This window comes from Marinobacter sp. B-12 (assembly GCF_056857915.1).
In genome coordinates, this window is sequence record NZ_JBSXOB010000059.1 from 173,015 (window position 1) to 230,017 (window position 57,003).

General features: G+C 56.9%; 56 protein-coding genes and 3 tRNA genes (2 of these 59 only partly in view). 13 read left to right on the top strand and 46 right to left on the bottom strand.

The window, feature by feature from the left end; translation table 11 throughout:
* Positions 1-359, top strand: partial view of a PEP-CTERM/exosortase system-associated acyltransferase gene (locus tag AC13D2_RS14260; RefSeq protein ID WP_482938827.1) — the 3' end only. It extends 481 nt beyond the left edge of the window; the window shows 359 of its 840 coding nt (coding positions 482-840); the start codon falls outside the window, past its left edge; the stop codon is at positions 357-359.
* Positions 360-494: 135 nt separating this feature from the next.
* Here the strand turns inward: AC13D2_RS14260 and AC13D2_RS14265 are convergent, their stop codons facing one another.
* The 11 genes from AC13D2_RS14265 to AC13D2_RS14315 all read right to left on the bottom strand — a co-directional run bounded on the left by AC13D2_RS14265 (position 495) and on the right by AC13D2_RS14315 (position 15,464).
* A complete protein-coding gene (locus tag AC13D2_RS14265; protein ID WP_288353250.1) occupies positions 495-1,310 on the bottom strand; it encodes a THxN family PEP-CTERM protein in 816 nt (271 codons plus the stop codon).
* A gap of 581 nt (positions 1,311-1,891) precedes the next feature.
* Complete coding sequence (gene prpF, locus AC13D2_RS14270) at positions 1,892-3,076, bottom strand: 2-methylaconitate cis-trans isomerase PrpF (RefSeq protein ID WP_482938828.1); 1,185 nt, start codon at positions 3,074-3,076, stop codon at positions 1,892-1,894.
* Positions 3,073-5,670, bottom strand: a complete 2,598-nt coding sequence (acnD, locus tag AC13D2_RS14275; RefSeq protein ID WP_482938829.1) for a Fe/S-dependent 2-methylisocitrate dehydratase AcnD — start codon at positions 5,668-5,670, stop codon at positions 3,073-3,075. Before acnD ends, prpF begins: the two co-directional genes overlap by 4 nt.
* 29 nt (positions 5,671-5,699) lie before the next feature.
* Positions 5,700-6,830 carry a bifunctional 2-methylcitrate synthase/citrate synthase gene (gene prpC / locus AC13D2_RS14280; protein ID WP_317305623.1) on the bottom strand — a complete coding sequence of 377 codons (1,131 nt, stop codon included), beginning with the start codon at positions 6,828-6,830 and terminating at the stop codon, positions 5,700-5,702.
* A 32-nt stretch (positions 6,831-6,862) separates the two neighbouring features.
* A complete protein-coding gene (prpB, locus tag AC13D2_RS14285; RefSeq protein WP_278367441.1) occupies positions 6,863-7,750 on the bottom strand; it encodes a methylisocitrate lyase in 888 nt (295 codons plus the stop codon).
* A gap of 29 nt (positions 7,751-7,779) precedes the next feature.
* Positions 7,780-8,460 carry a GntR family transcriptional regulator gene (locus AC13D2_RS14290; protein ID WP_317305621.1) on the bottom strand — a complete coding sequence of 227 codons (681 nt, stop codon included), beginning with the start codon at positions 8,458-8,460 and terminating at the stop codon, positions 7,780-7,782.
* A 128-nt stretch (positions 8,461-8,588) separates the two neighbouring features.
* The gene (locus AC13D2_RS14295; protein ID WP_482938830.1) at positions 8,589-10,175 is read right to left on the bottom strand and encodes an OpgD/OpgG family glucan biosynthesis protein; all 1,587 of its coding nucleotides are present in this window, start codon (positions 10,173-10,175) and stop codon (positions 8,589-8,591) included.
* A 29-nt stretch (positions 10,176-10,204) separates the two neighbouring features.
* Complete coding sequence (mdoH, locus tag AC13D2_RS14300; RefSeq protein ID WP_482938831.1) at positions 10,205-12,316, bottom strand: glucans biosynthesis glucosyltransferase MdoH; 2,112 nt, start codon at positions 12,314-12,316, stop codon at positions 10,205-10,207.
* A complete protein-coding gene (locus AC13D2_RS14305) occupies positions 12,309-12,566 on the bottom strand; it encodes a hypothetical protein (protein WP_300497591.1) in 258 nt (85 codons plus the stop codon). Before AC13D2_RS14305 ends, mdoH begins: the two co-directional genes overlap by 8 nt.
* Before the next feature lie 15 nt (positions 12,567-12,581).
* The gene (locus AC13D2_RS14310) at positions 12,582-14,135 is read right to left on the bottom strand and encodes a glucan biosynthesis protein G (protein WP_482938832.1); all 1,554 of its coding nucleotides are present in this window, start codon (positions 14,133-14,135) and stop codon (positions 12,582-12,584) included.
* Between the two features lie 156 nt (positions 14,136-14,291).
* On the bottom strand, positions 14,292-15,464 hold the full coding sequence (locus tag AC13D2_RS14315) for a ShlB/FhaC/HecB family hemolysin secretion/activation protein (protein ID WP_482938833.1): 1,173 nt from the start codon (positions 15,462-15,464) through the stop codon (positions 14,292-14,294).
* Positions 15,465-15,829: 365 nt separating this feature from the next.
* On the opposite strand from AC13D2_RS14315, the gene galU reads away from it, so the two are divergent.
* Positions 15,830-16,666 (top strand): UTP--glucose-1-phosphate uridylyltransferase GalU, encoded by an 837-nt coding sequence (gene galU, locus AC13D2_RS14320; RefSeq protein ID WP_007152497.1) that lies wholly within the window; start codon positions 15,830-15,832, stop codon positions 16,664-16,666.
* Between the two features lie 4 nt (positions 16,667-16,670).
* Here the strand turns inward: galU and AC13D2_RS14325 are convergent, their stop codons facing one another.
* The gene (locus AC13D2_RS14325; protein WP_292050262.1) at positions 16,671-17,087 is read right to left on the bottom strand and encodes an XRE family transcriptional regulator; all 417 of its coding nucleotides are present in this window, start codon (positions 17,085-17,087) and stop codon (positions 16,671-16,673) included.
* A 134-nt stretch (positions 17,088-17,221) separates the two neighbouring features.
* On the opposite strand from AC13D2_RS14325, the gene AC13D2_RS14330 reads away from it, so the two are divergent.
* Positions 17,222-18,094 carry a RibD family protein gene (locus AC13D2_RS14330; protein ID WP_292050261.1) on the top strand — a complete coding sequence of 291 codons (873 nt, stop codon included), beginning with the start codon at positions 17,222-17,224 and terminating at the stop codon, positions 18,092-18,094.
* Here AC13D2_RS14330 and AC13D2_RS14335 read toward each other — a convergent pair.
* From AC13D2_RS14335 to AC13D2_RS14350, 4 genes are read right to left on the bottom strand one after another with little or no spacing between them, the layout of a single operon-like run.
* Positions 18,069-19,043 carry a lysylphosphatidylglycerol synthase transmembrane domain-containing protein gene (locus tag AC13D2_RS14335; RefSeq protein ID WP_292050260.1) on the bottom strand — a complete coding sequence of 325 codons (975 nt, stop codon included), beginning with the start codon at positions 19,041-19,043 and terminating at the stop codon, positions 18,069-18,071. The two genes, AC13D2_RS14330 and AC13D2_RS14335, sit on opposite strands and share 26 nt — an antisense overlap.
* Complete coding sequence (locus AC13D2_RS14340) at positions 19,000-20,946, bottom strand: glycosyltransferase (protein ID WP_292050259.1); 1,947 nt, start codon at positions 20,944-20,946, stop codon at positions 19,000-19,002. Before AC13D2_RS14340 ends, AC13D2_RS14335 begins: the two co-directional genes overlap by 44 nt.
* Entirely contained in the window at positions 20,933-21,331 is a 399-nt protein-coding gene (locus AC13D2_RS14345; protein WP_482938834.1) for a 6-pyruvoyl trahydropterin synthase family protein, read from the bottom strand. Before AC13D2_RS14345 ends, AC13D2_RS14340 begins: the two co-directional genes overlap by 14 nt.
* A gap of 33 nt (positions 21,332-21,364) precedes the next feature.
* A complete protein-coding gene (locus AC13D2_RS14350) occupies positions 21,365-22,363 on the bottom strand; it encodes a zinc-dependent alcohol dehydrogenase (RefSeq protein ID WP_292050257.1) in 999 nt (332 codons plus the stop codon).
* 156 nt (positions 22,364-22,519) lie between these two features.
* Between AC13D2_RS14350 and AC13D2_RS14355 the strand changes: the two genes are divergently transcribed.
* From AC13D2_RS14355 to AC13D2_RS14380, 6 genes are all read left to right on the top strand, one after another.
* On the top strand, positions 22,520-23,239 hold the full coding sequence (locus AC13D2_RS14355) for a CDP-alcohol phosphatidyltransferase family protein (protein WP_367187234.1): 720 nt from the start codon (positions 22,520-22,522) through the stop codon (positions 23,237-23,239).
* On the top strand, positions 23,236-23,412 hold the full coding sequence (locus AC13D2_RS14360; RefSeq protein ID WP_300498284.1) for a YceI family protein: 177 nt from the start codon (positions 23,236-23,238) through the stop codon (positions 23,410-23,412). Before AC13D2_RS14355 ends, AC13D2_RS14360 begins: the two co-directional genes overlap by 4 nt.
* Positions 23,413-23,658: 246 nt before the next feature.
* Positions 23,659-24,735, top strand: coding sequence for a hypothetical protein (locus AC13D2_RS14365; RefSeq protein ID WP_292050255.1), 1,077 nt, complete (start codon positions 23,659-23,661; stop codon positions 24,733-24,735).
* Between the two features lie 30 nt (positions 24,736-24,765).
* Entirely contained in the window at positions 24,766-25,851 is a 1,086-nt protein-coding gene (locus AC13D2_RS14370) for a hypothetical protein (protein WP_421910941.1), read from the top strand.
* 126 nt (positions 25,852-25,977) lie between these two features.
* Entirely contained in the window at positions 25,978-26,934 is a 957-nt protein-coding gene (locus tag AC13D2_RS14375) for a DMT family transporter (protein ID WP_482938835.1), read from the top strand.
* A gap of 55 nt (positions 26,935-26,989) precedes the next feature.
* A tRNA-Val gene (locus tag AC13D2_RS14380) sits at positions 26,990-27,066 on the top strand.
* A gap of 180 nt (positions 27,067-27,246) precedes the next feature.
* Here AC13D2_RS14380 and AC13D2_RS14385 read toward each other — a convergent pair.
* The 8 genes from AC13D2_RS14385 to dapA are packed head-to-tail and all read right to left on the bottom strand — an operon-like array spanning position 27,247 to position 34,649.
* Positions 27,247-28,506 (bottom strand): TRAP transporter large permease, encoded by a 1,260-nt coding sequence (locus tag AC13D2_RS14385; RefSeq protein ID WP_482938836.1) that lies wholly within the window; start codon positions 28,504-28,506, stop codon positions 27,247-27,249.
* Positions 28,503-29,021 (bottom strand): TRAP transporter small permease, encoded by a 519-nt coding sequence (locus AC13D2_RS14390; RefSeq protein ID WP_292050251.1) that lies wholly within the window; start codon positions 29,019-29,021, stop codon positions 28,503-28,505. The genes AC13D2_RS14385 and AC13D2_RS14390 overlap by 4 nt, the downstream gene beginning before the upstream one ends.
* A gap of 20 nt (positions 29,022-29,041) precedes the next feature.
* On the bottom strand, positions 29,042-30,040 hold the full coding sequence (locus AC13D2_RS14395; RefSeq protein ID WP_292050250.1) for a TRAP transporter substrate-binding protein: 999 nt from the start codon (positions 30,038-30,040) through the stop codon (positions 29,042-29,044).
* Positions 30,041-30,083: 43 nt separating this feature from the next.
* Positions 30,084-31,091 carry an NAD-dependent epimerase gene (locus AC13D2_RS14400; RefSeq protein WP_300498279.1) on the bottom strand — a complete coding sequence of 336 codons (1,008 nt, stop codon included), beginning with the start codon at positions 31,089-31,091 and terminating at the stop codon, positions 30,084-30,086.
* Between the two features lie 19 nt (positions 31,092-31,110).
* Positions 31,111-31,845 (bottom strand): TIGR04219 family outer membrane beta-barrel protein, encoded by a 735-nt coding sequence (locus AC13D2_RS14405; RefSeq protein WP_300498277.1) that lies wholly within the window; start codon positions 31,843-31,845, stop codon positions 31,111-31,113.
* Positions 31,846-31,880: 35 nt separating this feature from the next.
* Positions 31,881-32,594 (bottom strand): phosphoribosylaminoimidazolesuccinocarboxamide synthase, encoded by a 714-nt coding sequence (gene purC / locus AC13D2_RS14410; protein ID WP_300498275.1) that lies wholly within the window; start codon positions 32,592-32,594, stop codon positions 31,881-31,883.
* A 44-nt stretch (positions 32,595-32,638) separates the two neighbouring features.
* Positions 32,639-33,736, bottom strand: coding sequence for an outer membrane protein assembly factor BamC (gene bamC, locus AC13D2_RS14415; protein WP_300498273.1), 1,098 nt, complete (start codon positions 33,734-33,736; stop codon positions 32,639-32,641).
* A 37-nt stretch (positions 33,737-33,773) separates the two neighbouring features.
* On the bottom strand, positions 33,774-34,649 hold the full coding sequence (dapA, locus tag AC13D2_RS14420; RefSeq protein ID WP_300498271.1) for a 4-hydroxy-tetrahydrodipicolinate synthase: 876 nt from the start codon (positions 34,647-34,649) through the stop codon (positions 33,774-33,776).
* 74 nt (positions 34,650-34,723) lie between these two features.
* Here dapA and AC13D2_RS14425 point away from each other — a divergent pair, with 74 nt between their 5' ends.
* A complete protein-coding gene (locus AC13D2_RS14425; protein WP_292050245.1) occupies positions 34,724-35,191 on the top strand; it encodes a peroxiredoxin in 468 nt (155 codons plus the stop codon).
* Here AC13D2_RS14425 and AC13D2_RS14430 read toward each other — a convergent pair.
* Positions 35,188-36,267 (bottom strand): AI-2E family transporter, encoded by a 1,080-nt coding sequence (locus AC13D2_RS14430; protein WP_300498268.1) that lies wholly within the window; start codon positions 36,265-36,267, stop codon positions 35,188-35,190. The genes AC13D2_RS14425 and AC13D2_RS14430 overlap by 4 nt on opposite strands.
* Before the next feature lie 30 nt (positions 36,268-36,297).
* Positions 36,298-36,525, bottom strand: coding sequence for a sulfurtransferase TusA family protein (locus AC13D2_RS14435; RefSeq protein ID WP_292050243.1), 228 nt, complete (start codon positions 36,523-36,525; stop codon positions 36,298-36,300).
* A 154-nt stretch (positions 36,526-36,679) separates the two neighbouring features.
* Between AC13D2_RS14435 and AC13D2_RS14440 the strand changes: the two genes are divergently transcribed.
* Positions 36,680-38,158 carry a M48 family metalloprotease gene (locus AC13D2_RS14440; protein ID WP_292050242.1) on the top strand — a complete coding sequence of 493 codons (1,479 nt, stop codon included), beginning with the start codon at positions 36,680-36,682 and terminating at the stop codon, positions 38,156-38,158.
* A 2-nt stretch (positions 38,159-38,160) separates the two neighbouring features.
* Here AC13D2_RS14440 and nadA read toward each other — a convergent pair whose 3' ends face one another.
* From nadA to aspS, 15 genes are all read right to left on the bottom strand, one after another.
* Entirely contained in the window at positions 38,161-39,222 is a 1,062-nt protein-coding gene (gene nadA, locus AC13D2_RS14445; protein ID WP_292050241.1) for a quinolinate synthase NadA, read from the bottom strand.
* A gap of 213 nt (positions 39,223-39,435) precedes the next feature.
* Positions 39,436-39,511: transfer RNA gene (locus AC13D2_RS14450), tRNA-Lys, on the bottom strand.
* A 66-nt stretch (positions 39,512-39,577) separates the two neighbouring features.
* Positions 39,578-39,653: transfer RNA gene (locus AC13D2_RS14455), tRNA-Lys, on the bottom strand.
* Positions 39,654-39,738: 85 nt separating this feature from the next.
* Positions 39,739-40,521, bottom strand: a complete 783-nt coding sequence (gene ybgF, locus AC13D2_RS14460) for a tol-pal system protein YbgF (protein WP_292049261.1) — start codon at positions 40,519-40,521, stop codon at positions 39,739-39,741.
* A gap of 12 nt (positions 40,522-40,533) precedes the next feature.
* Positions 40,534-41,112, bottom strand: a complete 579-nt coding sequence (pal, locus tag AC13D2_RS14465) for a peptidoglycan-associated lipoprotein Pal (protein WP_482938837.1) — start codon at positions 41,110-41,112, stop codon at positions 40,534-40,536.
* A gap of 73 nt (positions 41,113-41,185) precedes the next feature.
* Positions 41,186-42,451, bottom strand: coding sequence for a Tol-Pal system beta propeller repeat protein TolB (gene tolB, locus AC13D2_RS14470; RefSeq protein WP_292049392.1), 1,266 nt, complete (start codon positions 42,449-42,451; stop codon positions 41,186-41,188).
* A gap of 77 nt (positions 42,452-42,528) precedes the next feature.
* Positions 42,529-43,503, bottom strand: a complete 975-nt coding sequence (gene tolA, locus AC13D2_RS14475) for a cell envelope integrity protein TolA (protein WP_292049393.1) — start codon at positions 43,501-43,503, stop codon at positions 42,529-42,531.
* A gap of 78 nt (positions 43,504-43,581) precedes the next feature.
* A complete protein-coding gene (tolR, locus tag AC13D2_RS14480) occupies positions 43,582-44,028 on the bottom strand; it encodes a protein TolR (RefSeq protein ID WP_007152468.1) in 447 nt (148 codons plus the stop codon).
* A gap of 43 nt (positions 44,029-44,071) precedes the next feature.
* Entirely contained in the window at positions 44,072-44,761 is a 690-nt protein-coding gene (tolQ, locus tag AC13D2_RS14485) for a protein TolQ (RefSeq protein ID WP_007152467.1), read from the bottom strand.
* A 14-nt stretch (positions 44,762-44,775) separates the two neighbouring features.
* Positions 44,776-45,219: a tol-pal system-associated acyl-CoA thioesterase gene (gene ybgC, locus AC13D2_RS14490; protein ID WP_300498262.1), complete on the bottom strand. Its 444-nt coding sequence runs from the start codon at positions 45,217-45,219 to the stop codon at positions 44,776-44,778.
* Complete coding sequence (ruvB, locus tag AC13D2_RS14495; protein ID WP_300498260.1) at positions 45,212-46,240, bottom strand: Holliday junction branch migration DNA helicase RuvB; 1,029 nt, start codon at positions 46,238-46,240, stop codon at positions 45,212-45,214. The genes ybgC and ruvB overlap by 8 nt, the downstream gene beginning before the upstream one ends.
* 155 nt (positions 46,241-46,395) lie before the next feature.
* The gene (ruvA, locus tag AC13D2_RS14500; RefSeq protein WP_482938838.1) at positions 46,396-47,028 is read right to left on the bottom strand and encodes a Holliday junction branch migration protein RuvA; all 633 of its coding nucleotides are present in this window, start codon (positions 47,026-47,028) and stop codon (positions 46,396-46,398) included.
* Positions 47,029-47,059: 31 nt separating this feature from the next.
* Positions 47,060-47,590, bottom strand: a complete 531-nt coding sequence (ruvC, locus tag AC13D2_RS14505; RefSeq protein WP_292049267.1) for a crossover junction endodeoxyribonuclease RuvC — start codon at positions 47,588-47,590, stop codon at positions 47,060-47,062.
* A gap of 9 nt (positions 47,591-47,599) precedes the next feature.
* On the bottom strand, positions 47,600-48,349 hold the full coding sequence (locus AC13D2_RS14510; RefSeq protein WP_292049269.1) for a YebC/PmpR family DNA-binding transcriptional regulator: 750 nt from the start codon (positions 48,347-48,349) through the stop codon (positions 47,600-47,602).
* Positions 48,350-48,402: 53 nt separating this feature from the next.
* On the bottom strand, positions 48,403-50,208 hold the full coding sequence (aspS, locus tag AC13D2_RS14515; protein ID WP_300498255.1) for an aspartate--tRNA ligase: 1,806 nt from the start codon (positions 50,206-50,208) through the stop codon (positions 48,403-48,405).
* Between the two features lie 182 nt (positions 50,209-50,390).
* Between aspS and fabR the strand changes: the two genes are divergently transcribed.
* Entirely contained in the window at positions 50,391-51,008 is a 618-nt protein-coding gene (gene fabR, locus AC13D2_RS14520) for an HTH-type transcriptional repressor FabR (RefSeq protein ID WP_292049271.1), read from the top strand.
* Positions 51,009-51,035: 27 nt separating this feature from the next.
* Here the strand turns inward: fabR and AC13D2_RS14525 are convergent, their stop codons facing one another.
* The 4 genes from AC13D2_RS14525 to tadA are packed head-to-tail and all read right to left on the bottom strand — an operon-like array spanning position 51,036 to position 54,365.
* Positions 51,036-51,476, bottom strand: a complete 441-nt coding sequence (locus tag AC13D2_RS14525; RefSeq protein WP_300498253.1) for an HIT domain-containing protein — start codon at positions 51,474-51,476, stop codon at positions 51,036-51,038.
* A 1-nt stretch (position 51,477) separates the two neighbouring features.
* Positions 51,478-52,821, bottom strand: coding sequence for a UDP-glucose dehydrogenase family protein (locus AC13D2_RS14530; protein WP_300498251.1), 1,344 nt, complete (start codon positions 52,819-52,821; stop codon positions 51,478-51,480).
* Positions 52,822-52,871: 50 nt separating this feature from the next.
* Positions 52,872-53,855, bottom strand: coding sequence for a UDP-glucose 4-epimerase GalE (gene galE, locus AC13D2_RS14535; protein ID WP_300498249.1), 984 nt, complete (start codon positions 53,853-53,855; stop codon positions 52,872-52,874).
* 9 nt (positions 53,856-53,864) lie between these two features.
* Positions 53,865-54,365, bottom strand: a complete 501-nt coding sequence (gene tadA / locus AC13D2_RS14540; protein ID WP_292049275.1) for a tRNA adenosine(34) deaminase TadA — start codon at positions 54,363-54,365, stop codon at positions 53,865-53,867.
* 344 nt (positions 54,366-54,709) lie between these two features.
* On the opposite strand from tadA, the gene AC13D2_RS14545 reads away from it, so the two are divergent.
* Entirely contained in the window at positions 54,710-55,921 is a 1,212-nt protein-coding gene (locus AC13D2_RS14545) for a Vgb family protein (RefSeq protein ID WP_300498246.1), read from the top strand.
* Positions 55,922-55,938: 17 nt separating this feature from the next.
* Here the strand turns inward: AC13D2_RS14545 and guaA are convergent, their stop codons facing one another.
* Positions 55,939-57,003, bottom strand: the 3' portion of a protein-coding gene (gene guaA, locus AC13D2_RS14550) for a glutamine-hydrolyzing GMP synthase (protein ID WP_300498244.1). It continues 513 nt past the right edge of the window; 1,065 of the gene's 1,578 nt are visible here — the last part of the coding sequence; its start codon lies off the right edge, out of view — the gene reads right to left on this strand; its stop codon occupies positions 55,939-55,941.

The following is a 57,003-nucleotide window of genomic DNA, read 5'->3' on the forward strand; positions in this document are numbered from 1 at the left end:
GTGATTTCACCTGTTACAGCGATGCTGAAAATGGCAAACGCGCCATGCCCTATATCAGCCTGGGGCTTTTTTCAGCCATCCTCCAGATGTCGGTCAAACATGGCATAACTCACTGGATGGCCGTCATGGAGCCCGCACAGCTGCGCCTCTTGAAACGGTTTGGGGTGGAATTTGATCATGTAGGGCCCGTCATGGAGTACCACGGTCGCCGCCGCCCTGCCTTCACCGAAGCAGCATCACTGATCGACGGCATCAGGAAACGCCGTCCGGATGTCTGGTCGCTGATTACTGACGACGGGCGATACTTGCCGGCGAGACCGGATACCGGCTACGAGGCAAATGAGAGGGAAGTTGCCTGACCGGCAACTGAGTGACTCTGAGTGATCGTCAAGGCTGTCCGCACCGAGACAAGCTCAACATAAAAAAGCCCCCACAGAGAGGTGGGGGCTTCTTTATTCATGCACTATCGTCTGAACGTTATGATTGCTCAAACGTTAGACATTTGCTGCTTTCTTCCTGCGGGCCAGACCAAGACCGGCTAGGCCGAGACCCAACAGTGCCAAGGTGCCTGGTTCAGGTACTTCTCTTGCCTCTATACGGAACCGGGTGGAGAAGTTGTTGGTTTCGCCTTCTTCAGTGAGAAGACCAACACACCCAACGCCGGCTCCCGCTTCTATACAGGCGTCGTCCGCCAATACACCCAATCCAATGATTTCGAGGAAGACGGTGTAGTTGTAATCGTCAAGAATGAACGACGAAGCGAACTCGAAACCGCCCGAGCCATTTGGAACAGCACCCAAATCGTCGAAGTTGTCGATCGTGAAGATGTCATCGCAAACGGAGACAGAATCATCAACACAGGTGCCACTGTTCATCGTTTCATTGAAGAAGCTCACGAACGGAGTAGATGTTGGAGGCAACGCGCCACCCGGAGGAGCAAACGGGGTCAGCGTCAGCGTGGAGGTGAGCGTAAAACCGGAGAGTGCGGCACCCCTGGCAGGGAGAACATTGTTAGTATGAGTAAAAACTCCCCCAGCTACGAAGCCCCCATTAGTTTCAAGGCCACTCGGCGCACTTACGTCGGTGATCGAAACGGACGACTGATCTCCAGAACCAACACCCCAAGACAGTTTACGATTCGAGTCAGACGCCGTAACGCTGCCATCTCCAGCAGTCGCAGACACGTCCGAGAAAACGCTGCTGACATCATATCCCCAGTCGGTAATCATCACCGCACTGGCAGACTGAGCGATCAGAGCAAATGGCACGATAAGAGTTGATAAGAACGTTCTTTTAAATGCAGTTTTCATAGTTTCTCTCCTTGAATGTGAACGCTGGCAGCTGAAATTCAGGCAAGCAAGTCAGCGGTGAACTACTATAAGCATCAGCCATACCATTTATTGAAAATCCTTTTATTTAAATAACTTATAATTAAAACCCAATTATTGTATAGGGTCAGGTGTAAGCATCTTCGACATCAGATCCTCGTTAATGCATCGCCTTAAGCGCCATGTAAATTTTCAAATAAGTTTTAGAGCGGTCGTTTCTCGGGTTGGGTTCGAAAAAGGCATCTAAAAGCATCTGAATAGTTCGTTTTATAGCGATTCCATTATAAAAAACGAGTCTTAGCGACTGGGCAGCACTAAGATGCGTAAAGTATTCTGACGCCACGACGACAGGGTTGTGTGTAACCTATCCGGATATAAGGATTAAACAACGACGCAATTACGGGCTGGCCGGGGGTTGACTCTGGCGATGGCCGGCAATGCCTATTGGCATGCTGGAATTTGGGCTGCGCCGCCGTAGTAGTAGGGAGGTTTAAGTACCGTCGTCGGATTACGCCTACCGGGCCGTAATCCGACAACTTAATCACATACTCACTGGGACACCTCTACAACGCTAACGAATCCCCGGGCACCCTAACCCAACCTTCCATAAGCACTCGTGCACTGCGGCTCATGATGGCTTTGGTGGCAGTCCACTGACCATTGACCAGGCTGGCTTGCGCGCCGACCTGCAAGGTGCCCGAGGGATGGCCGAAGGTCACGGAAGTCCTGTCTCCTCCTCCAGCGGCCAGGTTAACCAGAGTTCCCGGTACCGCGGCTGCAATAGCAATAGCAACGGCGGCGGTGCCCATCATCGCGTGGTGGAGCTTACCCATGGAAAGGGCCCGCACCAGCACGCCCACATCCCCTGCCCCAATGGCCTTGCCACTGGAAGACACATAGTCAGACGGCTTTGCCACAAACGCTACCTTGGGCGTGTGCTGGCGGCTGGCGGCCTCTTCCACGGACTGAATCAGTCCCATTTTGACAGCACCGTGGGCGCGGATGGTTTCGAACATCGCCAGCGCTTCGGGGTTGCTATTGATGTCATCCTGCAGTTCCGTGCCCTTGTAGCCAATATCGTCTGCATTCAGGAAGATGGTGGGAATGCCGGCATTGATCATGGTGGCCTTGAGGGTGCCAACACCGGGTACTTCCAGGTCGTCCACCAGGTTGCCTGTGGGGAACATGGCACCTTCGCCGTCGGCGGGGTCCATGAATTCCACCTGAACTTCGGCCGCCGGGAAGGTCACGCCGTCCAGTTCGAAATCACCGGTTTCCTGCACTTCACCATTGGTGATGGGAATGCGGGCAACGATGGTTTTCCGGATATTGGCCTGCCAGATGCGAACCGTGGCAATACCGTTTTCCGGAATACGCTCTTGGGCAACGAAACCACCATTGATGGCGAATGCGCCGACGGCAGCGCTCAGGTTGCCGCAATTCCCGCTCCAGTCGACGAAAGGCTTGTCGATGGAGACCTGACCAAAGAGGTAGTCCACGTCGTGGTCCGGTTGTGTTGGCTCGGCCAGGATCACGGTCTTGCTGGTGCTGGAGGTAGCACCGCCCATGCCGTCGATCTGCTTCTGGTAAGGGTCCGGGCTGCCGATCACACGCAGCAGGAGGTTATCCCGGGCTTTGCCCGGGACTTGTGCCGCCTCGGGCAGATCCTTCAACCGAAAGAACACGCCCTTGCTGGTGCCGCCACGCATGTAGGTGGCGGGGACTTTGATCTGGGGCGCGTGGGTCATGCGGCGCCCTCCGATTGCAGGAAGTCCTCGGCAAAGCGCTGAAGCACACCACCAGCACTATAAATAGACACTTCTTCCGCTGTATCCAGGCGGCAAATTACGGGCACACGCTCGGTACTGCCGTTCTTGCGATGGATAACCAGCGTGAGTCCTGCGCGAGGTGCAGCAGTGCCTTCCACGTCGTAGGTTTCGGTTCCCTCAATACCCAGGGTTTGCCGTGTGATGCCTTCCTCGAACTGCAGGGGCATAACGCCCATGCCGACGAGATTGGTGCGGTGAATGCGCTCAAAGCCTTCCGCAACGATCGCTTCCACACCTGCCAGGGCCACACCCTTGGCCGCCCAGTCACGGGAAGAACCCTGGCCATAGTCTGCACCGGCGATGATGATCAGCGGCTGCTTCCGTTCCATATAGGTTTCGATGGCTTCCCACATGCGGGTGACCTTGCCTTCCGGCTCAACCCTTGCCAGGGAGCCCTGCCTCACCTTGCCGCTCTCGTCCCGCACCATTTCATTGAACAGTTTCGGGTTGGCGAAGGTAGCACGTTGTGCCGTCAGGTGATCGCCCCGATGGGTGGCGTAGGAGTTAAAGTCTTCCTCCGGCACACCCATTTTATGCAGGTATTCACCGGCTGCGCTGTCCATCAGGATCGCGTTGGACGGCGACAGGTGATCGGTGGTGATGTTGTCCGGCAACACCGCCAGCGGGCGCATACCCTTGAGGGTTTTCTCGCCTACCATGCCACCTTCCCAGTACGGCGGGCGGCGAATGTAGGTGCTCTGGGGGCGCCAGTCGTAGTTCGGGTTGGTGTTGGCGTGCGCATCCCGGGTGATGTCGAACATCGGGATGTACGTGCTGCGGAACTGCTCCGGCTTCACGCTGGACTTCACGATGGCATCAATTTCCGCATCATCCGGCCAGATGTCCTTCAAGGTAATGGGATTGCCATCCTTGTCGTGACCCAGGGCGTCTTTCTCGATGTCGAAACGGATGGTGCCTGCAATCGCATAGGCCACCACAAGTGGCGGTGATGCCAGGAACGCCTGCTTGGCGTAGGGGTGAATGCGGCCGTCAAAGTTCCGGTTGCCCGAGAGCACGGCGGTGGAATACAGGTCCCGATCAACAATTTCCTTCTGGATCTTCGGGTCCAGTGCGCCGCTCATGCCATTGCAGGTGGTGCAGGCGAAAGCCACTACGCCGAAGCCGAGTTCTTCCAGCTCGGACATCAGGCTGGCTTCTTCCAGATACATTTTTACCGTCTTGGAGCCCGGCGCCAGGGAAGTCTTTACCCAGGGTTTGCGAGTCAGGCCCAGCTTGTTGGCATTACGGGCGATCAGGCCTGCGGCCACCATATTGCGGGGGTTGCTGGTGTTCGTGCAACTGGTAATCGCGGCGATGATGCACGCGCCGTCCGGCATCTTGCCCTCAACCTTTTCCCACTTGCCGGCAACACCGCGCTCAGCCAGTTCGGAGGTGGGAAGGTGCGCGTGGGGGTTGGACGGGCCTGCCAGCGTACGGTGCACCTTTGACAGGTCAAACGTCAGCACTCGCTCATATTCGGCGTTTTTCATGCTGTCGGCCCACAGGCCTGTCTCTTTGGCGTATGTCTCAACCAGGGCGACCTGGTCGTCTTCACGCCCGGTCAGCTTGAGGTAATCGATGGTCTGGCCGTCGATATAGAACATCGCCGCCGTGGCACCGTATTCCGGAGTCATGTTGGAGATGGTGGCCCGGTCACCTACGGTCAGGCTGTCGGCGCCTTCGCCGTAGAATTCCAGGTAGGCACCTACCACCCTTTCCTTACGCAGGAATTCAGTGATAGCCAGCACCATGTCGGTACCTGTGATCCCCGGTTGCAGCTTGCCCTTGAGCTCCACACCCACGATGTCCGGCAGGCGCATCATGGAGGCGCGGCCCAGCATCACGCTTTCGGCTTCAAGGCCGCCAACACCCACGGAAATAACACCAAGGGCATCTACCATTGGCGTGTGGCTGTCGGTTCCCACGCAGGTATCCGGATACGCAATACCGTCACGGTTCTGAACCACCGGCGACATCTTCTCCAGGTTGATCTGGTGCATGATGCCGTTGCCCGGAGGAATCACATCCACATTCTTGAACGCAGTCTTGGTCCAGTTGATGAAGTGGAAGCGGTCGTCGTTGCGACGGTCTTCCACGGCACGGTTTTTCTCAAACGCGTCTTTCTCGAAACCGGCGTGCTCAACGGCCAGCGAGTGATCCACGATCAACTGGGTGGGCACCACCGGATTGACTTTCGCCGGATCACCACCCTTTTCCTTGATGGCATCGCGCAGGCCAGCCAGATCTACCAGGGCCGTCTGGCCAAGGATGTCATGGCAAACCACGCGGGCCGGGTACCAAGGAAAATCCAGGTCCCGTTTGCGCTCGATCAGCTGCTTGAGGGAATCCGTCAATGCCGACGGGTCACAACGACGAACCAGCTGCTCTGCCAGGATCTTGGAAGTGTACGGCAGTTTGTCGTAGGCGCCAGGCTGGATGTCTTCCACAGCCTGACGGGTGTCAAAATACTCCAGGTCGGTGCCCGGGAGGGGTTTGCGGTAATCAGTGTTCATGGGCGGTACTCAAATTCTGGTTTATCGGATTACGGCCGCTCGTCGATCGGCACCCATTTAGAATCCGCCGGGCCATCGTAGTCGGCACTTGGGCGAATGATGCGGTTATTTTCACGCTGTTCTTTCACGTGGGCGGTCCAACCAGACACTCGCGACATCACGAAGATGGGAGTAAACAGTTCGGTCGGGATACCCATGAAGTGATAGGCGGAGGCATGGAAGAAGTCGGCGTTGCAGAACAGCTTCTTCTCGCGCCACATGACCTCCTCACAACGAACCGATACCGGGTACAGAACGGTATCACCCACTTCCTTGGCGAGCTCCTCCGACCATTTCTTGATGATGGCGTTGCGGGGATCAGACTCCCTGTAGATCGCATGGCCGAAGCCCATGATCTTCTCTTTGCGCTCCAGCATGCCCAGCAGGCCTTTCTCGGCTTCGTCCGGGGTCTGGAATTTCTGGATCAGCGCCATGGCCGCCTCATTGGCACCACCGTGGAGCGGGCCGCGCAGGGTACCAATGGCACCGGTCACGCAGCTGTGGATATCCGACAGGGTGGAAGCACACACACGAGCCGTGAAGGTAGAGGCGTTGAACTCATGCTCTGCATAAAGAATCAGCGACACGTTCATAACGCGCTCATGCAGTTCGCTGGGTTTCTTGCCGTGAAGCAGTTCCAGGAAATGGCCACCAATGGAATCCACGTCGCTGGCGGTATCGATACGCACGCCTTCATGGGCGAAGCGGTACCAGTAGGTGATGATGGCCGGGAACAGTGCCAGCATGCGGTCAATCTTGTCGTTCTGCTGGCTGAAGTCGGTCTCTGTTTCCAGGTTGCCCAGCATTGAGCAGCCGGTACGCATGACGTCCATGGGGTGAGCATCTTTGGGAATGTGCTCCAGGACAGATTTCACGGCGTATGGCAGTTCACGCATACTCACAAGTTTTGTCTTGTAGTCCTCAAGCTCCTGCCGGTTAGGCAGCTTGCCGCGCAACAGCAGGTAAGCCACTTCCTCGAACTGGGCGTGGTCCGCCAGGTCGCTGATGTCATAGCCACGATAAGTCAGGCCGGCGCCGGATTGGCCAACAGTACACAGTGACGTTACGCCAGCCACCTGGCCGCGAAGACCTGCGCCTCCGAGTTGTTTTGCTTCAGCCATGGTTTTCCCCCTCATCAATGTTTGGATTTTGATTAACCCTTTTTCTGCTGGAACAGCTCGTCCAGCTTCTGTTCGAAATCGTGGTAGTTCAGGAAATCGTATAACTCCATCCGCGTTTGCATAAGGTCAACCACGTCTTTCTGGTCACCTTTCTCGAGGATGTTTTCGTAAACTGTCAGTGCCGCCTTGTTCATGGCGCGAAAGGCACTCAATGGATACAGCACCATACCGGCGCCGGCTTCTGCAAGCTCCTTGCGATTGTACAACGGCGTGGCACCGAACTCGGTAATATTGGCCAGCACCGGCACGTCCAGGGCTTCAGAAAAGGCCTTGTAGTGCTCCAACTCGGTCACCGCTTCGGCGAAAATGCCGTCGGCGCCTGCCTCAATGCAGGCCTTTGCGCGCTCAATGGCCGCTTCCAGACCTTCTTTCTGGAACGCATCGGTGCGGGCCATGATGAAAAAGTCATCGTCCTGACGGGCATCCACGGCGGCCTTGATGCGATCCACCATTTCTTCCTGGGAGACGATTTCCTTGTTCGGTCGGTGACCACAGCGTTTCTGGGCAACCTGATCCTCGATATGAACCGCCGCTGCGCCAGCGCGTTCCATTTCACGGATTGTGCGAGCAATGTTGAAGGCCCCGCCCCATCCGGTATCGATGTCTACCAGCAGCGGGACGTCGGTGGCCGCAGTGATGCGGCGGACATCCTCGACCACATCGTTCAGAGTGGTCATGCCCAGATCCGGCAAACCATAGGAAGCATTGGCAACACCGCCTCCGGACAGGTAGATGGCCTGGTGACCGACCTTTTCCGCCATCATGGCAGTATAGGCGTTGATGGTACCGACAATCTGTAAGGGATGGTTTTCTTTCAGGGCTTTGCGGAAGCGTGCGCCTGGGGATAGTGTTTTGGACATGAGTAACCTCGTCATTTGGTGTGATGGTTCTAGATCGTTAAATCGCCTTGCTGGATCTTTTTCTCGATGTTTCTGCGGGCCGCATGGATATGTCGTTTCATCAGGAATTCCGCCAGCTCGCCGTCACGCTGAGCTATGGCTTCAACAATTCTGCGATGCTCCCCCAGCGCCATGTGAGGGCGCCCGGATGACGTGCTCAAACGGTAACGGTACATCCGGACCATATAGTAAAGATCACCCAGCAGCATTTGCGCGAGTTTAGTGTTGCGACTGCCGGTGGCAATTCGGTGATGGAAGTCGTAGTCGCCTTCCGCCTGATAGTAGGCCTGACCCTGTGCCTGTTCGATCATTCGCTCATGGCTATCGAGGGTGGCGGACAGGTCAGCGATTTCCTGATCGGTCATTCGCTCGGCGGCCTGACGGGCGGCGAGCCCCTCCATGGTTTCGCGAATGCGGTAGAGTTCCATGAGTTCATCAGCGCTGACTGAGACCACCTTTACCCCGGCGTGGGGCCGGCGTACCAGTAACCCTCGGGATTCAAGGCGGCCAAGCGCCTCGCGCAGCGGGCCACGGGTAAGATTGAAACGGGAGCAGAGTTCGACTTCGCCGATCTTTTCGCCAGGGGCAAGGTCGCCCTTCACGATGGCCGTTTGCAGACAATCGAAGGCTTCATCGGCACGGGTATAGGTTTGGGCGATAGCTTCCGGCATATTTTGTCAACAATAGTGACTGGAATTACCGGAAATCTACGCCCTAACTCGATTATTGTCAACAATCCTGGATTACCTGGCTGCTTTATTGTTGACAGAGAGGCAGCCATCACCGCCCGGAGGCGACGCTAATAGAGCGTGCGCTCGTCCTTGGGAGGCGGCGTGTACTGGTACAACCAGGTTTCGGTAAGGACCTGATTGCCGAGCTTGAGCTGAAGGCGCAGGTCAATCGGCTCCAGGGAGTCGTCGGGCACCAGGTCAAACATAGCCCGATAGCCACCAATGGAATCCAGTGGTCGTGCAGACGTGATTTCCACCTCCCCGCGGCTGGCCGTTATCACCGGTTCTACCTCAGCATCGTCTCCCACCAGCGGCAGCGCGCCTCCGGCAAAGTCCACGGCAAACCGCCAGGAGAAGTATTCTCTCTCCTGCCCGACAACGCCACCCAATCCCGTACGCGTTGCCTGAACTGTGGCCAGCTCCTCTGGCTCCATCGGCGGCTCGGCTCCCCACGACAGCGTGTAGGAATAGAGATACTCCTGCCCGGGCTCCATGGGCTTCTCGGGGTGCCAGAAGGCGACGATATTGTCGAACGTCTCGTCCTTGGTGGGGATCTCCACCAGCATCACGCTACCCTTGCCCCAGTCATCGTGGGGCGTAACCCAGGTGCTCGGACGCTTCTCGTAGAACACGCCGTCATCCTGATAATTGGCAAAGCCACGGTCGCGCTGCAACAAACCAAACCCACGAGGATTATTGTCAACAAACGTATTTACCCGGATCGAACGAGGGTTGACCAGTGGCCGCCACAGCCATTCGCCCTGCCCGTTCAGGATCGACAGCCCGTCCGAATCGTGAATTTCCGGGCGCCAGTCATAGGCCATGCGGCGATCATTCTCACCGGTCTGGTACATACTGGTCAGTGGCGCGACCCCCACCCGCTGAATGGGTTTTCTCGGGTATAGCGCCGCATCCACGCTCATCACCATGTTCCGTCCTGGGGTCAACGTAAAGGCATAGGCACCGGTCGTGCTGGGTGAATCCAGAAGTGCATAGACCACCATGTTCTGGCTGCCCGGTTTCGGTTTCTCCAGCCAGAAGGCCGAAAACTGCGGGAACTCTTCCCCGCTTTCCAGTGCGGTGTCGATCGCCAGGCCCCTGGCGGAGAGCCCGTATTGCATCTCTGACCCCACCGCCCGGAAGTAGCTCGCGCCGAGGAAGGCGGCCAGATCCCGCCCATAGTCCGTATGGAAGTGAACACGGAAACCGGCATAGCCAAGATCCTCCGGGAGGGTTCCCAAGGGCTGCTCCCCCTCATATCGGAAGTATTCCGGCTTGTACGCCAGCTCCCGGGCCTCGCCATCTTCCACTTCGTGGATGCGCACCGGGGTTTTGAAGTAGAGGCCAAGATGGAAGAGCTGCACCTGGAACGCATTGTCGTCGTTACGCCAAAGCGCTTCTTCGGGGCGAAAGCCGATCGCCTGGTAATCGTCCCAGGACAGATTCTTCAACGAACCGGGCAACTCCCCTTCATGTGACACCCAGGGTTCGCCGGCCAAAGCCCGCGCATGGCCTTTCAGCCACGCGTAACTGAATGGCTTGGCCTCACCAACCTCGCCCGCCACGCTGGAACCACTGTACATCAATGCCGAGAGGGGCAATGCCTGGGCTCCTGCCAGACTGACGAAGGTTTTGATCAGTGTGCGTCTGTCCATGTCATGCTCCCGTCTTAGGTTGAGGCTCTTTACTCTTGAGGCTTTGTCTTGCCCAAACTGGATATTCGCCGCCCCCAGAAACTGTCTGGTGAGGAACGCCAGGCAAGCCGGTGCAGTTCCGCCAACGCTGTACGGTCACGAAACACTTGGCTGAGTTCGTTCCGGGACAGCGAGTCCGGCCCTTTGTCGGCGAGTCGTCGTACCAATGGCGCCAGCAACTCAGCCCTTCTGGGATGGCGTTCAGCGCGCGCCAGGGCCAGATGAAGCTGATTCAGGCTCGGCCGGATCACGGCGGCCTCCACAGCGGTAATCACCGTGACCTCATCATCCAGGGCCCTCGCGCTTCTGGCGTCGTTCAATACCGCGACCGGCGTAAGCTCTTCCGGAATCACCAAAAGCCCTTTCTTTCTGAACGCCCGGCCCAGCCCTACACGGCTGAGCACCACCGATGTCGGGGCCGCCAACACAAGTGGCACTGCGACGGGCAAGGACCAGAGGAAAAACATGGGGTCCAGACTCCAGGCGAAGGCGGACCAGCCTGCCCCCACGAGCATGCCGGGAAACTGGGTCAGAAAAGCGTCCCGCCATGTCGTTTCTTCTGTGCGATTTTGTCCTGCCCAGGACAAAGAGACGTTGAGAAGAGCCCCAAGGACATATCGGCTGTGGGCCATCATCCGGACCGGAGCCAGCAGGACGGAGACGACGATTTCCAGCAACACACTGAGAAACAGCCGCCAGACGCCTCCGAAGCCCCGCACAAGGCCGTGGATTACAGCATCAAAGATGGCCAGGAACTTTGGCAGGAACAGCAGCGACAGGGTGCTCAACGCAAGCCCGATAGCCCATTCCGGGCGCCATTCCGGCCATAGGGGGAATAGACCCTGATGCCCTTCGGGGAAATAATTGATGCTGGCGACCGTCATTTGCACGGCTTCAACGGTCGTCAGAATCAGGAATGCCAACCAGAGCGGCGACGCAAGGTACGCCATGATGCCGTTAAGCAGCGCCATCCGGTGGGCCAGGCGCAACTTCCGCCCGAACAGCAGGATCCAAAGATGCTGGAGGTTTCCTCGGGACCAGCGATTGTCCCGGGAGAGTTCATCCGAAATGGTGGGCGGTGATTCTTCAAAACTGTTTCCAAGCTCAGGCTCAAGCCACACCTCATAACCCGCGCGCCCCATGTAGGCCGCTTCGACAAAGTCGTGACTCATGATTGGCCCGCGAAAAAGCCCGATGCCCCGCAGCTTGCGAAGACCGCAGTGCGTCATAAAGGGCTCAACACGCAGAATGGCGTTGTGGCCCCAGAAGGCAGCGTCTCCCATCTGTATGGCTGCCAGGCCTGTAGCGAATAACGACGAGTAAAGGCGGTTCGCGAATTGCTGCACTCTGGCAAAGAGAGACTCACCGTTGATAATGGTGGGTGCGGTCTGCAGGATACCCACGTTGGGTTCCCGCTCCATCAGTTGCACCATTTTCACGATGGTTCCCGCGCTTAGCAGGCTGTCGGCATCCAGCACAACCATATAACGATAACGGCGGCCCCAACGCCGCAGAAAGTCCGCAACGTTGCCGCTTTTGAAATTGAGATTCACGCGCCGCCGACGATAGAACAGCCGCCCTTCAGCTCCGAGCTCTTCACACAGCCGGTGCCACTCGGCCTGTTCCTGGAGCCAGACGTTCGGGTCCCTGCTGTCGGAGATAATATGAAATTCAAAGCGGTCCAGCTGCCCGGTCCGTTCAATGTCCTGATAGACCGCCTTCAACCCGCTGAGCGTCCATTTCACGGGCTCGTGGTAGATCGGCATAACGATGGCGGTTTTGGCCAGCGCCGTGTTTTCCAGTTCCGACTCTGGATGGCGTTTGAGAAGGCTGTGACGATCGCCACCTATCAGCCTGAGTACGAAACCAAACACGGCCGTCCAGAATCCCACTGCAATCCACATATAAAGAAGGATAAAAAGCGCAAGCAGGCCGAGCTCTACCCATGTTCCGCCGTGATACGGCAGAATCCAGAGCAAGAAGTAACTGGCAACAATGGTTTGCCCAACCACAAACAATGTCAGGAAAAAGCGACGGACAGTGGCGGTGCGGCGCCAGGTTCCCGAACGCTCATGGGGGGCTTCATTAACGACCTCAGTCATGGGGGTAGTACCCCAGGTGGCCGCGCATCAGGGGCGGAATGGGCGCCGGGATCTCCATTCCCGGCAGGTTGAAGTAGTCCGGCACAAGCTCAATACACCGGGCGGGCAAATCCAGCCCACCACCGTCCTTCATGGCGCTATCAACCAAACGCAGCACCTGTCGACACGTTTCCGCGTCCAACTCCACGCCATCGTCGCGCAGATAAGTCATGACCCTCTCGATCGCCTGCTGGCATACGGTTTCCGGCATGAACAAATCTCCGCTCTATTGCTTCTCTACAAGCCCGGAATCCGGGTTTATAGAATAGGTCCAGGTCTCGGTCAGTGGCTCGTTATCGAGCAGGAGTTGTCCACGGAGGACCGGGGCCTTTTCACTGACGGGGCGAACCAGCATCGACAGGCGCCAGGTGCCATCCGCCTCAACGTATTCAACAAAATGCTCTATGATCTCAACGGCTTCGCTGTTTCCGCTCCCTTCATTGACCTCACTGACGATGGCAGCATTGGGTTTAAGATCGTCCAGCGGCCCTCCCGCAAAATCAACAATGATTCGGTAGGCACCCTCTTCCGTGCCGCCTCCGGGGCGATTGCCATCTCCGACAAACGTTTGTACTGCGCGCCCGGTGCTCTGCCCCGATACGTCCTCGTCACCGAAATGAAGGCTGTAGGCAAGCGCCCGGTGGTCACCCTGCTTTACCGGCTCCTTCGGCTTCCAGAAGGCAACGATGTTGTCGTTGGTTTCCGCGTTGGTGGGAATTTCAACCAGTACAACCTCGCCGTTCGACCACCCCTGTCTTGGCGCAACCCATGCGCTGGGACGTTTATCATATCGGGCCTCGGCATCCTCAAACTGGTCAAACCGGGTGTCCCGCTGCATCAACCCGAAGCCAGCCAGGCGATCAACCTGAAGGTAGCTGAGCCGGAGGCGAGATGGATTTGTCAGAGGTCGCCACAACCATTCGCCCGCGCCCTGGTCATGAATCAGAAGTCCGCTTGAGTCGTGCACCTGAGGCCGCCATTCACCGCGTGGTCTGGCGGTATTCTCACCGTAGTAGAACATGGAGGTCAGCGGCGCCAGGCCTGGCTGATCCACCGGATTGCGGTAGAACAACTCAGCGGTGACATCGATACGTGTGGTCGAGCCGGGCTGAATATCGAAACGGTACGCGCCGGCTACGCTAGGACCATCCAATAGGCCATAAACCCGCATACGGTCACTGCCACCTCCCGGCCGCTCAAGCCAGAATTCAACAAACGATGGCACTTCCTCCCCGGAAGGCAGCCCGGTGTCAATTGCGATACCACGCGCCGACAAGCCAAAGTGATTATCGGCACCCACACCCCGAAAATAGCTTGCGCCTGCAAAGACCAGGAACTGGTTTTGTTCCTCACCACTGCCCATCGGGTACGTGAGCTTAAAACCTGAATATCCCAGATCTGCGGGAACCCTTTTGGCAAGCTCCGGGTCCGGGAAGCTGAAGCCGGATTTATCAAACGGAATGGGTTTGACGCCGTCGGCATCCACCTCATTCAGCTTGACCGTGTGGGTGTAATAACTCCCCGGCGGGACCATCATCACCTGGAATCGGGAGTTTCCCTCGCGCCAAAGACTGGCTTGCGGATTGAAGCGGATGGATTGGTAATCCCGGTAGCTCAGGTTCCTGAGAAACCCGGGCACCGCGGGTGGCGACTGATACTCACCTTCAGCCCTTGCTTTGGCCTTTTCCACTATCTCCCTGAACTCAAGCGCCCCCGCCGCATGGGCGTAGAGCAGCCCCGGCAATACCAGGCCGATCAGCCATCGTTTCCCTGAATGCATGTAGGTCCCACCTCAAAAAATGTCCATCGACTTTTTAATGTAGCACCTGCGACCCGCGCCGTCTCAAGTGACATCTTTGTAAGGCAGGTTGGCGAGGGGGGCCAGAGAGCCATCAGAGAGGAGTTAGAGAGAAATTAGAAAGAAATTAGAGAGAAATCAGATACCCATGGTGAGAGAGAACCGAACGTCCGGGCGTTCGGGCATCGTCATGGCCATAGTGGAGGCACGAATCATACGGCCGACGCTGACATTGGCCGTGAACGCACGGCCCTCGAATTTCAATGAAACCTGGCCAGCACTGGCCCGGCCGTGGCGGTCGGACTGGGTTTCGGAGTACGGAACCCAGCCGTGCAACACCGCAAAATTCACGCTGGAAAGTACACCGTCCATAAATGGCATCTGCCACGAGGGGCTGGCAGTATCCAGGCGCAACCAGCCACCCTGAACAACCGACACGGATTGGCCGTTAAAACCGGCAATCATGGAGGGACCGGCCACGGTCAGATACTCCGACACCGGAAGATCTTCATCAGCGAACTGGTAACGGCCGTGAATCCGCCAGCGCCACCGATAGAGCTCCTGTTCCAGCGAAGCGGACATGGCCACTTTGTAGAATGCGTCTTCGCGCCCGACATCTTCCTTCAACCGGTAATCGGTCGAACTGTACTCGCGACCACTCACCGCCTGAAGACCAGTGTTGGCCTGCACACCCCAAAGCTCATGACCGCCCTTTGCCTTGACGCCAACTGAGGACAGCTCGTAGCGGCTCTCTGATACCAGGCTACCCTTCTCCAGAGCGCGGCTGTCCCGCCCGGTATGGCGGGCAATACCATCAAACGCCAGACCAAATCCTGAAAACAGCGGACGACTGGCCCCGACGCCTACAACACTGGATTCGCCGCTGGCGTTGTAGCGCCTGTCACCACTAGTAATGGCACGGCTGTAGTATGAACTCCCGGTTTCCACAGTGACTTGGTTGGCTCCGGCGGGAAAGCGGTACCGAAACGACGTAGCATTGACGTCTGAGCGGTTTTTGTGGGACCGCGCATCGCGATAGCGAAACCCAATAGCATCGCTGCTGCCGACAAGACTGTCGGCAGATACGCCAATGTCGCCATTCATTCCGTCGCTGTTCAGGGAGGTTTTTCCGGAAAATTTCAATCGGGATCTAAGCCAGTGTTCACGCTCATCGCGAAACGCATTCACGCTGCCCGCGAAGTTATCGGCATAGGGTTTCCAACCATTACGCAACCACGCCCCCGATGATTCAGCGTACAAGGGCTGGCTGAGAACGCACAACAACAGTGCGAACAACAGAGAATGTCTCAATGTTTCTGATCCTGCCAGTGAGCGCCGGCCGCCTGTCGAGATGAGTGCCGGTTATTCTTAAAATATCGTCACTGCGGAATGTATTGCATTAAAGCCCTTAAATCCATCGCCGGTTGCTAAAATTTACAAAGTTAATCTTCATCTAAAACAGATGATTACGAACGTCTCTGAAAGTTTTTTCTATATATTTCAACAAGCGGCAGCTATTGATAACTGGTGCCAGTTATTACCAAATTCTACATTTCGCTACCAAGACCTCCATTTGGATCACTAACTTGGTTACACTTGGCACAATTCGTGAGTCAGCCTACACGGACGACTGACCTCAAACAGGCCGTGACCGAAACGAAATAAGGACGAACGTTATGATCAAGAAGTGTCTCTTCCCTGTTGCCGGCTACGGCACTCGCTTCCTGCCTGCCACCAAGGCCATGCCCAAGGAAATCCTGCCCATTGTGAACAAGCCCCTTGTTCAATACGGTGTGGAGGAAGCCGCAGAAGCGGGGGTTCACGAGTTCGGTTTCGTTACCGGTCGTGGCAAAAGGGCCATCGAGGATCACTTCGACATCAGCTATGAGCTGGAGCACCAGATTGCCGGTTCGGGCAAGGAAGATCTTTTAACGTCGATCCGGGAGCTGATCGACAACAACTCTTTCGCCTTTACCCGTCAGAATGAAATGAAAGGGCTCGGTCACGCCATCCTCACCGGTCGCAATCTGGTCGGCGACAACCCCTTCGCGGTCGTACTGGCGGATGACTTCTGTGTGGCTGATGGCGCCGGAGAAGGCGTACTCGCCCAGATGGTCAAACTTTACAATCAGTTTCGCTGTTCCATCGTGGCCATTGAAGAAGTGCCTGAGGATGAGACCCATAAGTACGGTGTGATCGCGGGTGAGTCCATGAAAGACGGGCTCTATCGCATCACCGACATGGTCGAGAAACCCGCCCCGGAAAAGGCCCCCAGTAATCTGGCAATCATCGGCCGTTACATTCTCACGCCGGACATCTTCGACATCATCGAGCGCACGCCGCCCGGCAAGAACGGTGAAGTTCAGATTACGGATGCACTACTGGAGCAGGCAAAAAACGGTTGCGTGCTGGCGTACAAATTCAAGGGCCGTCGGTTCGACTGCGGCAGCATTGACGGATTTGTGGATGCCACCAACTACGTTTACGAGAACATATACAAAAAAGGCAAATAGACGCCTACTTGCCGAGAATCTGCAGAATCATGCGCCGGTTTTCGCCGGAGGTTTTCCGGAACCGGCGCAGCAGTTCCATTTCTTCTTCTGAAAGTTGAATCCGGCTGATTTCCTGCTCGAGTTCTTTCAAGGCCGTTGACAGATCATCGCCCTGGCTGAACGCCAGGCCCGGCAACTCCAGTTGGCCCGTGTCCCCGGCGTCGTCCAGGTCCAGAAGGTCTTCCAGTGGGGTTTCCGTCTTCAGGCAAAAGTCCAGTAACTCGGTGACACCCGGCCATGCCCGCTGCCTCGCGTCCGTTGATTCCCAACTCACCACCCGTGCCTCGTCCACTCCGCACATTTCCGCCACATCCCCACACGACAACTGCCCGGCTTCCCGAATCTGCCGCAGGCGGCGGTTAAAGGTTTGCAGGTACCGCATAGGAGTGTTCTCTGCCGAGGTTAATCTTATGGCCTGATGGCACTTTCGGTGAATCAAGCCGGAAATGTAACGTACATATAGCTTTACACACAATCTACCTATAATGAATCCATTAGCAACGGAAATAACTCGGTATGGCGGCAAAAGCACTGGATAAAAACACCGCGTGGGAGCTGGTTCTGGACGCAGTGAACCGTAGCAATGTGACGCTCTCATTGCCGGGCAGTGACAAGCCAGCACTGGATATTGGCCTGAACGGCGAATGGGCACTGCGGCTGCCAGCGGACCTCGACGCACGCAACCTGCTGTCGGTTTTCCTGCCTCTGTGCTGCCCGGTTGCCCCGGGTGCACGATCACGGGTTGTGGGCCAGATGGGGCAGAGCCTGGACGGACGTATTGCCACGGTGACTGGCGCCTCCAAGTTCATCAATGGCGAGGGTGGCATTACCCACCTGCACCGTCTGCGGGCGGTGTCAGAAGCGGTCATTGTCGGTGCAGGAACCGCCTCCACCGACAACCCCAGGCTGACAGTCCGCAAGACGTCCGGCATCAATCCTGTGCGGGTGGTGATTGATCGCAACCATCGGGTACCGGACAGCCATCATCTGTTCAGCGACGAAGCATCCCCCACGCTCCGTCTCGTTGCTGGCGACTACCATGCTGGCGATAAGCTGGCCCCCCGCCACGGCGTAACGGATGTACCCTGCCTCGGACAGGATGACACCACGGACCCTGCCCATATACTCGAGGTTCTCGCAGACTTTGGCCTTCGCAAGATTTTTGTGGAGGGTGGCGGGCTTACCGTGTCTGAATTCCTGAATGCGGACCTGCTCGACCGGTTGCATGTCATGGTCGCCCCGATGATCATCGGCAGTGGACGCCCGGCGTTTTCACTGCCGGAAATCAAGAAACTCGACAGCGCCCTGCGCCCGAAGGCCCAAATGGTGGATTTGGGCACTGACATGCTGTTTGATTTGGATTTCAGCCGTTCGACTGTCGACGAGTGAACACGAACAACACGCCCGGAAGACTGGACAACAGAACCGCCAACCCATAGCCAACACTGAGTGCAACGCCCTGCTCTGCCGGCAGCCCGGCCATGGGCCAGAGCAATGCCGCAGCGCCCTCCCGCACCCCCCAGCCTGCGACGGTCACAGGAATGGCCATGACCAGCAGCAGAAGGCTGCACAGAGACGTCAGGACCAACGCGATGTGGGGGTCAGTCCAATAACCCGCGCCCAGAGCCAACAGTGAGAATACGGCCAGGTAACTGGCTACCACACCGGCGGATGACACCACCTGGATACCAAGGGCCGGCCACTCCAACAGGGCTTTGCGTAAGTCCCGCCGCAGCGCATGGACATAATTCTTCGCACGCTGCCAAAGGCTCGCAACAAGTACCGCTATCGCCACCAGGCCGGCCAGCAACAACAGCGTCCGTTCGCCGTATTCCGCGAGGGCTTCAAGCACTCCGTATCGGTACCAGGCAAGCCAACCACCCAGGCCGAGCACCACCGCTATCATGACCAACTGGCCGGACAGCCTCTCGATCATAACGGCATGAACGGACGCAAGACGGGCACCGGAGTCGAGACTGTGACGCCAGGCCCGATTAACATCTCCCAACACGCCACCGGGAAGCACCTGGTTCAGGAAGGTCGCAAGGTAGTATTCCCGCACAGCAACGGCCATGGGCAACACCAGACCAAGTTGCCGGGCGGTGTAACACCAGCGCCAGGCCGAAAGCACCACCTGTGCAACGGATACCACCATGGCTGCCAATAACGCCAGTAATGAGAACCGCACCAGTTCCCGACCAAGCACAGTCAGGTCCAGGAAGTAGCCCGTGGTCAATAACAACAACAGGGTGAAACCCCAGCGCAGGTAACGGGTTTGGGGCAGGCGTCGCACGTCAGGCAACGCCTTTTCTGGCTGGCCGGGCAAACAGGTCTTCATGCTCCACACGGATTGACAGGCGCTGCTCATCAGCTTGCTTCAGGCGTAAGCCAAACCAGCGCTCGGCCCGCTGGCGCTCGCCCGGCGACTGCTGCATTACCGCATCCCGCCAGCCCTCGAGCAAGGCACCCTGAAGCGCACCTTGACCAGGCGCCAGATGCCATGGGCTTGCGGCAACAGACACCTGATAGTCGCGCAATTCCAGTTGTTGCTTGAGGTAATTCGTAGCCGATGGCCCGAGCGCGGCGCCAGTCCCCTTGTCATTGTGCTGGTGTTCGTTGACGGTCTTGCGTATCCAGTGGTCATCCTGGTCTGCTGGCGACAGCTCGAAATCACCCGCGTAACTCAGAACGATAAACACGCCGGCATTATGTCTGGCGGCGGCTATCGACAATGCCTCCAGCCAGTCTTCCGACATCAGGTCAATCAGGGCTGAAGCTGTGACCAGTCGCGTGCCATCCGGAATCTGCCCGGCGAGCCGCGAGGCACTCAAATGACAGGCATGGGTTTCCAGAGGAACGTCCAGGTATTCCAAGCTCTCTCTGGCGAGGTCGAGCAGGTGTTCGTCCTGGTCCAGTAGCACCCAGCACTGGGGCACCGTCATGGTCGGCACAAGGTAGCGGGCGTTGGAGCCGGTCCCCGTACCCAGGTCCACCACGAGCAGTGGCAGTGCGTGACGACCACTCAGGGCGCGCGGGTGACAGTAGTCCTGTTCCGCCCAAGCCAGCACCTCAGAGAGCAGCCTCTTGTTACGAGCTCGGTGATCTGCCGGCTCACGCAGTGCCAGCCAGCCACTGTCGAAGGTGGTGGGGTCCGGTGGCGGCAGCAGAGCTTCCAGTGCCCGCTGGAACGCAACGGCAGTGCTCTGCCAGCTACGTAGGGAGCAAGACGCCTGTCGTGCCTGAGTGGCCGCCTCGCCAAGAGCGACGGGATCTGATAGCCAGTCTTCCAGGCAGGCCCGCAGCTCTGCCACATCACCGGCCGGATACTGCCGGACGCCAGGCCGCAGGCCTGTGGTGGAAAGGGCACCCCCATCGGTAGTGATCACCGGCAACCCAGCGGCAATCGCCTCATCGATCACCATTCCGTAACCTTCATAAACGGACGGCAGCACGAATACATCGGCTTTACGATAGGCGCTGGCAAGCTCGGTGTCGTCCAGCTCTCCCGCAAGACTGATCCGATGTTCAAGCCCCAGGCTCACGATGATGCCGCGAAGCTCGTGGGCATAGTGCTCGTCGCGATCCAATGAACCTGCCAGGGTGCAGTGCCATGAATAGTCCCGGAGGTCGCTTAATGCGTCAACCAGATGATGCTGAGCCTTGCGTGGCGACAGGTGGGCAACGCAAAGCAGATGAATCGTGCGACCCCGCGCCTTTGATGGCCGGGTTTCAGCGCCGATACCCGCAATGGTGTCGGCGCCCGGCTCAACCACGCGGATGGCGGTGGCCGGTACGCTGTAGTCGTTCAGGCGTTGCGCGGTGTGGGCACTCGTCGTGATTACCCCGGCCACCTTCGAAAGCGCCCGACGCTCTACCCGGAAAAGCCAATCCTGCAACTCTTGCGTCAGCCCCGTTTCATCCGCCAGGGCATGGTGAACCAGCGACACAACCCGCAGGCGGGATGCATGGTTACCGACCACGTCCGGAAGCCCGCCCATGGCCAGCCCGTCAAGCACCACGACCGAATCATCCGCGAGGTTGGCAAGCATACTGTTCATAGTTGCCTCCGCCACACGGTCTGGCACCGGGAAGCTGCCACAGAGTCCGGCAACGACGGCATCCACGCCGTTGTTCCTAAGCCCTGCGACAACCCGCTGAACGTAACGGTAACCGCCGGTTTTCTGCTCCGGATCTCCCGGAACGACAAACAACACCGACGTTAATGGCTCAAAGTTTGCCATGATAGCTGGCCCAGGCAATATGGGATTCGCCAAGGGTAACCTTTATCGAACACAGGCCTTTGCCGGTTTCACCCAACCGACCCTGGCGGATTGCCGCTACCAGTCGGTCGAACACGGTCATCGCCATAAATTCGGTGGTGGTATTGCGACCGGCAAATTCCTCGATATCGTCCAGGTTCTTCATGTTGAACTCGGCAATCACCGACGACAACACCTCGGACGCCAGACCGATATCGACGATCAGATCGTCGCGGTCGAGGGCTTCCCGCTCGAAGGAGACATCGACCACGTAGGTGGCGCCATGCAGGCCCTGGGCTGGGCCGAAGATGTCGCCGTTGAAGCTGTGAGCGATCATCATGTGGTCTCTGACGGTAAGGCTGAACATGCGTTGTGAGTCCTCGATGCAAGTTTAAAGGGGTCAGGTGTCTGGGTATAGAATGCGGTGGCAGAGAGTGTCGGAGGCCATTCCATCTGCCCTGTTTCCGGCAAGTGCCGGCATAACCTCCGGAAGCGATTCGAAGGTGGTTTCGCTGCTGATCAGACAGTCAAGGACATCATCCCGCAACAGCTCCAGGGCCAGCGCCATTCGATCCCGGTGACGCCATCGTGGTCGCTGTTCGGGGTGAAGGTTACCAACCTGGCTCGACCGTATCGTCAGCCGGCGGGAATGGAATGCCCGACCCAGGGATACCGGCACTGGCTGCTCGCCGTACCAGCTCATTTCAATAATTCGCGCTTCCTGTCCCGCCAGCGCAAGAGCGGTTTCAAGACCTTTTGGGTGGCCGCTGGCATGGATGACCAAGTCATGATCGTCCTGTTGGCACTGGGTCTGGAAATTCAGCCCCAAGGAGTTCGCAACCACCTTACGCTGTGGATTGGTATCCACGGCGGTAACACGGGTACCCGGTATGCGGTTGGCTAACCAGGCAACCAGCAGACCAACGACGCCAAGGCCCACCACTGCGATTCGCTCCCCCACTCGTGGTGAGGCATCCCAAAGGCCGTTGACCGCGGTTTCCATGTTGGCGGCCAGCACTGCCCTGGATTCCGGAAGGCCGGGTGGAAGAGGTACAACGGCGAACGCGGGAACCTGATAGTGGTCCTGATGAGGAAACAGGCAGAAAACCGACTGGCCAGCCAGGGTCTCAGGACCTGAAATAACACGGCCGACGCTGGCATAACCATATTTGACCGGGAAGGGAAAATCGCCCTCCTGGAACGGGGCACGCATCGAATCGTATTCCGACGGTGGCACGCGGCCGTTGAAGACCAACGACTCGGTTCCACGACTGACACCGGAGTATAGCGCCCGCACGGACACCGCTGTCCTGTCAGCGTCGGCCGCCGAACAATGATCGTAGGTTGCTGGGAGAATGGCCCCTTCCCCGGGCCCGGTCACCCAAAATGCGTTTGTCATATCGTCTGTTTCCTTACAGCGCACGTAACTCACTATAGTACACGCAGGCTATAGTACACCCGGCCTTGCCGGCTATAGTGCATAAGGGCGCATCGATGTTTTCAATAGAGCCCCGTTTTGACCCGATGCACGCCATTCATACGCTGGGGTTTAATGATGGATTCCCACACTCACACGTTCCGCCTGCCACTGGCCGCTGACCTTGTTTGGTCCGGCGCCCTGACGGCGGTTATGGTGGCCGCCGCTGGAACCAGTTTCCACCCCCCTGTCAGCTTTTACGCGCTCGCCGTGTTGCTTTGCCTGGCAATTGCAGTGCCTGTCATTCGATTCTGGCCCGCAGAACAGGACTTCGGCTGGGCCAACCGGGCAACCCTGGTACGCGCCTCCCTCGTCATACTCCTCACCAGCCTGGCGCCGTTCACTTCCGAGTTAGGGAACTGGCTGTGGTTGTACGGGTCATTGTGTTTACTGGCGTTGATTCTTGACGGCGTGGATGGCGCCGTCGCCCGGGCCACCCGCTCAGCAACAGCGTTCGGTGCCCGATTCGACATGGAACTGGATGCGCTGTTCATCCTCGGGCTTTGTGTTGCAGTCCTGGCACAGGGCAAAGCCGGCTCATGGGTTCTGGCGTTGGGGCTGATGCGTTACGCGTTCGTTGCCGCTGGCCACTGGTTCCGTTTTATGGAGAGACCACTACCCGACAGTTTTCGACGCAAAACCGTCTGCGTATGGCAGATAGTCACCCTGATGATTGCCATACTGCCCATTACGCCAACCGGTTTCGCAACCGCCACACTCGCTATCGCGCTGGTACTGCTCTGTTATTCATTTTTTACAGACCTGCGCTGGCTTTATCAAACAGGGAGAAAGGCATGAAAACGCTACTATCCATCGCCGCACTGACCGCTTCGCTGGCAGTGGCCGCCCCGGTTGCTGTGGCCGAGCCGGAAATCTACGTTATCGATGATGAGCATTTCTCGATGTCGTTTGAGGTGAACCACATCGGCTATGCCCCGGTGATGGGCATGTTCCGAACACCGGCATTGTGACCGGTGACCTGACCCTGCTGGGCAAAACCCGCCCGGTGGGTAATGACGTTCGCCTCAGGTTCGGCCTGGAAGCCGTGAAAGAGTCCGGCTGGCTATGAGGTAGTGTGAACGGCATCACACCCTGAACACATTCTGTTACACATTCGAGCCATTTTTTTGCGCGAAGTCAGTTTGGCCCGTTATGTTAATACAACAACAAAAATAATGGTGCTCGCACCATAGAATGCCTCCAACAAGGATCCAAAGATGCCACCGCGGTTGCTCTTGGCCCTAACGCTCATTGTGTCCGGCGCCGTCGGCCTGGGATATTTCCTGTCGGCTGACAATCCTTTCCGGTTCTCCTGGATAGCTGGCGAAAGCGAGCGCGAGAGCCTACCTCGTTCCGGAACAGACAACACCCAGCCAAAGCCAGTGCCGATACAACCGCCAACGACGGAAAAGCAGGAACCTTCCGGTAACGCGGTTGGCTTCATGTTGGCCAGTGCCGCGTCCCAGTACAGCCAGAACATCCGTTACCCGACCTACTCCATTCCAATCTCAGAAGACCTGGCCAGTGCCTACTCCGGCAACCGTTTCGACCCTGTGGAGTTGCCACTGGACGGAGGCGGACAATTCACCGTCACGCTTGAGAAATACCGGTTCGTACAGGAAGAAGACATTCTGGTGGCGGCCAGCATCACCGGCTCCCAGGTGGTGGGGCCAAGCCTGGACGTTACCCTGGAATCACCCGAGTCTCGCCAGGCGCTTGCCAGCGCGACTCTCAAGAACGAGTCCGGCGCCCCCTACTATGAGGGCGTCATTGAGGCCGATGCGGAACCTGGCGAGTACCGTTTGATCGTTGAGGCAACCATTGATGGCAAACCCGTGCGTCACGCTTCAACCCTGACCATTGAGCCCGACCTGGGAGAATTTGACGGCCTGGGTGACCCCAGGGTGGCCAACAATGATCTGATCATACCGGTTCATTTCGACACCAAAGAACCCGGTTTCTATGCCCTCTCCGCCCAGCTTTACCACAACGGCCGCGCACTCGCGCAGTTGCAGGTGGAAAAGCGACTCGACGGAACCACCGACACTCTGGAGCTCAAAGCTCATGGCTCGGTGCTCGCCCATCGTAAAATCACCGGTAAGCTGGAACTGCGCAACCTGCAGATCCGGCGCCTGCCTACCTCGCCCGGCGACCGCACCGACTACGGTTTTGGCCCCGAAGATGGCTACTCTTTCTCACCACCGGACCTGGACGGTTTAACCGACAGCCCGGCCGGCGACCCCGAATCAGAGCATCGTGCTGCCCTCCTGCAAAGGCTGGCAGACAAGTTCTGATACAACAATAAAACAAAGACGGAGTGTTTTATGAAAACAAGAAAGAGAAGTGCCTGTAAGGCCGCACTTGCGGTCGCCATAACCGGCAGTTTGCTTGCCGGAACCGCCCATGCCCAGCTTGCCGGGCACAACGTCATTCTGGTCCACGGCTTCCAACAGGAAGACCTGGCCAACCCGCCGACGGATCTCGACGAGGTGAAAGCCGCCGGTGAAGACTACTGGCGCACCTTCTGGTTGTCCCGTTCCGACGCCCGCATAGACTGGGGCAGCGATGGCCGGGTAGAAGGCAACATTGCCCAGCAGGCTTACCAGCAGATGCGTGAGATCAGCCAACAAGGCCTGTGCAATGACTACTGCATTGTCGTTTCACACTCCACCGGCGATCTGGTGACCCGTTACCTCCTGGAGAATCAGGCCCGCTGGCTGCAATCGGATGGACTACAGCCGCTGAAAATCCTCGCCGCCATTGATTACTCAGGTGCTGGCGGCGGTACTGAGCTGGCCGACCTGGCCCTCAGCATTGCCTACAACGACAGCTGGTACAACTGGCCACTCAAGCAAGCTGTCCGGGCCTTCACCGGTATTACTCCAGAGCCCGGTAAACTGGGGGTCGTCAATGACCTTCAAACCAATACCGCGCGCAACCTGGCAGTCAGCCCGAACAACGTACCCAGGCTACGATTTGTTGCCGGTGGTTCTTCGTACGGGGGCATCACCAAGCCATTCATCGCCGGCACTGACGACGGTGTTGTGCCCACGCATTCTGCCTGTGGCGCTACCACCAGTAATGGTATCGATTCCTGCAGCTCCAGCTTGAGCCTGGCGGGTAAGGTATCGAATCAGGATGGCCCTTCAGACCTCTACTACAACCACTTCCCGATCCTGATGAACGAGGGCGTTTCCCATAGCGGTGTTCTGGGTTCGGAGACCGGAAACATATCAGTCCCTGTCGTGAATGACACCACCCTCAATGGTCTGCGAGTCGATTTTGCCAGCCGCACCTACAACAAGCGGGCATGGTGGCAGTGGTGGGGTTCCGGTGACCGGTATATCGAAGTACCCGGTTCGGACCAGACCGATATGTCGACACTGGTCTACAACACACTCAACAACTAAAACGACCAAGATGGACCCCACCGTCTGAAGGAGTACCAACCGGCTCATGGAAGAGCCATTTTTACCCGCCCGTGATAAACTCCGCCGCTGTCTTTCCAATGCCCATCCACTCTATGGCGGTCGTGAATGCCCCTCTCGAACACTCATAAATCCGACCTTTTACTGGTGGTTGTCACCTTGATGGCAGCCATTAGCTGGATATTTTCCAAGGAAGCCGTATTGCTGATGCCACCGCTGATGTTCATGGCCCTGCGTTTCCTGTTGGCGGGTTCGGTACTGGCGGTCATAGCCTGGCCTTCGCTGACACGGCTAAGCCTGGACCAATTAAGGCGCAGTGCTGGCGTGGGGCTGGTGTTCGGGGTGGCCATGAGCTTCTGGGTGATGGGGCTGTTTCACGTCACCCACATAGGCGAAGGCGCCTTCCTGACGAGCCTTGGCGTGGTCATTGTGCCGGTGATTGCCCGGGTTATCTTTCAGGAAGCGCAACCTATCAGCACCTGGTTTGCGATTCCGGTCGCAGTGAGCGGGCTTGCGCTATTGTCGCTCAAAAACGGATTCCGGCCGGAGATCGGGCAGGTTTTCTTCGTGATCGCTGCCTTTATCTTTGCGCTGTATTTCACCCTCAATACCCGTGCGGCCAACCAGCGCACGGTGATCAACCGCCGGGGAGAATCCGTGGAAAAACACCGCGTCCCCGCCCTGCCCCTCACGACCATTGCGCTGCTCACCGTAGGCACCGTCACCTTAACCGAGTCAGCGCTGCTGGAACCCTGGACCCCGACTATCGAGGATTTCTCCGGCATTCTCGCCGGCTGGGTGATTGCCAGTGCCGTGGTAGGAACGGCAGGCCGCTTCCTGCTGCAGACCTATGCCCAAAGCCTGGCTACCCACAGCCACGGAGTCGTGATCCTGGTCTTGGAGCCGGTATGGGTCGCACTGTTCGCTGCAGGATGGTTCAGTGAATCCATGTCCGCCACACAACTCTCCGGCTGCGGCCTGATATTCCTGGCACTGCTGATCAATCGGTGGGGGGTGCTTAGCAAGACCATAAAAGGCTGGGTCAGAAAGCAGAAAACCGCCTGAAAGAGGTTGACCACGCCCATCGGAATCAGTATATTTCCACCCCGTTGCAGGACGTAGGACCATAGCTCAGTTGGTTAGAGCGCTGCCTTGACATGGCAGAGGTCGGCAGTTCAAATCTGCCTGGTCCTACCATTTTCAATACGTTACGTGTTATCTGCAGCCCCCTTTCTCGATTTTCTTCTCGATACCTTCGAAAACCGCTCACAACAATATTGTCGATACAGTTTGCTCATCGGCTTGTGAACTGACCTCCAATGATCTCACGACTGCATTGTGGTGGCATGGCTACTTGAACGCAGCGCCGCTCCCCGCTTAACCCGAAATGCCTAAAACAATCGGGACGTATACCACCAGGAGCAACACTGCAATCAGGCCAAGCAGGTAAGGAATAATCGCGCGGGTAATGCGTTCAAGCGGCAACTCGGTGACAGAGGATGCAACGTAAAGGTTGATGGCCACGGGAGGCGTAATCATACCGATAGCCAGGCCCACCACAATTATTAATCCGAAGTGAATTGGATCGATTCCGAGCTGGACGACCAGCGGCAGGAGAACCGGGGTCAGAATGATCAGAGCGCTCGCTGTCTCAATGAACACACCGGTGATCAGGATGATACCGACAACGAGCAGCATAATGATGTACGGGTTCGTTGACAGCGATAGGACGGACTCAGCAATCGCACTCGGTACCTGCCAGCTCGACAGTGTCCAGCTCAGAACGGCGGATGTGGCAATGACGAACATAATAACTGCGGTTGTGATGGCTGAACGAATCAATATCCGGTAGATATCCGGCAACTTGAGATCGCGATAAATAAACAACGAGACTAACAGTGCGTAATTGACCGCAACCACTGCCGCTTCGCTGGGCGTAAACACGCCTGAAAAGATACCCCCGAGAATGATGACGGGGGTCATCAGTCCCCAACTCGCACTTTTGAGCGTGCCCCAGATGGTGGCGAGGGATAACGCGGTTCCTCGCGGGTAATTGCGTCGATAACCTTGGGTAATGGCAATAGCCATGAGCCCCAAGCCCATGATGAGACCGGGAATAAAACCGTTCAAAAAAAGCTTGGAAACCGATTGCTGAGCAATGACTGCATAGATAATCATCGGCACTGACGGCGGGATGACCACACCAATAGTGCCACTGGCCGCAATCAAACTGGCTGCCGCCGCCGGGTCATACCCTTTTTTACGAAGCTCTGGCACCAGGCTGGAGCCAACGGCTGCTGTCGTGGCGGCCCCTGAGCCGGATATAGCCGCGAAGAACATGCCTGCCAGTACCGCGACAATAGAAAGACCGCCTTTCAGAAAGCCAAACAGCGAGTCCGCAAAGCTGACCAGTTTCTCGCTCACCTTGCCCTGTGCCATAAGGTCACCGGCAAGGATGAACATCGGCACCGCAACCAGAGCGAAGGAATTGATTCCCTGAAACATCTGCTGGGTAACCACCATCAGTGGCACACCCTGAAAATACAGCGCCGCCATCGTGCTGGCACCTATTGATAAGGCAATAGGTACGCCCATGAGCATGAACAGAAAAAATAGAACGAAGAGTAGGCCCGTCACGATGGAGGGTCGCTTATATCAGAGCCCGCTCTTGCGGTGTCTGGTCCTTCTGAGAGCAGTTCAACCAAATCAACAAATGCGTACCACCCCATCACTACACCACAGACGGGGATAATCGCGTAGACGTATGTCATCGACCAGCCCAGAGAAGCAGAGGTCTGGAAGCTTTGCATCTGCGTGTAGCGATAGCCAACGAGTACCAGCGCAATCATGAAACCAAAAGCAACAGCCACTGCAAGAATGCGTGTCACTTGTCGTAGCCTGCCTGGCAGCGCATCGACGAGAAAGGTAACAGCGATATGTCTGCCGCGTTGAAACGCGAGGGTCGCACCCATAAAGGTAATCCAGACAAGCAGGAACCTCGCCACCTCTTCGGTCCAGCCCACAGCGGTAAAGAACACCCTGGATACGATCTGCAGTGTGATCACGGCGATCAACGCCACCATCGCCGCAAAAACCATGGGCTGCATGATGACATCGATCGCACGCTCAATTTTTTTCAGAATTCCCAACATACCTTCGTCGGGTCCTTTAACTATTGCTGCTGCGATTCACGGATCCGTTCCAGGTAATCGCCAAACTGATCACCATACTTTTCATAAACCGGCGCAACAGCGTCCTGAAACGCTGCGATATCTGGATCTTCTACGATTTCCATTCCCGATGCTCGAAGCTCCGCCAACTGTTCCGACTCCATCTCAGCATTCACGGTGCGCTCATGCTCTGCGGCTTCCTGGGCAGCCTGCTCAATGACCCCTTGTGCGGCTTCCGGCAAGCGGTTCCACACTGGCATCCCCATGACAAATATCGCCGGCGCATAGGTGTGCCGAGACATCGTCATGTAGTCCTGAGTCTCATTGAGCTTGAAGGAATGCACGACGTTGACAGGGTTTTCCTGCCCATCAATCGTCCCTTGCTGCATTGCCGTCAGCGCCTCAGTCCATGCCATGGGAACGGCGTTTGCGCCCAATTCACGGAATGTATCAACGTAAACTGGATTCTCCATGACACGTACTCGCAAACCGTCAATGTCTTCCGGAGTTCTCACCGGCCGCTCACTGTTAGTGAGATTTCGGAAGCCGCGCTCCGCGTATGCAAGACCTTTAAGATTGACTTCACTCAACTTATCCAGCAGTTCCTGGCCAATAGGACCATCAAGTACCCCGTAGGCTTCTTCTGGGGAAGAAAACAGGAAGGGCAGTTCAAATACGGCCATTTCTCCTACGAAATTGGCGACCGGGCCATTGGTTATGACGCCCATATCCACTGTGCCAATTTGCATGCCCTCAAGCAGGGTGCGCTCGTCGCCGAGCGACGCATTGGGATAAATTTCGATAGTCACTGCGCCCTCTGTGCGCTCTCTGACCAGTTCCTGAAACTTAACAGCTGCGGTGTGGAATCCGTCTTGCTCGTTAACCACGTGAGCCAGGCGCAAAGTAACGGGGTCCATGTCCGAAAACTCATCGGCAAACACCGAAGAGGTCAGGCCAATGGCAAGGCCAAGAATTGCGGTACTGTGGGCAAGTTTATTCATTATCGTTTCCCCTTAGTGGTTTTTATTGTGTGTTCACTCCCCGCTACACCGTGTAGAAATTCCTGTACCAGTCCACGAAGTTCGCGATGCCCTCTTCCACTGTCGTGGACGGCTTGTAGCCCACATCGTCAATCAGGTCATCCACATTAGCGTAGGTGGCCGGTACGTCGCCGGGCTGCAGGGGTAGAAGGTTCTTCTCCGCCTTTTTGCCTACACGCTCTTCGATGATCTCGATAAAACGGGACAGTTCCACCGGGTTGTTGCTGCCGATGTTGTAGAGCCGATACGGCGCCTTGCTGGTGCCGGGGTCTGGCTTTTCGCCGCTCCACTGCGGGTTGGGCGTGGCGACGCTGTCCAGGGTCCGGATAACGCCTTCCACGATATCGTCAATGTAGGTGAAGTCGCGCCTGTGGTGCCCATGGTTGAACACGTCAATGGGCTCACCCGCCAGGATCTTCTTGGTAAAGATGAACAGCGCCATATCCGGGCGCCCCCAGGGGCCATACACGGTAAAGAAACGCAGGCCGGTGGTGGGCATGTTGTAGAGGTGGCTGTACGTGTGGGCCATCAGCTCATTGGCTTTCTTGGAGGCCGCGTAAAGGCTCAAGGGGTGGTCCACGTTATCGTGGATGGAGAACGGCATGGTTTCATTGGCACCGTACACCGAGCTGCTGGAGGCGTACACCAGATGCTTCACATCGTTGTGGCGACAACCTTCCAGAATGTTGGTGAAACCCACCAGGTTGGCGTCAATGTAGGCGTGGGGATTCTCCAGCGAGTACCGCACGCCCGCCTGTGCGGCCAGATGAACCACGCGCTCTGGCTTGTGCTCGCGGAACAGGGCCTCCATGGCGGCCCGGTCGGCCACGTCCTTGCGTACCTCGGTGAATCCCGGTTTACAGGTCAGGCGCTCAAGCCGCGCTTCCTTCAGGGTGGGGTCGTAGTAATCGTTGACGTTATCCACGCCAATTACGTCATCACCTCGATCAAGCAGCCGATGCGCCAGATGGGAGCCAATAAAGCCCGCCGTACCTGTAACCAGAATTTTCAACGTGTGATCTCCTGTTCCTTCAGAACGTCAGCCCGGCACTCACAAACGGGCCACCGAGGTCGATGTCCAGACGGTCATCGCTGTCTTCGTAATCAATGCTGATCTGACGGTATCCAGCACGCAGCTGTAACAACGACAGTTCGTATTGACCGTAGGCGTTGTAGTCATAGATGGAATCGCCGTCGAAGCTGATGAGGTTCGCCTCGCCACCGACGGAAACACCGGTAAAGGGAAGATCAAAGCGGGCAGCCAGGTAACCCATCGGAATCACGCCGTCGACCTCAGTCTTACTGACCCGACCATTGGTGGCCTGCTCACGGACAATCAGCTCGCCGTCCAGATTGCGGGCGGTCACGCCCAGGTCCAGATTGGCCCAGTTGTCGAGCACTTCGTAATACAGGGTGACGTCGAACTGGCTCAGGTCCAGATCGGAATCCACTTCCGCGCCGTTCGGAAGCGCGTCAAACTCGGTGGACAATTCCCCACGACCACTCTGTTCGATGCGCGTATAGTTTAATCGCACGTTGGGCAGTAGCGGTACCGGATGCTCCAGATAGGCGTTCAGGTTCGCATTGGTGTCGCTTTCCAGATCCAGGTCGTTTTCAACATCGACCACCCTGTTGTTTTTGCCGGCTCTGCCCGAGAGGTCAGAATCCCAATAACTGACATTGGCCCCTACCCCGACCACATCAGCGGTCGCGACTGGGGCAGCAATGACCAATGAGCCGCCGATGGCAAAAATCAGTTTACGCATAGTGCACCTGTTTTATGGTTGTTGTACCTGACTGGTCAGTCGAAACGAATACCGAGACGACGACCAACTTCTTCGTAGGTTTCAATCACATCGCCCAGTCCCTGACGAAAACGGTCCTTATCCATCTTTTTTCGGGTTTCCCGGTCCCAGATGCGGCAGCCATCGGGGCTGAATTCGTCACCCAGAACAATCTGGCCACCCGAGCGGCCAAATTCCAGCTTGTAGTCCACCAGCAGCATACCGGCTTCCTCAAACAGGGCCTTCAGTACGTCATTCACCTGATAGGTCAGTTCTTTCATTCTGGCAAGCTCGTCGGCTTTCGCCCATCCAAAACTGACCGCCAGAGACTCATTGACCATGGGGTCATGCATGGCGTCGTTCTTCAGGAACAGTTCAAAGGTGGGCGGGTTCAGCGTCAGCCCTTCCTCGACACCCAGACGACGGCACAGGCTGCCAGCCGAGATGTTACGAACCACGCACTCCACCGGGATCATGTCCAGCTTCTTGACCAGTGATTCCGTGCCCGAAAGCAGGCCTTCAAAGTGTGTGGGAATACCGGCTGCTTCCAGTTTCTCCATGATGAACGCATTGAAGCGATTGTTCACCATGCCCTTGCGGTTAAGCTGCTCTTTCTTCTCGCCGTCAAAAGCCGACGTATCGTCGCGAAATACCATCACGAAACGGTCGGGGTCGTCGGTACGGTATACGGATTTGGCCTTGCCCGCGTAAAGCTCTTCACGCTTTTCCATGTCAGGTCTCCGGACGTGCCCGCTCTGCGCAGGCACTGCTTGCATTAGTAAAGGTATTCGAACAGTTCTGAAAGCAGCTCGGACGAGCGATTCTCACCATCGTAACTCTCGGCGATGGCGGTGGAAACGATAATGTCGCCGTCGCGTTCCTCGAGCCGTATATCAAACGAATGGACCGGTTCCGGGGCGTCGGAGAACCAGCTAAACCACCCTGGCTCGCGCTCGGATTCCGGCCGGAAATCCACAAAGAAATAGCCGTCTTCACGGTTCAGGTCGATCACCGGTATGCCTGCGTCATCCACCGCTCGCCGTACTTCCGCCCAGGCCCGGCCGTAATCCAGGCTCATCACAATTTCCCGGGGTGTTTCATCGTCTGATACCAGCCTGACCAGGGGTTCGCTGGCCATGCCCAAGGCCGCACGGGAGTACGACTTGCTATCTTCCCGGTTGCGTAAATACTGAGCCAGGTTGTCGAGCAGCTTCCGACTGGTGTCGAGTTGCTCACGGCTGCGGACGTCCCCGCCGCCCCATGCCATCAGCTCGTTGGGGTCATCGGCAACTTCGAAAGAACGGAATTGAACCTCTGAGGTCTTGCGGCGCACACCGGGAGCGACACGAGCCTGAACAACCACTTTTGCCTCTGGCCCGTCAGGATTATCCGGCAACCCCAACAAGCCCCTCGCCTGCTTGCTGAAGTTAACCAGCTCACTCTGCATCAGGCCAAGCTGGGGGCTGTCATACGCCACACCAAGGCCGTTCTCATTCATGTAGGAAGCGACCGCCGGCCAGAGGCGACCGGGAACATCGTTCACCAGCAGCCATATCTGTCCATCCAGTTCCTCAACCAGGTAATTTTCGTCAAGGATATCGGAGGTCATATCCGGCGGCCTGGGTATGCTTCCCCGATACATGCGACCCGAGTCGGCAGCTGTCGCTTCGCGTATCGGCATGATCTGACTAAACTCGCCTTCATCCGCCGTTTCCGGCAGTTTCAGCGGTGTGCCTTCCGGCGCAGTGACATAGCGCTCTGAGCGGTCTTCGATAAGGCTACAGCCTGATAGGGCCATAACAAACATCAGGCCCGCCAGGGGCCTGATGCATTTTTCGGTTTTTTTGATTTCTGTCCTGAACCTAAACGCCATCAGGCGACTCCAGTTACGATAGATGGTACAGCCTGACTCAGAGTACGCCAGAGGCTTTCAGTGCGTCTTCCACTTCCTCGTGGAACCTGTCACTCAGGGGGGTGAGCGGAAGGCGGATGCCCTCTCCGATCATGCCCATATGAAAAAGGGCCCATTTGACCGGGATGGGATTGGCCTCGAGGAACAGTTTGCGGTTCAGGGGCATGAGCAACTCATTAAGCCGCTCGGTTTCCTTTTCATTGCCGGCGATGGCGGCTTCGCACAACGCAGCCATGCCCTTGGGAGCCACATTGGCGGTAACGGAGACGTTGCCCTTGGCGCCGGCAAGCATCAGTCCGGCGGCTGTCGCGTCGTCACCAGAGTAGACCACCAGGCGACCTTTAACGGCTTCAACCAGCTCTGCTCCACGGGGAATGTTGCCGGTTGCATCCTTGATGCCGATGATGTTCGGAATATCCGCCAGGCGTTCTACGGTCTCGTTCAGCATGTCGCACGCCGTTCGGCCGGGAACGTTGTAGAGAATCTGATCGACCGGGACAGCCTCGGCAATGGTCTTGAAGTGCTGATAAAGGCCTTCCTGGGTCGGTTTGTTGTAGTACGGAACTACAAGCAGGCAGGCATCGGCACCCAGCTTGTGCGCTTCTTCGGTCAGCTCTATGGCTTCGCGGGTGCTGTTGCCACCGGTACCGGCAATCACAGGGATGCGGCCGTTGACGCGTTTTATGATATGCCCTACCACCCGCATGTGCTCTTCCGGGTCCAGCGTGGCGGATTCACCCGTCGTTCCAACGGCCACGATACCGTGCGTTCCGTTGTCGAGATGAAAGTCCACCAGCTTATCAAGGTGCTCCCAATGAACGCTGCCATCGGAATGCATGGGCGTGACCAGTGCGACAAGGCTCCCCGTAATCATAAAAACTCCGTACGAATAAAAACGATATGGTAATGTTGGGCACCCACTGACACAAGGGAATTAAAGGAGATGTCATGTCAGCACCCGAACTGAACCGTCCTGTTGATGATTTTGAGGCCCCAGCTACCGGAGATCAAACCATTCGTTTATCGGGCCTGAAAGGCCAGAACGTGGTGCTCTATTTTTACCCCAAGGACAACACCCCTGGATGTACCACTGAAGGTCAGGATTTCCGCGATCGGCACGACCAGTTTGATGCATTGGACACGGTCATTTTCGGAGTATCGCGTGACGGCCTGAAAGCCCATGACAACTTCCGCGAAAAGCAGGCATTTCCCTTCCACCTGATCTCCGACAAGGACGAAGCCCTCTGCCAGCAGTTCGATGTCATCAAGCTGAAAAAGCTCTATGGCAAAGAATATATGGGCATTGACCGAAGCACCTTCCTGATCGACAAAGACGGGGTTCTTCGCAAGGAATGGCGAAGTGTGAAAGTACCCGGCCACGTTGACGAAGTGCTGGAGGCCGCCAGGAGCCTTTAAGGCTCCCTTGGCAGCGCCTCTGACTGTCCGTTCTTGACCGGCCATGCCGAGAAGATCGCCTTGAGCATGGTCGCCAATGGAATGGCGAAAAACACACCCCACAACCCCCAGATACCGCCGAAGAACAGTACGGCCACGATTATGGCAACGGGGTGCAGATTATTCACTTCGGAGAACAGGATGGGAACCAGAACGTTGCCATCCAGTGCCTGAATGACACCGTACACCACCATGACCCAGATAAACTGACTGCCCCACCCGAAGGCGAACAGGGCAATCATGGCGACCGGAATGGTGACGACGGCTGCCCCGATATAGGGAATCACCACACTCAGGCCCACCATCAATGACAGCAGGGCCGCATAGGGCATGCCCAGAACCTTGAAGGCCACGTAGGTAATACCACCAACGATCAATATTTCGACCGCCTTACCCCGTACATAGTTGGCACACTGAAGATTCACCTCGTGCCATATCCTGAGCATCATCGGGCGCTGGGACGGCAGCATGCGGGCGATGGCACCCAGCAGCACCCGGCGATCCTTGAGGAAGAAGAACACGAGGATCGGCAACAACACCATGTAGATCAGCAGCGCCACCAGGTCCGGAATGCTCTCCAGCGAGAAGGACACCAGCCACTGGGTCATGCGGCCTGCTTCGGTGGTCACCTGGTTGTAAATGGTGTTGATGCCTTCCATGGAAATCAGTGTTGGATACTGTTCAGGAAGCACTTCAAGATAGGACTGCATCTCTCTGAAAATGCGTGGAGCTTCGCCCGCCAACCCGGTCACCTGAGTCCAGATCAGAGGCAGCAGTCCGAAGAGGACGCCGATCAGCAGCCCAAGGAAGACAAAGAACACGCCTATGATGGACACAATTTCCGGGATACCGAGCCGATTCAGTTTGGTGACCAGCCCCTGGAGAATAAAGGCAACAATAACCGCAGCAATAGCGGGCGCCAGCATGGAACCAAAAAAAATAATGAAGATGACGCCTGCGAGTATTAGCAGGAAAAGAATGACGGCTTCTTCATCTGAAAAGTATTTGTGGGCAAGACCACGTAAAATTCTGATCATCAACGACTCCGGAGGGTCCCTACTACGAGCTTAATCGCCGCACTTTATCACAAAGGTGAAACAGCCATTCTGTTCCGATGTACGGACCAACTGATGGGTCGACAGCTCGAGGAACGCGGGAATATCCCTTGCAGAACCGGCGTCTGTGGCGATAACTTCAAGTTCCTGGCCGGGAGACATGCTGTTGAGCTCAAGCTTTGTTTTCAATAGCGGCATCGGACAGCGCAGACCCGATGCATCCAGTGTTCGGTCAGCCATGGCAAAAAAGCATCCGTATGTTCAAAACAGGAGCCGGCATTATGCCCACAGTGGTACTGTATTGCACCTCAATCGTAACAGACGGACTCCGAACGAACTTTCGGTGACACAATGCTGTCAGAGAGAACCCAATGACAACGGACATCGCCCATTCATGACTGTCACAAACCGCCGCCGAATTCACCGCCCAGGCACCCTGGCATCAGCCCTTGCCCTGGCATTCTCACTGACGGTCGGTCAGACCTCGGCACAGTCGTCGGACAGCACCTTGCCATCCATTGGTGGCGCAGGTGGCGGGCTGATCTCGGAGCGCCAGGAATCGGATATCGGGCGCCAGGTAATGACGTCCATCCGGCGATCCGCTCCCCAGATCACCGACGCCCTGGTTCAGGACTACCTGAATTCGGTCATTTATCGCCTCGTACCCTCAGCTCCCCTCAGCAGCAGTGACCTAACACTGGCGATCATCGACAGCCCCGATATCAATGCCTTTGCGGTACCCGGCAATGTCGTCGGCGTTAATGGCGGCCTGTTCCTGAATGCAGAGAGCGAGCAGCAGTTTGCCTCGGTTCTGGCCCACGAACTGGCGCACCTGAGCCAGCGCCATTTCGCCAGGCGTCTGGAGCAACAGGAAACCAGCGCCCCGTTGACCATTGCCGGCATGATCGCCGGCATCATACTCTCAGCGGTTACCCAGTCGGATGTCGGCATAGCGGCTATCGCAGGCACCCAGGCACTGGCAGTGCAGAACATGCTGGCTTACAGCCGGGCTCACGAGCAGGAAGCCGACCGGGTTGGCATGGACATACTGGCCAGCTCCGGCATGGACCCGAGAGGGATGCCGGAAATGTTCGAAATCATGATGCGTCAGAACCGCCTGCAGGGAAATCGCGTACCGGAGTACCTGTCCACCCACCCGCTGACACAGAATCGGGTGTCCGACACCCGTAACCGTGCCGAGCAATACCCTCGGCGGGATGTGGCCGACGCTCAGGAGTATCATCTGATCCGATCCCGACTGCAGGTTCGCTACGCCAAGTCCGCAGACATCGCTGTGGAAACATTCAAGGACTACCTGAACCGTTCGGATACCGAAAAGCCGGATGCTATTCGCTACGGCCTGGCGGTCGCGTGGCTGCGGAACGGAAATCATCGTGAGGCGATTGCAGAGCTCGAACGGCTGCTCGACGGAACACCGGGACGCATCACTTACCAGGTTACACTTGCGGAGGCGCTGATTGAGCAGGACATGCTCAATGACGCTCGCAGCCTGCTCTCCGAGGCCCTTTCGAGGAATCCCGGAAACTACCCGATTACCGACATGCTTGCACGTGTTGAAACCGCGGCGGGTAACGGTGAGCGCGCTGCCGAACACCTCCACAGACTGACGCGGGAATTGCCGAAAAAAGAGCATCTCTGGCTAAGGCTGGCTGAAGCCGAAGGGTTGGCACGTAATATCGTTGGGGTACACCGTGCGAGGGCTGAATACGATATCCTGATGGGCGACCTTGAAGCGGCCCAGCGCCAGTTGCGCCAGGCCCAGGAGAAGCTCCCCGCCGGAGCCCCGTTGCGCCAAATCGTGACCGAGCGATTATCGCAGGTGTCAGAGCGACTGAACCAGCGCCGTAGCTGATGTCAGGCGTTACCGGCAGCCTTCAGGTTCATCTCGGCAGTGAAATCCAGCATCCGCTGAAGTGGCCTCAGCGCATCCTCCCGTAACGACGGATCCACGTGAACCTCCTGATCGCCGTTCTCAATCACCGACAGCAGGTTCTCGAGGCCGTTCATCGCCATCCACGGACAATGGGCGCAGCTACGACAGGTGGCGCCATTTCCGGCGGTAGGCGCCTCGATCAGGGTCTTGTTGGGAGCCAACTGCTGCATCTTGTAGAAAATGCCGTTGTCAGTGGCAACGATGAATTGTTCGTTGGGCAGCGTCTGTACCGCATGTATCAGCTGAGAGGTCGAGCCCACAACATCGGCCATCTCGACCACCGCATTGGGCGATTCAGGATGCACCAGAACCGCCGCATCCGGATACAGCGCCTTCAGATCCTCCAGCCCTCGGTACTTGAACTCTTCATGCACAATGCACGAACCATCCCAGAGCAGCACATCCGCGCCGGTGGTTTTCTGCACGTAGTGGCCCAAATGCTTATCCGGGGCCCAGAGTATTTTTTCACCACGGGCATCCAGCGACTCCACAATGGCCTGGGCACAACTGGAGGTAACCACCCAGTCCGCCCTTGCTTTCACCGCTGCAGAGGTATTGGCATAGACCACCACGGTACGATCGGGATGCTGGTCGCAAAAGGCTGAGAATTCATCCGCAGGGCAGCCAATGTCCAGTGAACAGGTAGCCTCCAGTGTGGGCATCAGCACCCGCTTTTCCGGGTTCAGAATCTTGGCGGTTTCACCCATGAAACGGACACCCGCCACGACTACGGTCGACGCTTCGTGTTGATTACCAAACCGGGCCATTTCCAGAGAATCGGCAACACAGCCGCCGGTTTCCTCGGCCAGGCGCTGTATGTCCGGATCGGTGTAGTAATGAGCCACGAGCACTGCATCCTGCGCTTTCAGCGCTGCACGAATACGGGACTCAAGGTCGGCTTTTTCGTCGTCGCTCAGGGTCTTTGGCTCCGCCTGGTGTGCCAGATGTTCCTGAACGAGAATACGGTCTTCAACTCGCGTCATTACTGCATCTCTGTATTGCGTTAACGTCGGAAGTATATCATTTCAGCCACGACTTTCACTGGGCTGTCACCCTGCTGTCACAGAGCTTTGCCTAGGTGCCTTAGGCGCACCCTTTAACTACACCCACTATCACAGATGTATGACCGTATACCCAAAAAAAAAGAGCCCGAAGGCTCTTTTTTCGACAGGAGCCACTTTGGCTTCCTGTTCTGTTGGTGGGTCGTGAAGGATTCGAACCTTCGACCAATTGGTTAAAAGCCAACTGCTCTACCAACTGAGCTAACGACCCATAACTGTCGGACCGAATCCGGACCGGAACAACGCGACGACTCAATCCACCGCCTCGTTCGTAATTTGGTGGGTCGTGAAGGATTCGAACCTTCGACCAATTGGTTAAAAGCCAACTGCTCTACCAACTGAGCTAACGACCCAAACGAGGCGCATATAGTAATGATTTTTCAGCGCCGATCAACCCCTAATTCCCAGGTTTCTCAACATTCCTCGCGATGACCACGATCAGCCGTTATTGGAGTCGAGGTACTTCTGCGCCAACTCAGCGGCACTGGTATTCGGATAGTCACGGATCACGGTTTGCATACGCCCACGAGCCTGCTCCTTATCGCCAAGCCGGTCCAGGGTCACGCCAAGCTTGTAAACAGCATCCGGAGCCTTGCGGTGATCCCCGTAACGGGTTGCGACAATGGTGAACGCCTGCCGCGCCTGCTCCAGCTGTTCCTCAACGAGGTACACCTCGCCCAACCAATAATAGGCGTTGACCGTCAGGTCCCCTTCCTCATACTCATCAATAAAGTCATACAACCCATTGATCGCCTGGTCGTAGTTCTTTTCCTGATGAATCAGGGTCTGAATTTTCTGGTAATCCGTCCGTTCTTTATCGGTAGGCTGCCGGTAGATTCTGGTTTTCACCCCCGAATCTCCTGTTTCAGCCGAATCAGCCGCACTCTTAGAGCCCGCTGAGCTCGTCGCTGGTGCTTCAGAAACCTTTTCAGAGAGTTTCAGAATTCGCTGGTCAAGGTCTATGTAGCGATCCCGGGATTGCTTGGTGAGCCGATCAATGAGGTTACGCTGCTCTTCCACCCGCCCCTGCAATCGACGAACCTCGCCCTGCAGTTGCTGAATCATATAGAACAGTTCCGCATTGGCCTGACTGTTGCCAGCCTTGCGTTCAGCCTCAGAGGCATTGTCCTGGAACGCTGGAGAAACGGATTGCGCCAGCGTGCCGCCCGCCTGCCCTAGGGCAAGCGGGAGCATCACTGTCGCCATGAGCAGATGTCTCATGGGGTTCGCCTGTTACTGGAAAACAAGTTCAACGCGACGGTTCTGGGCCCACGCGCTCTCACTGGAACCCATCACGGCCGGCTTCTCTTCACCGTAGCTGATAGTTTCCGTCTGGCCGCGGGAAGCACCGTTCACAATCAGGAAGCGCTCGATGGCATTGGCACGACGCTCGCCCAGTGCAAGGTTGTATTCTTTGGTACCGCGCTCATCGGCATGTCCTTCAATACGGACATTCTGACCAGGATTGGCTTGCAGGAACCGGGCGTGGGCCACAAGAACATCACGGGCATCGGCCTCGATTTCGGAGGTATCGAAATCAAAGTAGAAAGTGGTGATTTCGCGCATGGCGGCTTCTTCCGCGCGCGCAGCACGAGCTTCCGCCTCACGACGCTGCTCTTCGCTCATCTCGGACGAAGATACGCCGCCATCATCATCGCCGCCATAAACAGTGCTACCACCTTCCTGGTCGACTGCAGAGACATCGGAACCGTACGCGCCGTCTTCAGTGGTCTCACCGGTGCTGCTGCAACCCGCGATCAGACCAAGAGACATTACCATGGCGAATAATTTGTGGTGAGCTGATACGTTCATAATCACTTCCTTCCTTTTTTGAGAGTCTGTTGTACGTTTATATAAACGAACCTGTTCTGTTCGGAGTTCCGGTTTACTTGACGATCGGTGACCATGCCGGTTCACGCACATCACCCTCCGAGGCCGGCAGACTATAGGCCGCTCCGCCATCGGCGGCAATTACAGTTAGTACACTGTCGCCGCTCTGCTTGGTTGCATAGATCAACATCCGGCCATTGGGCGAAACACTGGGCGATTCGTCGGACCCAGTCCTGGTGAGAATCGTTTCTTCCTCCGTCTGCAAGTTAGTTCGCGCTATGTGAAACGCCTGGTCTCTCTGATGCACATAGTAGACGTACTTGCCATCGTCGTCTGGCCGTGGGCGGGCGTTGTATCGGCTACCAAAGGTAATCCTGCGGGGTTCCGCATCCTCGCTGGACTTGTGGTATATCTGCGGCCCACCGGAACGGTCAGACGTAAAGAAGAAACCTTTACCCGTATGATCCCAGGTGGGCTCCGTATCAATAGACCAGTGATTGGTCAGCCGTTTGAGCGAACGACTCTGAATATCCATCTTGTAGACTTCGGCATTGCCATCTTTCGACAGGGTCAACAGAAGTGACCGGCCGTCCGGTGACCAGGCAGGCGCGGAATTCAACCCCCGGAAGTCTGCGACCCGCGTGCGGTTGCCTGATGAAAGCTCATGGATGTAAATCGCAGGCTTGCCAGTTTCAAACGACACATAGGCAAGCCTCTTACCATCTGGCGACCAGGCAGGCGACAAGATCGGTTCGTCGCTTTCGAGCCTGACCCTGGCCCTTTTGCCATCCACGTCGCTGACCTGTAGTCGGTACATTGGCTCTCCCCCGGAACGCTGAAGCGTAACATAGGCCAATTTGGTAGAAAACGCGCCGGGTACGCCGGTTATAGCCTCATACACCTTGTCACTGATGTGATGGGCGAGACTCCGGGTGCTGTTCACCGATGACGACGCTGTCGCCCCGAGAATCCGCTCCTCCCGGTTTACATCGAATAATTCATACCGGGCCTCAATTTTGTCGCCGGTACGTGTCAACTGCCCAACCAGAACGTAACGCTGCCCCAGAAGTCGCCAATCACGGAAATAAACCTCGTCGCCCTTTGACGGCAGACTGAGCATTTTCTCCGGTGGCAGTGGTTTGAATTCACCACTCATGGTGAGATCGTCGCGGACGATATTGCTGACCTTGTCGCCAGAGGGGATTTGACCCGATTCGGAGAATGGAACCACGGCGACCGGGATGGCCGAATCCGCACCCTCGGTGATTCGTATCAACAGTTCAGCGTTTGCCGGGTTACCCGCTGTCATCACTACCAGCATTAGGAACCACGCCGCGGCCAAGCCAATACGGGTTATGCCTGTTGTGCTCCGGTTCGTCATTTGATTTCCCATTATCCTTATCTCAACCGCCGGGGATTGAACTCAATCGTAAACTGGCGAAAATACTTTTCAAATGTGTCCCGATCATCGGGAATCGGGTAACGATTCAGCGACTTAACCGCGCCCAGCGCCGAATTATCGAATGCCGTGTTGCCACTGGAGGAGACAAGCTTTACCGACGCAAGTTCACCAGTCGGTAGCAAAGTGATCTGAAGCCTTGCGGTCATCTCCTCCGTTGCCGACGAAGGCGGATACCAGGCCTGACTCAACCGTTCCCGAATCAGCGCCTGATATTTCTGACTTTCCGACAGCATTTGTGACTCGCGTGCCTTGGCAGCAGCCGCCTCCCTCTTACGGCGCTCTTCAGCCTCGCGCTCCTGCTGCGCTTCTTCCGCCAGAGCTTCCAGTTGCTGCTCCTTCAAACGCCGCTCACGCTCCTTGCGCTTGCGTTCGGCTTCCTGGCGCTCCCGCTCTTCCCTCGCCTTGCGCTCCGCTTCTTCCTTGCGGCGCTGCTCCTCCGCACGGCGTTTTTCTTCAGCGGCTTTCCGGGCAGCCTCTTCCTGGCGACGCTTTTCTTCCTCGGCCTTTTGACGTTCACGCTCCTTGGCTTCAGCCGCAGCCTTCTGGCGGGCGGCCTCCTCCGCTTTGCGTTGCTGTTCACGTTCCCGCTCGGCCGCCTCTTCCTGGCGCTTCTGTTCCAGCTTACGCTCTTTCTCCTGCTGGATGCGGCGGGCTTCTTCCCGTTCCCGCTCCTCTTCCGCCTTTCGGCGTTCGGCTTCTTCCTTACGCTGCCGCTCTTCCTCCTGCCTGCGTTCTTCGTCACGATCCGGTTCATCAACCGGTTCCGTCACCGGGCTGGGCTCCGGCTCGTTAGGAGTGATCAGGCGTGCAGATATACTGGGTGGCGGCGGATCCTCGGAGGGATCGGTCCATGTCCACCCGGCCAGGGCCACGCCCAGAATCAATCCATGCAGCAGGATTGACAGAGCCACGGGCGACTTCCAGGGGGGCTGGCCCGTGTTGGTTACATCACGCTCATGACCTCTCACAAAAACCTGCCTGCTTTGTACCTACTCATCAATGGATGGCGCTTCGGTGATCAATCCGACGTTAGACGCCCCTGCGGCCTGCAACTGTGCCATCAGTCGAACAACGGTACCGTACTCAACATGCTCATCACCCCGAACAAGCACCTCGCGGTCCGTACGCTGGGACAGGATTTTGGCGATCCGGTCGCGAATGTCGGCGAGCGACATCGGGTCGCTGCTTTCGTCCCCGATATCCATGAAATACGCACCATTGCTGTCCACAGACACCACGATGGTTTCCACGTTCTTGTCAGACTGGATCGGCTGCGATGTCGTTTCCGGCAGATCCACTTTTACGCCCTGTGTAAGCATCGGCGCCGTCACCATGAAGATGATCAGCAGCACCAGCATGACGTCAATGTAGGGTACGACGTTGATTTCGGACATCGGCTTGCGACTTCTGGCCGGCATCATTCCCATGCCTTTCATGTTTCGGCTCTCCCGACTGGCTGTCCGTTACTGGCTGCCATCCTCATGCGGCTGACTGCTCGCTGTTATGCACACGGCGATGGAGGATGCTCGAAAACTCATCGGCGAAGGTTTCATAGTTCTTCAGCAGTGCGTCGGAGATAGCGGAGAAACGGTTGTAGGCAATCACGGCAGGAATAGCCGCAAACAGACCCATCGCCGTTGCTATCAATGCTTCAGAAATACCGGGGGCTACCGTGGCGAGGGTCGCCTGCTGAACCTGAGCCAAACCCCGAAACGAGTTCATGATGCCCCAGACGGTGCCAAACAGACCGACATAGGGACTTGTGGAGCCTACGGTTGCAAGGAAAGGTAAATGCATCTCCAACCTTTCCTGCTCCCGGGAAAACGCCACTCGCATCGCACGCTGGGTGCCTTCCATGACGGCATCGGCATCCCGGCTTTGCTGGCGCAAACGGGAAAATTCCTTGAAACCGGCGCGGAACAACGATTCCATGCCGGAGAACGGCGTTGGATTACTGTTCACTTCCCGGTAGAGCTGGCCCAGGTCCATTCCGGACCAGAATCGTTCCTCGAACGCATACTGGGCCTGCTTGGCCTTGCGGAACACCTTCAGGCGCTGGAAGATCAGTGCCCAGGAGATAATGGACGCCAGGGCAAGCAACAGCATGACCAGCTGAACCAGCACGCCGGCGTTGGCGATGAGATACCAAACAGAAACTTCTGACTCCACCTTTTACTCCTGGATTATTCCACTTTTGAATTGGTTTTCAGGTTGCTTTCCAGCAACTCCAGCATATTTGCCGGAAGGCGTCTTGGCCGGCCGGAATCCAGTGCAATACAAGCCACGCGCACGTCCGCCGATGCCAGTACCTTGTCGTCAGAACAACGTACAACCTGCTGACGAAATTCCATCCATACACGGCCGAACGCCACCGGCTCCGCAGTCACTCGCAACTCATCGTCGAGCTTGGCCGGGGCACCGTAGTGAATCGCCAGGCGCTGGACAACGTAACTGATGTTTTCCGCCAGGCCGGCGCGAAGCCCGACACCCTTGTGACGAACCCACTCCGTGCGGGCACGCTCCATATAATGCAGGTACTTCGCATGGTATACGATACCGCCGGCGTCGGTATCCTCGATGTACACACGAACCGACAACCCGACCGACGAATCATAGCGCTCAGTCAAAAAGGTCCTCCCGCTCCGGGCCCGATGGCACTACGCCGAAATGCTGGTAGGCATTGGACGTCACCATTCGCCCGCGAGGCGTTCGCACCATGAAGCCCTGCTGGATCAGGAACGGCTCGAGAACATCCTCGATGGTACCCCGTTCTTCACTGATCGCCGCCGCCAGGCTTTCGACACCCACCGGGCCACCATCAAACTTTTCAATCATCGCCAAGAGCAGGCGCCGATCCATGTGATCAAACCCCTGGGCGTCCACTTTCAGCATGTTCAGTGCCTGGTCCGCGATGGATTCACTAATCCTGCCATCCGCTTTTACTTCAGCAAAGTCACGCACTCGGCGTAGCAGGCGATTGGCAATACGGGGTGTTCCCCGGGAACGGCGGGCGATTTCGTAGGCACCGCCGTTGTCGATAGTGACCGATGACAATCGCGCGGAACGGAGAATAATATCGGTCAGATCCCGGGTGTTATAGAACTCAAGACGCTGGACGATGCCGAAACGATCCCGCAGCGGCGATGTCAGAAGCCCGGCGCGAGTTGTGGCACCCACCAGGGTAAACGGCGGCAGGTCCAGCTTGATGGAGCGGGCCGCCGGCCCCTCTCCAATCATGATATCCAGTTGGTAATCTTCCATCGCCGGGTAGAGCACTTCTTCCACCGCAGCGCTGAGACGATGGATTTCATCGATGAAGAGAACATCGCCCTCTTCGAGGTTGGTCAGCATGGCGGCCAGATCACCAGCTTTTTCCAACACCGGGCCGGATGTGGTTTTGATGGACACACCCATTTCATTGGCAATGATGTTGGCGAGCGTGGTCTTGCCCAGCCCCGGCGGACCAAAAATCAGAACATGATCCAATGCCTCCTGACGGCCCCGCGCGGCGGAAATGAAGATTTCCATCTGCTCCCGCACAGCCGGCTGGCCAACATAGTCCGCTAGCACACCGGGACGGATCGCTCGATCCTGCACTTCCTCATATTGTCCGGCCTGGGCTGTAATCAGGCGATCCGATTCAATCATTGAACTACCCGCTCAGAGGAAATCAACAACATGCCTGTACACTCGTATCGGGTTCATTATGCCCCAATTGTACAAACGGCGCTTTTGCTGTCACGTTACGCTCTCTACACATATGGGGCCAGGAGGTGGTTGATGACACTCCATTAACCAGCCGGTTAACTGGCTGGAATCATTGCCCGCAGCGCCAACCGAATCAATTCCTGGCTCGACATGCTCTCTTCCGCCACCTTGCTGATGGCCTTGGACGCCTCCTGCGGCTTGTAACCCAGGGCAATCAGGGCAGCTTCCGCCTCTTCCCTGGGGTCATGACCTGCCACAACGCCCCCGTTGGCTGAGCCAGAGGTAACCGTCGCATTTGGCGACGCTGGTATGAACTGCCCTTCAAGTTGCCCTATACGATCTGTCATTTCAATAAGCAGGCGTTCGGCGGTTTTCTTGCCAACACCGGGGAGCTTGACCAGGGCATTGGCATCGCGGGCCTCGACACAGCGGATAAACTGATTGGCGTCCAACCCTGACAGAATCCCCGCGGCAAGTTTGGGACCAACCCCATTGACCTTGATCAGCAAACGAAACAGGTCCCGATCCAGTCGCGAAGAGAAGCCGTAAAGACTCTGTGCGTCTTCGCGAACAACAAAGTGGGTGTGGAGAACCAACTCCTCGCCGGTTTCGGGAAGATTAAAGAAGGTAGTGTAGGGAATATCAACTTCATACCCCAGGCCGGCGCATTCCACCAATGCCTGGGCGGGGGATTTTTCAATCAGGATGCCTCGGATACGACCAATCAACGGGTTTCTCCCTGGACTTCAATGAGTCTGGTTATTGTCTTCGAACCCGGCCACTGCGCACTTTTCCGCCACCGCCAGAGGCCAGCCTGGCAACACTCTGGCTCATATGAGCATGGCATAGCGCAATCGCCAGGGCGTCGGCGGCATCGGCCTGAGGTTTGCGGGACAACGCCAAGAGCACCTGTACCATATGCTGGACCTGTGCCTTGTCGGCCCCACCCTTGCCTACGACGGCCTGTTTTACCTGCCGGGCGGAATACTCATGGACAGCGAGCCCACTGTTAGCGGCCGCTACAATTGCCGCCCCTCTCGCCTGTCCCAGCTTCAGCGCCGAATCCGGGTTGCGGGCCATGAAAACCTGCTCAATGGCGAATTCTCCGGGGCGGTATTCGCCGATGAGCGTTGCCAGACTATGGAAGATGGTTTGCAGGCGTTCCGCCATGGGCTTCTCACCCACCCGGATACAACCACTGTCAATGTACTCAATCACACGGCCTTCAGCCCGTACAACGCCGTAACCGGTTATGCGCGACCCGGGGTCGACCCCCATGATTATCGACACGTTGCGTCCTTATTGATGGAGTGCCTCCATCACGTCCGCCGATATATCGGCGTTGTGATAGACATTCTGCACATCGTCCAGGTCTTCCAGCATATCGATCAGCTTGAGGATGGGCTCTGCTCCCTCCTCGTCCAGCTCGACGGTCGTTGAGGGCACCATAGTGACTTCTGCGTTATCAGGAATCAGGCCTGCCCCTACCAGGGACTGTTTAACGTCGAGGAACTGATCCGGCACGGTGACTATTTCGAAGGAGCCGTCGACGAGCGTTGCCAGGTCCTCGGCACCGGCAGCCAGGGCTGCTTCCATCAGCCGGTCTTCGTCCATCTCCGGGCTGTAGCTGATAATACCCTGCTTACTGAAAAGATACGCTACCGAACCGTCAGTGCCGAGGTTGCCACCCATCTTGTTCAGGGAATAACGAATGTCGGCCACGGTACGGTTGCGGTTATCCGTCATGACTTCCACAAAGATCGCAACACCACCAGGACCGTACCCTTCGTAGGTCAGTTCCTCGTAGTTGCTGTCGTCACCATCCCCGGCACCCCGCTCAACGGCACGCTCGATAGTGTCTTTCTTCATGTTGGCGGTCAGGGCCTTGTCGATCACACCCCGCAGCCGGGGATTATCGTCCGGATTGCCACCGCCCTGACGGGCCGCCACCGTCAACTCGCGAATAATCTTGGTGAAAACCTTACCGCGCTTGGCATCCTGAGCCGCTTTACGGTGCTTGATGTTGGCCCATTTACTGTGTCCAGCCATGATCAACTCCGTTCGGTCGCGGAGCACACACGGGGGTGTGCTCCGGCATTGCATTACTCGCCTGCCTGGGCGTTTTCCTGACCTTCGCCTGCCTTGGCCACCGGCTTGCGGCGACGGATATGAAGCTCGCGCAATTGCTTGTCGTCCACTTCTCCGGGCGCCTGTGTCATCAGGCAGGTAGCGCTCTGTGTTTTCGGGAACGCAATTACATCGCGGATGGAGCTGGCGCCAGTCATCAACATGATCAGACGGTCGAGGCCAAACGCCAGGCCGCCATGGGGAGGGCAACCATATTTCAAGGCATCCAGCAGGAATCCGAACTTGGCTCGAGCTTCTTCGTGCTCAATACCCAGAGTACGGAACACGCTTTCCTGCATTTTTTCGTCGTGAATACGGATGGAACCGCCGCCGAGCTCAGTGCCGTTCAGAACCATGTCGTAGGCGCGGGACAATGCTGTTGCCGGTGACGCTTCCAGCTCGTCGCCAGAACAGGACGGCGCCGTGAACGGATGGTGAATCGCGGTCAGGCTTCCGTCAGACGTTTCCTCGAACATCGGGAAATCCACCACCCACAGTGGCGCCCACTCGGACGTCAGCATGTTCAGGTCGTGGCCGACCTTGATGCGAAGCGCGCCCAGGGCTTCGTTGACCACGTTGGTCTTATCGGCGCCAAAGAACACGATATCACCATCTTCCGCACCGGAACGCTCGATGACCGCCTGTGCTACGTCATCACCCAGGAACTTGATGATCGGCGACTGCAGGCCTTCAACACCCTTGGAGGTATCATTGACCTTGATGTAGGCCAGACCCTTGGCGCCGTATATACCCACATACTTGGTGTAGTCGTCGATCTGTTTACGGGTCAGCTCGCCGCCCTTGGGAACGCGTAGTGCTGCAACGCGGCCCTTGGGGTCATTGGCCGGACCGGCAAACACCTTGAAGTCAACGCCCGCAACCAGATCACCCACGTCAACCAGCTCAAGCGGGATACGCAGGTCCGGCTTGTCGCTGCCATAACGCTGCATCGCTTCAGCGTACGGCATGCGTGGGAATTCTGGCAGGTCCACTTCCAGCACGTCCTTGAACAGGGAACGAATCATGTTCTCGTTCAGGGTCATCAGGGTTTCCTCGTCAATAAACGAGGCTTCGATATCAATCTGCGTGAACTCCGGCTGGCGGTCGGCACGCAGGTCTTCGTCGCGGAAACACTTGGCGATCTGGTAATAGCGATCCACACCGGACACCATCAGCAACTGCTTGAAAAGTTGCGGCGACTGGGGAAGCGCGAAGAAGGAGCCTTCATGGGTGCGGCTTGGCACCAGGTAGTCCCGCGCGCCTTCCGGCGTGGCTCGGGTCAGGATGGGCGTCTCAACATCCATGAAACCGTTGCTATCCAGGAAGTTGCGAATATAGCTGGTTACCCTGGAGCGGAAACGCAGGCGGTTCAGCATTTCCGGGCGACGCAGGTCTACAAAGCGATACTTCAGGCGAACATCTTCGCCCACATCCACATGCTCATCCAGCGGGAACGGAGGCGTTGCAGCGGCATTCAGGATGGACAACTGCTTGCCCAGCAGTTCGACCTGCCCAGTCGGCATGTTAGCGTTTTCGGTACCGGCGGGACGACGGCGCACACGGCCGGTCACCTGAATTACGAATTCACTGCGGACCTTCTCCGCCAGATTGAAGCTCTCCGGGGTATCCGGATCGAACACGACCTGGGAAATACCGTCCCGATCGCGAAGATCCAGAAAGATGACCCCACCGTGATCGCGGCGACGATGAACCCAACCGCAAAGAGTAACTTCCTGATCGATGTGAGATTCGTTGATTCCACCGCAATAATGACTGCGCATACCGGTTCCCGTTGTATCTGATGTGTGCGTAAAAGTTTGCAAGAATGGTTCTGGCGGACCCTACTGCAAAAGCGGCCCATTATAAACACAATGAACGGGAAAATCAGGCTTCCATCACCGTGGGTGACGGTAAAACGTTTGGTCGCTAGAATGGGCCGATTTACCGCCCTTTGGAGTCGCCCTTGTCAGCCCGAGCCGAACAGAAACTCCGCACTCGCCGCGCCCTGATGGACGCCGCCCTTGCTCAACTCAGCGCGGACCGGGGCTTCGGCAGCCTGAGCCTGCGGGAAGTGGCAAGGGAAGCTGGCATTGCACCAACATCTTTCTACCGGCACTTTGCCGAGCTCGACGAACTGGGGCTTGCACTGGTGGATGAGGGCGGTGTCGCCCTGCGGCAGCTTATGCGCCAGGCACGCAAGCGAATTGCACGGAACGGCAGCGCCATCAGCACGTCAGTGGATACCTTCATGGAGTATCTTGGCAACAACTCCAATCTGTTTCGTCTGATGCTGCGGGAAAGCACCGGGGTATCAAAACCCTTCCGCACGGCCATCAAAGCTGAAATCGACCACTTTGTGACCGAGCTGGCGGCCGATCTGGCTCGCATCGCTGACGAAGAGAATCGCCCGCTATCAGACTCGAAACTGGTGGCGGACGCCATGGTGACACTGGTGTTCAATCAAGGCGCAGAGGCGCTTGACGCCACACCCTCCGAAAAGGAAACACTGAAAGACAAACTGAAAACCGAGCTCAGGATGATCCTGGTTGGGTCGCGCACCATCGCTCGGCACAAACGCTAAGCCACAGGGCTTCGCCGGGAGAGATTGCTAACCCTGTATTTGCGAAAGCCGGCCCAGCAACGGCTTCAGTTGCTCGCTTATTCTGGCCAGGTCGCTGACACTGTAGGGCTTCGGCGGAAGTTTGCCCCAGACAGGGCCAGGCCAGGCGGAATCGCCTTCGAAACGCACGATATGATGAAGGTGAAGTTGCGGCACCATGTTACCCAATGCCGCAACATTGAGTTTATGCCCACCAAACACTTCCATCATGCCTTCCCCGAGAAGAGCCGATTCCGCCATTAACTGTCGCTGTTGGTCCGAGGCCAACTGATAAATCTCGCGCACGCCATCAACCCTTGGCACCAGAAGGATCCAGGGCCAGTTGCTGTCGTTCATCAGCCGAATTTCACAGAGCCTGCTCTGCCCGAGGCTGACCGTGTCAGCTTCCAGACGCTCGTGCAGAACAAACAACGACTCCGCCCCACCCATATCAACCTCCGTGGAACTGGTTCCGGCCTCGGCCAATGGCGTAGTAGGTCATACCGTGGCGCTCAAGCATTTCAGGCTCGTACAGGTTGCGCCCGTCAAAGACCACAGGCTCTTTAATCGTCGCGGCAATGGCTGCAAAGTCCGGTGACCGGAACTCCTTCCACTCGGTGCAGATGGCCAATACATCCGCGCCTTTCAGCGCCTGCTCCTTGGTTCCGCATAGAGTCAGCCCCGGCTGGTCACCGAAGATACGCTGGGTCTCTTCCATGGCTTCAGGATCGAAGGCCTGCACACTCGCACCGGCATTCCAGAGATCCTGCATCAGAGCGCGAGACGACGCTTCACGCATATCGTCGGTGTTGGGCTTGAATGCCAACCCCCAGATTCCGACGACCTTACCTTTCAGGTTGCCATTGAAGTAATGACTGATCTTGTCGAACAACACATGCTTCTGCGCATTGTTCACGGCTTCCACGGCGTTCAGCAGGCGGGAATCGTAGTCACAGTCCCGGGCTGTGCGGGTCAACGCCTGTACATCTTTCGGGAAACACGAGCCGCCATAACCGCAACCGGGGTAAATGAAGTGATAGCCGATGCGAGGGTCAGAACCGATACCCCGGCGAACGTTCTCGATATCGGCACCGAGGCGCTCCGCCAGGTTGGCTATCTCGTTCATGAAGCTGATCTTGGTGGCCAGCATGGAGTTGGCTGCATACTTGGTCAGTTCCGCAGACCGGATGTCCATGAAAATCATGCGGTCATGGCTACGATTAAATGGGTAGTAGACCTCGTGCAGCACCTCCTTGGCCCGCTCACTGTCGGTGCCAACGATGATGCGGTCGGGCTTCATGAAATCGGTGATGGCCGCCCCTTCCTTAAGAAACTCGGGGTTGGACACCACATCGAATTCGAGCTCCAACCCGCGCTTGTCCAGCTCGGAGCGCACCGCAGCCTTAACCCTGTCTCCGGTACCAACCGGCACAGTGGACTTGTCCACAACCACTTTGTACTCGTCCATGTACTGTCCAATGGAGCGCGCCACGGCCGTCACATACTGCAGGTCAGCTGAACCATCTTCATCCGGCGGCGTACCCACTGCGATGAACTGCAGCACACCGTGGGCTACGGCTTCTTTGGCATCGGTGGTGAACGCCAGACGGCCTGCCTCAACCGTATGCTTTACGATGGACTCGAGGCCAGGCTCATAAATGGGTATATGGCCGTTCCTCAGCTTATCAATCTTGCCCTGATCCACGTCCATGCACAGAACGTGATGCCCCACATCGGCCAGACAGGCACCCGTCACAAGCCCGACGTAACCAGTCCCGAAAATAGTAATCTTCATCCGCCATAACCCTGAAATTGAATTTGTTTAAAGCACGAGAACAAGCAGCCTCAGGCTTGCTTATCCTGCCAGATCTTTTCCCAGGCCAGGGCTGTACCGACGATGGTATCGAGATCATCGTAATCCGGCTGCCATCCCAGTACATTCTTGATCCGCGAGTTGTCGGCCATCAGCGCGGCAGGGTCCCCTGCCCGACGGTCTGTTTCCTGTACCGGAAAATCATTGCCCGACTGGCGCTTGACCACATCAATAACTTCGCGGACGGTAAACCCACGCCCGTATCCACAATTCAGCACCCGCGATTCACCGCCACCTTCCATATAGCTCAACGCCATCACATGAGCCTTGGCAAGGTCTTCCACGTGGATGTAGTCGCGGATGCAGGTGCCATCACGAGTGTCATAGTCGGTGCCAAACACGCTCATGCCATCGCGCTTGCCCGTCACACACTCACACGCAACCTTGATCAGGTGCGTAGCTTCAGGCGTGGCCTGACCCAGCAAGCCTTCAGGATTGGCACCAGCCACATTAAAGTAACGCAGGATCACGTAATTGAGAGACGACGCAGCAGCCAGATCCATGATCATCCGCTCGCTCATCATCTTGGAGGCGCCATAGGGATTGATCGGCGCCAGCGGAAGATCTTCCGTCAGTACGGTTTCCTCTGGCATGCCATAAACGGCAGCCGTGGACGAAAACACCATGTAAGGTACCCGGTGCTCTTCTACTGCCTTCAGTAAATTCAGCGTGTTACGGGTATTGTTGCTGTAGTACTTGAGGGGATTTTCGACCGATTCCGGCACCACGATATTGGCGGCGAAATGCAGCACAGCTTCAAAGCGGTGCTGGCTGAAAAGATCCGCAATGGCCTGTTCATCGGCGAGATCTCCGACCACAAGCTCACCACAGGTGACCGCCCAACGGTATCCGGTGGACAGGTTATCGAAAACAACAATGTCGTGTCCGGCTTCGCCCAACTGCCTGACAACGTGACTGCCTATATAGCCGGCTCCGCCGGTTACCAGAACTTTCATGATCGATCGTCACTCCTTCCCTGAAAACAATTGTCTTCTGCGGCGGATGTCTGTTCGTCTCCGCGCGAAAAAATCACTGATAATCTCACTACATGACCCCGCAAGAACGCCACCGACAGACTCTACACGCCAATTCAGGTGTTCCTCATCCAGCGTTCTCCGGGCGGATTCAACAGCGCCCGCTTTCGGTTCCGAAGCACCATATACAAGACGACTGACGCGGCTATGCACAATAGCGCCCACACACATGGTGCACGGCTCAAGGGTGACGTAAAGCGTGGCACCCGGCAACCGGTAATTGCCCGCACGCCTTGCCGCGTCCCGCAGGGCACGTATTTCAGCATGAGCTGTGGGGTCGCATCCACTGATCGGAGCATTATAGCCAGCTCCAATTTCCCGTCCATCCAACACGACCACTGCACCAACTGGCACCTCACCAGCTGCTCCAGCCTGACCGGCCAACTGTAGCGCACGCTTCATCCAGGAATGATCATCATCAGTGCCAGCCATAATGCCTGCCCGGCCACACCCCCTATTCGCCACGTTAACGCTCAACAAAACGGGGTATGCAACCTATTAAAACAAAAGATTTATTGAGGGATGATTAAAGAGTGCAGCAACAATTTCTGAGGCGGCATAATTTGTACCATCATCAACCAGGCGACATATTACCAAAGTTGGAAACGAGTGCGCGAATACCTGAACTCGCGTCTATTGCGCAGATCTCATCGTTGCCTGGCAGTCAGTTTAGGGTAAAAGCACGCCAACCCGGAACTTTCATTGCCTCACAGTGTCCACAGCATCGTGACGTACAATTACAATAAAGGTCTTTCCGAATGACAGGAGTCGTTCCCATGAGCCTCACTGCATCCCTGACAGCTGCAGCCGTTCTTCTACTCGGCACCACGCAAGCTTCCCTAGCGAAAGACAATTCGCAATCTTCACTACCGGAAGGTGCCGGCAAAGCATTAGTCGAGAACGCCTGCACAGCCTGCCATGGCGTCTCCACCATCAAGCGCTCAGCTGGCTACAGCTCACCCGAAGAGTGGCGACGGGTTTTCTCAACCATGATTGACCTGCAGGATGAGCAGGCCACCAGGGTCGCCAATTATCTGGCCCAACACTTTCCGGAAGACCCCGGCAGGCGACCAACACTGGTTCCGGGAAACGTCGACATTGAGATTACCGAATGGACAACACCTACCCTTGGTCAGCGCACCCGGGACCCGATTGAAGCACCAGACGGCTCTATCTGGTGGACAGGTATGTGGGCGAGCCTGGTTGGGAAACTGAACCCGGATACTGGCGAAATGAAAGAATACAATTTACCGCCATCAGCCCGGCCACACTCCATTGTCCCTGATGAGGATGGCAACATCTGGTACACCGGAAACAGCAACGCCACCATTGGAAAGCTTAGCCCGGACACCGGAAATATCACTGAATATGAAACGCAGGCCAAAGACCCTCACTCTGCTGTATTTCATCCCAACGGCAACCTGTATTTTACGGCTCAGCACGCGGCCATGCTGGGCCGGCTGGATCCCGACACCGGCATGCTGAAGGAAGTGAATACCGAAGCAAAACCCTATGGAATCAAGGTAGATTCCAACGGCACCGTTTGGATTGCCTACAATGGCACGAACAAGATCGGCGCCATGGACCCGAACACGATGGAGGTCCGTTATTACAACCTGCCGGATAAACGAACCCGAGTACGTCGACTTGACCTCGATAGCCAAGATAACGTCTGGTACGTCAACTCAACGAGGGGGAAAATCGGTCGACTGAATCCGGATACCGGCGCAATCACCGAATGGGACTCTCCCAGTGGCCCGGACTCTCATCCTTACGCATTGGCCGTTATCGACGACATTATCTGGTACAACGAATCAGGCATGCGACCTGATGCGCTCGTCAGATTCGACCCCGAAGCCGAGACCTTTCAAAGCTGGGCCATTCCCTCCGGAGTCGGGATCATTCGTCATGTTTGGGTCACTGAGGCAGGGAACCTGTTGATCCATCAAAGCAGCACCAATCAGGTCGGGTTGGTCAGGATTGACTGACCCGACCTGCATACCGGTCACTCCCACTCGATGGTTGCCGGCGGTTTGGAGGAAACGTCGTAGGTTACCCGGGACACACCTTCAATTTCATTGATGATGCGATTGGATACCGTTTCCAGCAGATCGTACGGCAGGTGTGCCCAGCGCGCAGTCATGAAATCGATGGTTTCCACCGCACGCAATGCCACTACGTATTCATAGCGGCGGGCGTCACCTACCACTCCAACCGATTTGACGGGCAGGAAGACCGCAAATGCCTGGCTGGTCTTGTGGTAAAAGTCAGCTCGGTGCAGCTCTTCCAGGAAAATAGCGTCGGCCCGACGGAGGATTTCGGCGTATTCCTTCTTGACTTCACCCAGAATCCGCACGCCCAGACCGGGCCCGGGGAATGGGTGGCGATACACCATGTCGTAAGGCAGTCCAAGCTCCAGGCCAATACGGCGCACCTCGTCCTTGAACAGCTCCCGCAGTGGCTCCACCAGCTTCATTTTCATGGTTTCCGGCAGGCCACCCACATTATGGTGGGATTTTATGACATGGGCTTTACCGGTCTTGGAGGCTGCGGATTCAATGACATCCGGGTAGATGGTGCCTTGGGCCAGCCAGTTCACATCGCGGATGTTGGCGGCTTCTTCATCGAACACATCAATAAAGGTGTTGCCAATGATCTTGCGCTTCTGCTCGGGATCATCAACACCCTTGAGCTTGGACAGGAACAGGTCTTCGGCATCAACCCGAATAACCTTCACACCCATGTTGCTGGCGAACATATCCATCACCTGGTCGCCTTCGTTCAGGCGTAGAAGGCCGTTGTCCACGAACACACAGGTCAACTGTTCGCCGATGGCTTTGTGAAGCAGCGCAGCAGTCACGGAAGAATCCACACCACCAGACAACCCCAGAAGCACCTTGCCACTGCCCACCTGATTACGGATCTGTTCCACCGCATCGTCAACAATCTTGGCTGGCGTCCACAGCGCCTCGCACTGGCAGATGTTGAGAATGAAGTGCTCCAGGATGCGCTTGCCCTGCAGAGTATGGGTCACTTCCGGATGGAACTGGACGCCGTAGAGGTTACGCGA

What these genes read in the sequence shown, in the direction of transcription:
- AC13D2_RS14265 (WP_288353250.1), bottom strand. Translation starts at nt 1,310, where the DNA reads ATGAAAACTGCATTTAAAAGAACGTTCTTATCAACTCTTATCGTGCCA.
- prpF (WP_482938828.1), bottom strand. Translation starts at nt 3,076, where the DNA reads ATGACCCACGCGCCCCAGATCAAAGTCCCCGCCACCTACATGCGTGGC.
- acnD (WP_482938829.1), bottom strand. Translation starts at nt 5,670, where the DNA reads ATGAACACTGATTACCGCAAACCCCTCCCGGGCACCGACCTGGAGTAT.
- prpC (WP_317305623.1), bottom strand. Translation starts at nt 6,830, where the DNA reads ATGGCTGAAGCAAAACAACTCGGAGGCGCAGGTCTTCGCGGCCAGGTG.
- prpB (WP_278367441.1), bottom strand. Translation starts at nt 7,750, where the DNA reads ATGTCCAAAACACTATCCCCAGGCGCACGCTTCCGCAAAGCCCTGAAA.
- AC13D2_RS14290 (WP_317305621.1), bottom strand. Translation starts at nt 8,460, where the DNA reads ATGCCGGAAGCTATCGCCCAAACCTATACCCGTGCCGATGAAGCCTTC.
- AC13D2_RS14295 (WP_482938830.1), bottom strand. Translation starts at nt 10,175, where the DNA reads ATGGACAGACGCACACTGATCAAAACCTTCGTCAGTCTGGCAGGAGCC.
- mdoH (WP_482938831.1), bottom strand. Translation starts at nt 12,316, where the DNA reads ATGACTGAGGTCGTTAATGAAGCCCCCCATGAGCGTTCGGGAACCTGG.
- AC13D2_RS14305 (WP_300497591.1), bottom strand. Translation starts at nt 12,566, where the DNA reads ATGCCGGAAACCGTATGCCAGCAGGCGATCGAGAGGGTCATGACTTAT.
- AC13D2_RS14310 (WP_482938832.1), bottom strand. Translation starts at nt 14,135, where the DNA reads ATGCATTCAGGGAAACGATGGCTGATCGGCCTGGTATTGCCGGGGCTG.
- galU (WP_007152497.1), top strand. Translation starts at nt 15,830, where the DNA reads ATGATCAAGAAGTGTCTCTTCCCTGTTGCCGGCTACGGCACTCGCTTC.
- AC13D2_RS14325 (WP_292050262.1), bottom strand. Translation starts at nt 17,087, where the DNA reads ATGCGGTACCTGCAAACCTTTAACCGCCGCCTGCGGCAGATTCGGGAA.
- AC13D2_RS14330 (WP_292050261.1), top strand. Translation starts at nt 17,222, where the DNA reads ATGGCGGCAAAAGCACTGGATAAAAACACCGCGTGGGAGCTGGTTCTG.
- AC13D2_RS14335 (WP_292050260.1), bottom strand. Translation starts at nt 19,043, where the DNA reads ATGAAGACCTGTTTGCCCGGCCAGCCAGAAAAGGCGTTGCCTGACGTG.
- AC13D2_RS14340 (WP_292050259.1), bottom strand. Translation starts at nt 20,946, where the DNA reads ATGGCAAACTTTGAGCCATTAACGTCGGTGTTGTTTGTCGTTCCGGGA.
- AC13D2_RS14345 (WP_482938834.1), bottom strand. Translation starts at nt 21,331, where the DNA reads ATGTTCAGCCTTACCGTCAGAGACCACATGATGATCGCTCACAGCTTC.
- AC13D2_RS14350 (WP_292050257.1), bottom strand. Translation starts at nt 22,363, where the DNA reads ATGACAAACGCATTTTGGGTGACCGGGCCCGGGGAAGGGGCCATTCTC.
- AC13D2_RS14355 (WP_367187234.1), top strand. Translation starts at nt 22,520, where the DNA reads ATGGATTCCCACACTCACACGTTCCGCCTGCCACTGGCCGCTGACCTT.
- AC13D2_RS14360 (WP_300498284.1), top strand. Translation starts at nt 23,236, where the DNA reads ATGAAAACGCTACTATCCATCGCCGCACTGACCGCTTCGCTGGCAGTG.
- AC13D2_RS14365 (WP_292050255.1), top strand. Translation starts at nt 23,659, where the DNA reads ATGCCACCGCGGTTGCTCTTGGCCCTAACGCTCATTGTGTCCGGCGCC.
- AC13D2_RS14370 (WP_421910941.1), top strand. Translation starts at nt 24,766, where the DNA reads ATGAAAACAAGAAAGAGAAGTGCCTGTAAGGCCGCACTTGCGGTCGCC.
- AC13D2_RS14375 (WP_482938835.1), top strand. Translation starts at nt 25,978, where the DNA reads ATGCCCCTCTCGAACACTCATAAATCCGACCTTTTACTGGTGGTTGTC.
- AC13D2_RS14390 (WP_292050251.1), bottom strand. Translation starts at nt 29,021, where the DNA reads ATGTTGGGAATTCTGAAAAAAATTGAGCGTGCGATCGATGTCATCATG.
- AC13D2_RS14395 (WP_292050250.1), bottom strand. Translation starts at nt 30,040, where the DNA reads ATGAATAAACTTGCCCACAGTACCGCAATTCTTGGCCTTGCCATTGGC.
- AC13D2_RS14405 (WP_300498277.1), bottom strand. Translation starts at nt 31,845, where the DNA reads ATGCGTAAACTGATTTTTGCCATCGGCGGCTCATTGGTCATTGCTGCC.
- purC (WP_300498275.1), bottom strand. Translation starts at nt 32,594, where the DNA reads ATGGAAAAGCGTGAAGAGCTTTACGCGGGCAAGGCCAAATCCGTATAC.
- bamC (WP_300498273.1), bottom strand. Translation starts at nt 33,736, where the DNA reads ATGGCGTTTAGGTTCAGGACAGAAATCAAAAAAACCGAAAAATGCATC.
- dapA (WP_300498271.1), bottom strand. Translation starts at nt 34,649, where the DNA reads ATGATTACGGGGAGCCTTGTCGCACTGGTCACGCCCATGCATTCCGAT.
- AC13D2_RS14425 (WP_292050245.1), top strand. Translation starts at nt 34,724, where the DNA reads ATGTCAGCACCCGAACTGAACCGTCCTGTTGATGATTTTGAGGCCCCA.
- AC13D2_RS14430 (WP_300498268.1), bottom strand. Translation starts at nt 36,267, where the DNA reads ATGATCAGAATTTTACGTGGTCTTGCCCACAAATACTTTTCAGATGAA.
- AC13D2_RS14435 (WP_292050243.1), bottom strand. Translation starts at nt 36,525, where the DNA reads ATGGCTGACCGAACACTGGATGCATCGGGTCTGCGCTGTCCGATGCCG.
- AC13D2_RS14440 (WP_292050242.1), top strand. Translation starts at nt 36,680, where the DNA reads ATGACTGTCACAAACCGCCGCCGAATTCACCGCCCAGGCACCCTGGCA.
- nadA (WP_292050241.1), bottom strand. Translation starts at nt 39,222, where the DNA reads ATGACGCGAGTTGAAGACCGTATTCTCGTTCAGGAACATCTGGCACAC.
- ybgF (WP_292049261.1), bottom strand. Translation starts at nt 40,521, where the DNA reads ATGAGACATCTGCTCATGGCGACAGTGATGCTCCCGCTTGCCCTAGGG.
- pal (WP_482938837.1), bottom strand. Translation starts at nt 41,112, where the DNA reads ATGAACGTATCAGCTCACCACAAATTATTCGCCATGGTAATGTCTCTT.
- tolB (WP_292049392.1), bottom strand. Translation starts at nt 42,451, where the DNA reads ATGCTGGTAGTGATGACAGCGGGTAACCCGGCAAACGCTGAACTGTTG.
- tolR (WP_007152468.1), bottom strand. Translation starts at nt 44,028, where the DNA reads ATGAAAGGCATGGGAATGATGCCGGCCAGAAGTCGCAAGCCGATGTCC.
- ruvB (WP_300498260.1), bottom strand. Translation starts at nt 46,240, where the DNA reads ATGATTGAATCGGATCGCCTGATTACAGCCCAGGCCGGACAATATGAG.
- AC13D2_RS14510 (WP_292049269.1), bottom strand. Translation starts at nt 48,349, where the DNA reads ATGGCTGGACACAGTAAATGGGCCAACATCAAGCACCGTAAAGCGGCT.
- aspS (WP_300498255.1), bottom strand. Translation starts at nt 50,208, where the DNA reads ATGCGCAGTCATTATTGCGGTGGAATCAACGAATCTCACATCGATCAG.
- AC13D2_RS14525 (WP_300498253.1), bottom strand. Translation starts at nt 51,476, where the DNA reads ATGGGTGGGGCGGAGTCGTTGTTTGTTCTGCACGAGCGTCTGGAAGCT.
- AC13D2_RS14530 (WP_300498251.1), bottom strand. Translation starts at nt 52,821, where the DNA reads ATGAAGATTACTATTTTCGGGACTGGTTACGTCGGGCTTGTGACGGGT.
- galE (WP_300498249.1), bottom strand. Translation starts at nt 53,855, where the DNA reads ATGAAAGTTCTGGTAACCGGCGGAGCCGGCTATATAGGCAGTCACGTT.
- tadA (WP_292049275.1), bottom strand. Translation starts at nt 54,365, where the DNA reads ATGGCTGGCACTGATGATGATCATTCCTGGATGAAGCGTGCGCTACAG.
- AC13D2_RS14545 (WP_300498246.1), top strand. Translation starts at nt 54,710, where the DNA reads ATGAGCCTCACTGCATCCCTGACAGCTGCAGCCGTTCTTCTACTCGGC.